The 57,671-nt window shown below is 41.2% G+C and carries 43 protein-coding genes (2 of these 43 cut by a window edge); 18 read left to right on the forward strand and 25 right to left on the reverse strand.

Annotated elements, in window-relative coordinates:
* The 11 genes from BLV50_RS06190 to BLV50_RS33325 form a co-directional block, all read left to right on the forward strand.
* Positions 1-849, forward strand: the final stretch of a protein-coding gene (locus tag BLV50_RS06190) for an ABC transporter ATP-binding protein (protein ID WP_090806490.1). 900 nt of this gene lie to the left of the window's left edge; the window shows 849 of its 1,749 coding nt (coding positions 901-1,749); the start codon falls outside the window, past its left edge; its stop codon occupies positions 847-849.
* Positions 850-872: 23 nt separating this feature from the next.
* Complete coding sequence (locus BLV50_RS06195; RefSeq protein WP_256337867.1) at positions 873-1,835, forward strand: ABC transporter substrate-binding protein; 963 nt, start codon at positions 873-875, stop codon at positions 1,833-1,835.
* A 177-nt stretch (positions 1,836-2,012) separates the two neighbouring features.
* Entirely contained in the window at positions 2,013-2,429 is a 417-nt protein-coding gene (locus BLV50_RS06200; RefSeq protein ID WP_090806494.1) for an RDD family protein, read from the forward strand.
* Positions 2,430-2,749: 320 nt separating this feature from the next.
* Positions 2,750-4,375, forward strand: a complete 1,626-nt coding sequence (locus BLV50_RS06205; RefSeq protein WP_090806495.1) for an extracellular solute-binding protein — start codon at positions 2,750-2,752, stop codon at positions 4,373-4,375.
* Between the two features lie 56 nt (positions 4,376-4,431).
* A complete protein-coding gene (locus BLV50_RS06210) occupies positions 4,432-5,355 on the forward strand; it encodes an ABC transporter permease (protein ID WP_063563856.1) in 924 nt (307 codons plus the stop codon).
* A gap of 10 nt (positions 5,356-5,365) precedes the next feature.
* Positions 5,366-6,247 carry a carbohydrate ABC transporter permease gene (locus tag BLV50_RS06215; protein ID WP_063563855.1) on the forward strand — a complete coding sequence of 294 codons (882 nt, stop codon included), beginning with the start codon at positions 5,366-5,368 and terminating at the stop codon, positions 6,245-6,247.
* A gap of 102 nt (positions 6,248-6,349) precedes the next feature.
* On the forward strand, positions 6,350-7,408 hold the full coding sequence (locus BLV50_RS06220; protein WP_371129232.1) for a glycoside hydrolase family 88 protein: 1,059 nt from the start codon (positions 6,350-6,352) through the stop codon (positions 7,406-7,408).
* A gap of 287 nt (positions 7,409-7,695) precedes the next feature.
* Positions 7,696-9,996 (forward strand): helix-turn-helix domain-containing protein, encoded by a 2,301-nt coding sequence (locus BLV50_RS06225; RefSeq protein WP_256337868.1) that lies wholly within the window; start codon positions 7,696-7,698, stop codon positions 9,994-9,996.
* 23 nt (positions 9,997-10,019) lie between these two features.
* A complete protein-coding gene (locus tag BLV50_RS06230) occupies positions 10,020-11,669 on the forward strand; it encodes an extracellular solute-binding protein (RefSeq protein WP_090806501.1) in 1,650 nt (549 codons plus the stop codon).
* 195 nt (positions 11,670-11,864) lie between these two features.
* Positions 11,865-12,998: a glycoside hydrolase family 55 protein gene (locus tag BLV50_RS33320; RefSeq protein ID WP_256337869.1), complete on the forward strand. Its 1,134-nt coding sequence runs from the start codon at positions 11,865-11,867 to the stop codon at positions 12,996-12,998.
* Positions 12,999-13,000: 2 nt separating this feature from the next.
* The gene (locus tag BLV50_RS33325) at positions 13,001-14,530 is read left to right on the forward strand and encodes a discoidin domain-containing protein (RefSeq protein ID WP_256337870.1); all 1,530 of its coding nucleotides are present in this window, start codon (positions 13,001-13,003) and stop codon (positions 14,528-14,530) included.
* A 535-nt stretch (positions 14,531-15,065) separates the two neighbouring features.
* Here BLV50_RS33325 and BLV50_RS06240 read toward each other — a convergent pair.
* The 3 genes from BLV50_RS06240 to BLV50_RS06255 all read right to left on the reverse strand — a co-directional run bounded on the left by BLV50_RS06240 (position 15,066) and on the right by BLV50_RS06255 (position 22,411).
* The gene (locus tag BLV50_RS06240) at positions 15,066-16,007 is read right to left on the reverse strand and encodes a tetratricopeptide repeat protein (RefSeq protein ID WP_063563818.1); all 942 of its coding nucleotides are present in this window, start codon (positions 16,005-16,007) and stop codon (positions 15,066-15,068) included.
* An 82-nt stretch (positions 16,008-16,089) separates the two neighbouring features.
* Positions 16,090-20,682 (reverse strand): DNRLRE domain-containing protein, encoded by a 4,593-nt coding sequence (locus BLV50_RS06245; RefSeq protein ID WP_063563817.1) that lies wholly within the window; start codon positions 20,680-20,682, stop codon positions 16,090-16,092.
* A gap of 1,477 nt (positions 20,683-22,159) precedes the next feature.
* A complete protein-coding gene (locus BLV50_RS06255) occupies positions 22,160-22,411 on the reverse strand; it encodes a hypothetical protein (protein ID WP_079697470.1) in 252 nt (83 codons plus the stop codon).
* Between the two features lie 66 nt (positions 22,412-22,477).
* Between BLV50_RS06255 and BLV50_RS06260 the strand changes: the two genes are divergently transcribed.
* On the forward strand, positions 22,478-22,819 hold the full coding sequence (locus tag BLV50_RS06260) for a helix-turn-helix domain-containing protein (RefSeq protein ID WP_079697471.1): 342 nt from the start codon (positions 22,478-22,480) through the stop codon (positions 22,817-22,819).
* 45 nt (positions 22,820-22,864) lie between these two features.
* On the opposite strand, the gene BLV50_RS06265 is transcribed toward BLV50_RS06260, so the two are convergent.
* Positions 22,865-23,704 (reverse strand): hypothetical protein, encoded by an 840-nt coding sequence (locus BLV50_RS06265; RefSeq protein WP_079697472.1) that lies wholly within the window; start codon positions 23,702-23,704, stop codon positions 22,865-22,867.
* Between the two features lie 470 nt (positions 23,705-24,174).
* On the opposite strand from BLV50_RS06265, the gene BLV50_RS32415 reads away from it, so the two are divergent.
* Positions 24,175-24,333, forward strand: a complete 159-nt coding sequence (locus tag BLV50_RS32415) for a YjzC family protein (RefSeq protein ID WP_143038097.1) — start codon at positions 24,175-24,177, stop codon at positions 24,331-24,333.
* Positions 24,334-24,830: 497 nt separating this feature from the next.
* On the opposite strand, the gene BLV50_RS06270 is transcribed toward BLV50_RS32415, so the two are convergent.
* Positions 24,831-25,505, reverse strand: a complete 675-nt coding sequence (locus BLV50_RS06270) for a TetR/AcrR family transcriptional regulator (RefSeq protein ID WP_177031121.1) — start codon at positions 25,503-25,505, stop codon at positions 24,831-24,833.
* A 208-nt stretch (positions 25,506-25,713) separates the two neighbouring features.
* Between BLV50_RS06270 and BLV50_RS06275 the strand changes: the two genes are divergently transcribed.
* Genes BLV50_RS06275 through BLV50_RS06285 form a run of 3 tightly spaced genes read left to right on the forward strand, consistent with a single transcriptional unit; the run spans position 25,714 to position 28,625 of the window.
* Complete coding sequence (locus BLV50_RS06275) at positions 25,714-26,466, forward strand: SDR family NAD(P)-dependent oxidoreductase (RefSeq protein ID WP_090806506.1); 753 nt, start codon at positions 25,714-25,716, stop codon at positions 26,464-26,466.
* A 50-nt stretch (positions 26,467-26,516) separates the two neighbouring features.
* Complete coding sequence (locus BLV50_RS06280; protein ID WP_218135364.1) at positions 26,517-28,154, forward strand: FAD-binding protein; 1,638 nt, start codon at positions 26,517-26,519, stop codon at positions 28,152-28,154.
* A gap of 18 nt (positions 28,155-28,172) precedes the next feature.
* Positions 28,173-28,625, forward strand: coding sequence for an SRPBCC family protein (locus BLV50_RS06285; RefSeq protein WP_090806510.1), 453 nt, complete (start codon positions 28,173-28,175; stop codon positions 28,623-28,625).
* A gap of 83 nt (positions 28,626-28,708) precedes the next feature.
* On the opposite strand, the gene BLV50_RS06290 is transcribed toward BLV50_RS06285, so the two are convergent.
* Entirely contained in the window at positions 28,709-29,677 is a 969-nt protein-coding gene (locus BLV50_RS06290; protein WP_177031122.1) for an NAD-dependent epimerase/dehydratase family protein, read from the reverse strand.
* Positions 29,678-29,844: 167 nt separating this feature from the next.
* Here BLV50_RS06290 and BLV50_RS06295 point away from each other — a divergent pair, with 167 nt between their 5' ends.
* Positions 29,845-30,360, forward strand: a complete 516-nt coding sequence (locus tag BLV50_RS06295; RefSeq protein WP_090806514.1) for a PadR family transcriptional regulator — start codon at positions 29,845-29,847, stop codon at positions 30,358-30,360.
* Between the two features lie 171 nt (positions 30,361-30,531).
* On the opposite strand, the gene BLV50_RS06300 is transcribed toward BLV50_RS06295, so the two are convergent.
* The 9 genes from BLV50_RS06300 to BLV50_RS06340 all read right to left on the reverse strand — a co-directional run bounded on the left by BLV50_RS06300 (position 30,532) and on the right by BLV50_RS06340 (position 39,467).
* Positions 30,532-31,095: a TetR/AcrR family transcriptional regulator gene (locus tag BLV50_RS06300; RefSeq protein ID WP_090806515.1), complete on the reverse strand. Its 564-nt coding sequence runs from the start codon at positions 31,093-31,095 to the stop codon at positions 30,532-30,534.
* Positions 31,096-31,122: 27 nt separating this feature from the next.
* The gene (locus tag BLV50_RS06305; RefSeq protein WP_090806516.1) at positions 31,123-31,476 is read right to left on the reverse strand and encodes a DMT family transporter; all 354 of its coding nucleotides are present in this window, start codon (positions 31,474-31,476) and stop codon (positions 31,123-31,125) included.
* 22 nt (positions 31,477-31,498) lie between these two features.
* Positions 31,499-31,816 carry a DMT family transporter gene (locus BLV50_RS06310; RefSeq protein WP_090806518.1) on the reverse strand — a complete coding sequence of 106 codons (318 nt, stop codon included), beginning with the start codon at positions 31,814-31,816 and terminating at the stop codon, positions 31,499-31,501.
* A 263-nt stretch (positions 31,817-32,079) separates the two neighbouring features.
* Positions 32,080-32,430 (reverse strand): Asp23/Gls24 family envelope stress response protein, encoded by a 351-nt coding sequence (locus tag BLV50_RS06315; protein WP_090806520.1) that lies wholly within the window; start codon positions 32,428-32,430, stop codon positions 32,080-32,082.
* 368 nt (positions 32,431-32,798) lie between these two features.
* Positions 32,799-33,671 carry a DegV family protein gene (locus BLV50_RS06320; protein WP_090806522.1) on the reverse strand — a complete coding sequence of 291 codons (873 nt, stop codon included), beginning with the start codon at positions 33,669-33,671 and terminating at the stop codon, positions 32,799-32,801.
* Positions 33,672-33,700: 29 nt separating this feature from the next.
* Entirely contained in the window at positions 33,701-35,917 is a 2,217-nt protein-coding gene (locus BLV50_RS06325; RefSeq protein WP_090806525.1) for an MMPL family transporter, read from the reverse strand.
* Between the two features lie 211 nt (positions 35,918-36,128).
* The gene (locus tag BLV50_RS06330; protein ID WP_090806527.1) at positions 36,129-36,779 is read right to left on the reverse strand and encodes a response regulator; all 651 of its coding nucleotides are present in this window, start codon (positions 36,777-36,779) and stop codon (positions 36,129-36,131) included.
* Positions 36,780-36,795: 16 nt separating this feature from the next.
* Positions 36,796-37,998, reverse strand: coding sequence for a sensor histidine kinase (locus tag BLV50_RS06335; RefSeq protein ID WP_090806528.1), 1,203 nt, complete (start codon positions 37,996-37,998; stop codon positions 36,796-36,798).
* Positions 37,999-38,240: 242 nt separating this feature from the next.
* On the reverse strand, positions 38,241-39,467 hold the full coding sequence (locus BLV50_RS06340; protein ID WP_090806530.1) for a cytochrome P450 family protein: 1,227 nt from the start codon (positions 39,465-39,467) through the stop codon (positions 38,241-38,243).
* 261 nt (positions 39,468-39,728) lie between these two features.
* Here BLV50_RS06340 and BLV50_RS06345 point away from each other — a divergent pair, with 261 nt between their 5' ends.
* Complete coding sequence (locus BLV50_RS06345) at positions 39,729-40,313, forward strand: TetR/AcrR family transcriptional regulator (protein WP_256337931.1); 585 nt, start codon at positions 39,729-39,731, stop codon at positions 40,311-40,313.
* 238 nt (positions 40,314-40,551) lie between these two features.
* On the opposite strand, the gene BLV50_RS06350 is transcribed toward BLV50_RS06345, so the two are convergent.
* The 10 genes from BLV50_RS06350 to BLV50_RS06395 all read right to left on the reverse strand — a co-directional run.
* A complete protein-coding gene (locus BLV50_RS06350) occupies positions 40,552-42,864 on the reverse strand; it encodes a glycoside hydrolase family 3 C-terminal domain-containing protein (RefSeq protein WP_090806535.1) in 2,313 nt (770 codons plus the stop codon).
* Positions 42,865-42,941: 77 nt separating this feature from the next.
* Positions 42,942-45,371, reverse strand: a complete 2,430-nt coding sequence (locus BLV50_RS06355) for a glycoside hydrolase family 2 TIM barrel-domain containing protein (RefSeq protein WP_090806537.1) — start codon at positions 45,369-45,371, stop codon at positions 42,942-42,944.
* Between the two features lie 59 nt (positions 45,372-45,430).
* Positions 45,431-46,321, reverse strand: a complete 891-nt coding sequence (locus BLV50_RS06360; RefSeq protein ID WP_090806539.1) for a carbohydrate ABC transporter permease — start codon at positions 46,319-46,321, stop codon at positions 45,431-45,433.
* A gap of 10 nt (positions 46,322-46,331) precedes the next feature.
* The gene (locus BLV50_RS06365) at positions 46,332-47,264 is read right to left on the reverse strand and encodes an ABC transporter permease (protein ID WP_256337871.1); all 933 of its coding nucleotides are present in this window, start codon (positions 47,262-47,264) and stop codon (positions 46,332-46,334) included.
* A 166-nt stretch (positions 47,265-47,430) separates the two neighbouring features.
* Positions 47,431-48,918: an ABC transporter substrate-binding protein gene (locus tag BLV50_RS06370; protein ID WP_090806540.1), complete on the reverse strand. Its 1,488-nt coding sequence runs from the start codon at positions 48,916-48,918 to the stop codon at positions 47,431-47,433.
* Between the two features lie 360 nt (positions 48,919-49,278).
* Positions 49,279-51,762 (reverse strand): glycoside hydrolase family 3 N-terminal domain-containing protein, encoded by a 2,484-nt coding sequence (locus BLV50_RS06375; RefSeq protein WP_090806542.1) that lies wholly within the window; start codon positions 51,760-51,762, stop codon positions 49,279-49,281.
* Between the two features lie 96 nt (positions 51,763-51,858).
* Positions 51,859-52,638 carry an SDR family NAD(P)-dependent oxidoreductase gene (locus tag BLV50_RS06380; RefSeq protein ID WP_090807512.1) on the reverse strand — a complete coding sequence of 260 codons (780 nt, stop codon included), beginning with the start codon at positions 52,636-52,638 and terminating at the stop codon, positions 51,859-51,861.
* A 299-nt stretch (positions 52,639-52,937) separates the two neighbouring features.
* On the reverse strand, positions 52,938-54,293 hold the full coding sequence (locus tag BLV50_RS06385; RefSeq protein WP_177031124.1) for an MFS transporter: 1,356 nt from the start codon (positions 54,291-54,293) through the stop codon (positions 52,938-52,940).
* Between the two features lie 183 nt (positions 54,294-54,476).
* On the reverse strand, positions 54,477-56,996 hold the full coding sequence (locus BLV50_RS06390) for a glycoside hydrolase family 3 N-terminal domain-containing protein (protein WP_090806546.1): 2,520 nt from the start codon (positions 56,994-56,996) through the stop codon (positions 54,477-54,479).
* Between the two features lie 221 nt (positions 56,997-57,217).
* Positions 57,218-57,671, reverse strand: the 3' portion of a protein-coding gene (locus tag BLV50_RS06395; RefSeq protein ID WP_090806548.1) for a helix-turn-helix domain-containing protein. It continues 1,142 nt past the right edge of the window; only the last 454 of its 1,596 coding nucleotides appear in the window; its start codon lies off the right edge, out of view — the gene reads right to left on this strand; it ends in the stop codon at positions 57,218-57,220.

The following is a 57,671-nucleotide window of genomic DNA, read 5'->3' on the forward strand; positions in this document are numbered from 1 at the left end:
TATGGCGAGATGCGGTACTCCGCATATAGTGCACGGCGCATTATGGAAGTGCAGCAGGAGGCGCCGATGACAGGAACAGGAAGCGTACAACCTAATCAGGCCATTTCGTTTGACCGCGTAACCTTTGGTTATGATGATGAGCTGCCTGTGCTGAAGAATTTGTCGTTTACCATCCCTCCGCACACCATTACTGCACTTGTAGGGCCTTCCGGCAGTGGTAAAAGTACGGTTACCCGTCTCATTGCGCGTTTCTGGGATGTGCAGTCAGGTTCCATTACGATTGGCGGGCAGTCGATTAACCGTATGGACCCGGAGAAACTGTTGGAGGATATCTCTGTTGTCTTCCAGGACGTCTATCTGTTCCAGGATACGATCGGAAACAACATACGTGTAGGGAAGAAAGAGGCTACCCAAGCAGAGATTGAAGAAGCAGCACGACGGGCTTGCTGTCATGAGTTTATCGCAAGTCTGCCTCAAGGATATGACACGTTAGTGGGAGAAGGAGGCTCGACGTTATCTGGTGGGGAAAAACAGCGTATATCGATTGCACGTGCGTTGTTGAAAAATGCATCCATCGTATTGCTGGACGAAGCTACGGCATCACTTGATCCAGAAAATGAAGCCGCAGTTCAGCAAGCGATTAACGAGCTGGTCGCGAACAAAACGGTAATTCTAATCGCTCATCGTTTGAAAACGATCCAAAATGCGGATCAGATCCTTGTCCTGGATCAGGGCCAGCTTGTGGAACAAGGAACGCATGAGCAATTATTGCTAACATCAGGTATCTATTCGCGTCTGTGGCAATTACAGCATGATGCCGAGGGATGGCAAGTAAAAGTAAATGTGTAGAATTGGAGAGGAGAATAGTTCAAATGTTAAAACGAATTCATATATGGATTGCATTATGCTCCATGCTGATGCTTGCGGCTTGCGGAACTGAACAGACAAGCAGTCAGGAGGTTAGTTCGTCAGAGGGAACGACGCAAGCGACAACGAAAGTCATCACCAATCCAAATGGAGAAGAAGTCACAATCCCCCTTAATCCGGAGCGGATTGTGGATCTGTCCGGCTCAACAGAGGAATTACTGATCGTTGGCAAAACGCCTGTCGCAACAACCAGCGCCGATTATGGGCAGCAAGATCAGATCACTCCACCCCTTAAAGACAAGTTGGATGCAAGTACCTTGGTTCTGGGGTGGTTGGGCAGCAAATTCAGTATAGAAGCGGTGACTGCATCTAACCCGGATCTGATCATTCTGGGAAAGGATTTTAATACAGATCAGTATGAAACCTTATCCTTGATTGCACCGACAATTGTTTTGCCATACTCGTATTATGATTGGAGAGAACGTCTGACGTTCCTAGCAGATACGTTCGGAGAAGAAACCAAAAAGGATGAGTTCCTGGCTAAATATGATGCAAAGTCGGCTGAGTGGAAGCAAAAACTCGAATCGGCTGTGAACGGTGAATCTTTTGCGGTCATCGAAACCTATCCTAACAATCTGGTGATCTATTCGAATAAAGGTGCGGCAGAGATGTTGTACGGCGAGTGGGGCCTAAAACGTACAGAAGGTATTCCTGAGCCCGAAGGCTGGGGAGGAAAACAGATTAGTATAGAGGCGCTAATCTCCGTCAATCCGGACCAGCTGGTGCTGATGGAGAATAGCGAGAACAAAATGGAAGACAGCAAGGTGTGGAATAACATGAATGCCGTCAAGGATGGGAAGATTTATAAAATCTCCAGTGTAGATAACTACAATTATTCTTATACGGCTATGGGACGGATGGAGCTTATGGATCGTTTGGGTAACCTGATTTTGGAAGGACAGAAGTAACGCTGAATAGAAATATAACGAAAGATTAAAAAGTTAAACGGTTCGCCATGGATAGGCTTCTCAACAAAAGTTGAGGGGCCTATCTTCATTCCTTGAAAAGGATGATTAAGAACTTAATGGAATATTTTTCTGTTATACTACATGGATATGTGTCTACATACATTCAACTAAATCCATATGAAAGGAGGCATTCATTTGAGAGAAGCAGGTTTTTGGGTTAGATTAGGAGCAAACTTGTTAGATGGAATTATCGTTTCAATACCTTTAGCCATTGTTGTAGGTGTACTGACAGGAAATTTTGATAATGACGAGCCTTTAGCTAAACTACTGAGTGGATTATATTCCATTTTATTACCTGTATTATGGAGTGGCCGAACGATAGGAAAACGTATTTGCGGAATTCGAATTCGAAAATACGATACACATGAGCCCCCTGGAATTGGAACCATGCTCATGCGAGTTGTTGTTGCAGGACTGGTATATGGAATCACATTTGGCATTGGTTTCATTGCGAGTGTCATCATGGTTGCTGTACGAGAAGACAAACGTGCAATACATGATTTTATCGCAGGTACCGAAGTTGTCTGGGACTAAAAATGAGAAAGCGAGCCCTGGCATAATATATTCGTTATATTCAAATCCACTCATATTCACCCACGTTACAGACGATGAACTGTGTTCATGGTCTGTTTTTTTGTGATGTCAGAAGTACAGTCACAAACCTGCGCCAACACTGCAAATTCAAGGCATTGCAGAAGATTATATAGAGAATTCGTCTATCGTTTTGGCTAAATGATCATTTGATTCTGACGAAATCAACATGTCATTTCATCTTTTGCGAATATCGCTACAGTGCGCTCTCCCTTACTCTGAGGTAGAGCACAGACATTCCCAAAAGGTGGAGGATAAGGTCCATGAGAAGAAAAGTGTTATCTACGAGTTTGATGATCCTGTTATTAGGTACAACGATCCTGGGGTGTTCGTCCGGAGACAGTAAAACGGGCGAAGCTGAAAAAGGGACACCAAGCGGATCAACGGAAGCAACAACCTATCCGATTCAAACGGATAAGACGCTTACGTACTGGGGTGAAATTAACGGAAACTTGATCGGGGTCAAAAATTCGCACAGCGAAATTCCATTCTTTCAAAAATGGCAGGAAAAAACCGGTGTGCCACTCAAATTCACGGCACCACCGACAGGTCAGGTCAGAGAATCCTTTAACGTGATGCTGGCATCCGGGGATTTGCCAGACATGCTGGAGTACAATTTCATCGGAGATTTCCCCGGTGGACCGGAGAAAGCCATCAATGATGGTTACATCCTCAAGTTGAACGATCTGATTGACCAGTATGCTCCGAATCTGAAGAAATACCTGCAGGACAATCCGGACATCGACAAGATGGTCAAAACGGACAGTGGCAGCTACTATGTATTCCCTTTCGTTCGGGGAGATGAGTATCTTCGTGTCTTCCAGGGACCCATCATTCGTCAGGATTGGCTGGATGAGCTGGGACTGCCAGTTCCGGAAACGATTGATGAGTGGACAACAACCCTAAGGGCTTTCAAAGAGAAAAAAGGCGCAGCCGCTCCGTTCGCTGTAGTAAGTAAGCCACGATTCTTTAACGATTCCGGTAATGGTGCTTTCCTTGGCGCCTTCGGTGTAAACCGCGGATTCTATCAGGAAGACGGACAGGTCAAATTTGGTCCTGCGGAAGAAGGTTTCAAAGAATACTTGACGTTATTCCAGGAATGGTACAAAGAAGGTTTGATTGATAAAAACATCTCGACAGCAGATACCAAATCCGTTGACGGTAACCTCGCTTCGGGTGCTACTGGCGCTAGTGTCGGTAACGCAGGTGGAGGTATCGGCAAATGGCAGCCGCTCGTAGAAGCAAATGATCCGGATGCCGTTCTGGTCGCTGCACCATATCCGGTACTTAACAAAGGTGATATTCCTAAATTCGGCCAGCTTAATCAAGGTTATGCCTCGGAAGGTACAGTTGCCATCACGACGGCAGCCAAGGACCCGGAACTTGCTGTTCGCATGTTGGATTACGGTTACAGTGAGGAAGGGCACATGTTCTTCAACTTTGGTGAGGAGGGTGTCAGCTATAACATGGAAGGCGATTATCCGAAATTCACGGATTTGCTGCTGAAGAATCCGGATAAACTCGCTCCTGCACAAGCGATTTCACTATATGCCCGCAGCAGCTATAACGGTCCGTTCGTTCAAGACAAACGTTATGCCGAGCAGTTCTTTGCATTACAGACTCAGCGCGATGCCATTGATGTATGGAAGAATACACAGGCCGCCAAATATAATCTGCCTTCAATCACACCTACACCTGAAGAAAGCTCCGAATACGCGACCATCATGAATGATATCAACACGCTCGTCGATGAGATGACCATCAAGATCATTCTGGGTAACGAACCAGTGGATCAATTCGAGAGCTATGTCGCAAAAATGAAATCGTTACATCTGGATCGAGCTATTGAAATCCAAACAGCAGCACTCGAACGCTACAACAACCGGTAATTGTAAAAGGGGAGGGCACTAGCCCTCCCGATTGAAAAGAGGTGAAAAGGTACATCATGAGCAATCGTCAATCCTTTAGAAGCCGGTTCGTGCGGGACTTCATGATGAACAAGTATTTATATATCATGATGATTCCCGTTATTGGATATTATTTAATATTTCATTACGGTCCGATGTACGGTGCAATTATTGCCTTTAAAGATTATTCTCCGATGAAGGGCATTTTGGGGAGTGATTGGGTTGGGCTGAAGCACTTTGAAGAGTTTTTCAACAGTTATTATTTCTTGCGTGTTCTGAAGAACACCCTTCTTATCAGTTTGTACACGCTGGTCTTTGAATTCCCCGCACCGATTATTCTGGCGCTGCTAATTAACGAAGTACGCAAGCGCGCGTTCAAGCGGGTCGTTCAGACGATAACGTATATGCCTTATTTCATCTCTCTCGTCGTCATATGCGGTATTATTACGGACTTCACGAACGCGGATGGTTTAATCAACCGCCTTATCATGATGCTTGGATATGACGGTCAGGCGATGCTGCAAAAGCCGGAGCTGTTCCGTCCGATCTATGTTCTGTCTGAAATATGGCAGCGGATCGGTTGGGAATCCATTATCTATATCGCTGCGTTGATGAGCATCGACCTGGAGCAGTATGAAGCGGCTAAGATAGACGGAGCGAGCCGTCTCAAGCAAATGTTTCACATTACGCTACCCGGATTGCTGCCTATTATTACGATCATGTTCATTCTCCGGATGGGTAATATGCTGAATGTCGGGTTCGAGAAAATCATTCTCCTTTATAATCCGGTGACCTATGAAACAGCAGACGTAATCTCCTCCTTCGTATATCGAAAGGGATTGTTGGAGTTCGGATGGAGTTACAGCTCGGCAGTCGGTCTATTTAACTCGGTGATCAATCTCGTTCTTCTGATTTCGGCGAACTATATCAGCCGCAGAGTGAGTCAAAACAGCTTATGGTGAGGTGGTAACTTTGATTAAGGAAAGCGGTTGGTTTGACCGAATCTTTACGATCTTCAATTATACGTTTCTAATCCTGCTCGTCATCGTCACATTGTATCCGCTGCTCTACGTGTTATTTGCGTCCTTAAGTGATTCGGCGCAGCTGTTAGCAAACAAAGGTCTCTTGTGGAAGCCGGTCGGCTTTAGTCTGGAAGCTTACAAGAGTGTACTTGCCAATCCAGGTATAGCCACAGGTTTCCGTAATACATTGTTTATTCTTGTATTCGGCGTCATCGTCAACCTGTTCATGACTGCGCTTGGTGCATATGTGCTATCCCGTAAAAACGTAATGTGGAACAAGGTGTTCATGTTCTTTATCGTGTTCACGATGTTCTTTGGCGGCGGGTTGATTCCACTGTACCTGGTCGTAAAAGGTGTTGGCCTGTTAGATACATTGTGGTCAACCATTCTGCCTTTTGCCATCAGCACATTTAACCTGATCATCATGCGAACGTCATTTATGGGCATACCGGACAGCCTGGAAGAATCGGCCAAGATTGATGGAGCGAATCACTTCACCATTTTGTTCCGTATCATTATTCCGTTGTCCATGCCAGTCATTGCCGTGATGATTCTGTATTACGCAGTCGATAAGTGGAACGGATGGTTCTATGCGTCTGTATTTATCAAAAGTCGAGAACTGTTCCCATTGCAATTGGTGCTGCGTGAGATTCTGATCGCCAATTCCACGGAGAGTATGTCGGCCGGTGCTTCGGCTGGGGATCGCTTCCAGATCGGGGAAACCATCAAGTATGCGACGATTATGGTAGCGACGATACCCATCCTGTGCATCTATCCGTTTTTGCAGCGCTTTTTCGTGAAAGGTGTCATGGTTGGTTCATTGAAAGGTTAGATTAGAGAATTAAAGAACGGTAAGGAGGTATGAGGGTACATGAGCGTATTAAATGAAGTGAACAAAGACGTGTGGGATCAGATTAAAAGTAAAGCCGATCAGATGCTTGCAGCCATAGGTGAAAAGTCTCCGCATGTCGCAGGAGCAAATGGCATCTATGACGACATGAGAATCGATTGGTGGACCTCGGGATTCTGGCCGGGCATGTTATGGATTGTGTACGATATGACGGGTGATGAGAAATATAAAGAGGCTGCATGGAATTGGGATGAACGGCTATCGGAACAGTTTCTCGAAAATAACTACTTTGATCACGACGTGGGCTTTCATTTCCTGCCTACGGCGGTCATCAAATACAAGCTCACTGGAGATGCCGATGCCGCAAGGCGTGCCTTATTTGCCGCCAATTTCCTGGCTGGCCGCTTCAATACCAAAGGCAGCTTCATCCGGGCTTGGAATGGAGACATGCTGGGCTGGTCGATCATCGACACCATGATGAACCTGTCGTTGCTCTTCTGGGCGTCTGAGGAAAGTGGAGATCCTCGTTTCAGCCATATCGCCAAAGCTCATGCGGATATGGTCATGAAGCAATTTGTGCGGGATGATGGTTCTGTGCATCACATCATTCGATTTGATCCCGAGACAGGTGAACGGGCAGAAGCGATAGGTGGACAGGGAGCGGCGCCGGATTCGGCATGGAGTCGGGGAGCGGCGTGGGCTTTATATGGATTAACGAATACGTATCGTTATACAGAGGACCCGTCATATCTGGATGCTGCACAGCGTGTGGCGAACTTCTTCATTTCCAGCCTGCCCGAGGATAGCGTTCCGCATTGGGATTTCCGTGCTGAGCCCGAAGAAGTGGAGGAGATCCCACGAGACAGCTCCGCTGGTGCCATTGCTGCTTCCGGATTGCTTGAGCTTGCAGATGTTCTTCCTGATCCAGAAGGCAGACTCTATGCCACCGTTGCCAAACGTATCCTGAGTTCCCTGCGGGATCATTATGGAACCTGGGATCTTCCTGAGCACGAAGGTATGCTTCTCGAGGGAACCGGTCATAAACCGGCAGGTCAGAACGTAAACGTCTCGCTCATTTACGGTGACTATTTCTACGTCGAGGCGAGTGCCAAATTAAACGGTTGGAAGCACCGCATTTTCTAAAAAATTTATAAAGAATATTTAAAAAAATTCTCAATTTGATACCGAATTGATATCGAATGCCCGATAGACGAAATTAGTCTATTCGGGCTATTTGTGCTTGATTTGACGGGGAAAATCAGTGGTGGCTACCCTTTTTGTCAATCGAATTGAACTTTTTATCTATATCCCAATTGCGCTCTTACCGTTATAATAAATTCCTGATCCAAACATAGATAATCTACGAAGAGTTGGGTGATGAGTTGTTGCTAAACATTCGATATTTGTGGCAAAAACGAGAAAGCATAATTGTGACCTGGCTTGTCTCTTACAGTGCTGTTTTGATTGTGCCGATTCTGATCAGTTTGGTTATTTACATGCAAGCAAATGAGACATTGAAGAGTGAAATACATCGGGCCAACGATTCTTTATTGAAGCAGATGCGATATACGATCGATACACAAGTTGATCTGATGAAGCGGTTAAACATGGAGATGACGTGGAGCCCGAATCTGCAAACGCTGATGTATTCCAATCAGCCTGCCAAAGAGGCGCCGTACACGGCTTACCAACTGGTAAAGGAACTCCGTCTCTATAAAACATCCTACGCATCCATCGATGAATTCTACGTCGTGTGGAAAAAAGACCAATCCATTCTCCGTTCAGGTAATATTCGGGATATGCGAACGGCATTTCATACCATACATAACACAGGTGCAATGTCTTTCGAAGCGTGGCGGGATCAGATTCTGGGTACAGAGACGAATCAGTTCGTCATACTGCCACATCAGAATGCCGCTCCGGCGGAGTCTTCCATTGCGTACATTACACGTCTGCCTGATGATTTGAATGGTCAGGAGACCGGTACGGTTGTTGTCATGGCGGATACGCGAAGATTCCTGGAAGCAATTGAGAGCATTTCGGGTTTTAGTGATGCCACGCTGCTGATTCTGAACCAGAATAACGAGATTCTGATGAGCAATCATCCCGGGTCAGAGGAATTGAAGCCATTCATGAATGGCAATCAGGTTCAATTGGATAACGCCAAGGTAGGCAAGTCGGAGATGTTCTACATGGACTCTGCGGTATCCGATCTGAAGTACGCATTGATTATTCCCAGTAGCCTGTATTGGGAGAAGGCCGTATACGTCCGCAATTTTACGTATATCAGTATTGTGGTGAGTCTCATTAGTGCGGGTGTACTGACCTGGTTCTTCATGCGCCGGAATTACTCCCCAATCCAACAGCTCGTGGAATCACTAAAAGACAAAAATAGTCAGAACGAACCTGCTGATCGGAACGAACTTCGGTTTATTCAGAAGGTCATCATGAACACACGTTCAGAAAAGAACGAGATTGCCCAGCAGTTGCAGAAACATCAGCAGGTGCTGCGCTCCAATATGATTAATCGGCTTCTCAAAGGCAAACAGGATTCGCTCGTACCTTATGAAGATGCATTCCGTTCCTTTCATATGCCGCTTTATTCAAGTGAATTTGCTGTTATCCTATTTGTAATCGAAAATGAAGAAAATCTCTATGGAAAGCTGCCGGGTATTGATATCAACGAACGAAACAAGTTAATCCATCTCATTATTTCCAATGTGGTTGAAGAACTGGCTTCAGAGTGTCAGCACGTCGGATATGTGGCTGAAGTGGATGATATGATGGTCTGCCTTGTAAATATGAAAGCGGATTCTTCAGATTGGAACCAGGATCTTCATCACATTGCGGCAGAAGCGCAGCGATTCCTGGAACGCTATGATATGGAATTGACGATCTCCATCAGTGGACGCCATACGTCGTGGATTGGTATCGCCGAAGCATACCAGGAAGCAGTAGACGCGATGGAATACAAAATGGTGCTTGGCAAAAAAGGTATCATTACCTATGGCGATGTCCGCAGCGATGCGATGGCGGATGACCCGTTTGGCTACTACTATCCGCTTCAGGTGGAACAGCAGCTTCTTAATTTCATCAAAGCGGGAGATACCGACCAAGCCAGCGCTTATATGAACGAGATTACAGAGCGAAATTTTGATAAACCGATTATGTCGCTCACCCTTGCACGTTGCCTGATTTTTAACCTGGTAGGTACAATGATCAAGGCTATCAATGATCTAGGGGACAGGGATAACCATACGCTAACCCAATACCCGCATCGGATTGAGGACATTATTGCCGGGGATACCATTCAGGAGATGCAGGAGGCATTGCAGAACTTGCTTGAGGAGGTATGTTCATATGCCGCTGACAAACGCGCAACGAATGTATCACAAGAACGTGAGGATTCCCTGCGTCATCTCAGTACCCAAGTCACACAGTATATTGAGAGTAACTATACAGACGCGAATTTGAACGTCAACGCCATTGGTGAGCATTTTGAGCTGAAGGGCAGTTACTTGTCCAAACTCTTCAAGAATCAGACAGGTGAGGGTCTGCTGGACTGCATTCATAAGTGCCGTATCCGACAGGCTAAAGAAATGATTGAGCATAAACAGGAATCCATTACAGAAATATCCCGAATGGTCGGGTATAACGATGCAGCAACTTTCATCCGAGTGTTCAAGAAATACGAGGGTATTACGCCCGGTAAATATAAAGAAATCAGTTGATTGATTTGAAAGGAGACCGGAACATGAACGTAAAGAGAACGTTGGCATTCATAACAAAGTTGACAGGATTCATCCTACTGCTTGGCATGCTGACTGCTTGCGATCAGAACGGGACAGATTCGGATGCCAAGCTGGATGAACGTTCCGGCTCATCAGAGTACCAGACCGTCTCAATTGCTTCACCCAATGACGCTGGAAAATTAACCTACTGGGCAGAATTGAATGGCAATGCAGCGAGCATAAAATCCAGCTTCAATGAAGTTCCTTTTTTTCAGGAGTGGCAGCGGAGAACCGGAGTCAACCTTCAATTCATCCGGCCTCCCGCCAATCAGGCCAAAGAAGCGATTAATGTGCTGCTTACGTCCGGAGAGCTGCCGGATATGATTGAATACGAGTGGAGCAATTATCCCGGTGGGCCGGAGAAAGCGATCAAAGATGGATATATTCTGCGATTAAACGATGTTATTGATCAATACGCACCTCATCTGAAGCAGTACCTGACGGAGCATCCAGACATTGATATGCAGATTCGCACAGCGAACGGAAGTTATTACGCGTTTCCTTTTATTCAGGGAGATGATAAGCTGCGAACCTACCAAGGGCCGATTATCCGGAAGGACTGGCTGGATGAACTTGGACTTGATGTGCCAACAACGATTGACGAATGGCATACGATGCTTCAGGCATTTAAGGACAAAAAGGGAGCTGACGCCCCGCTTACTTTTCTAGGTGTTCCGAATCCGTTGTTTGGTATCGAAGGTGGAGGTTTTATTGGCGCTTTTGGCATTAAAAAGGGGTTCTACGTGGAAGATGGCCAAATTAAGTTTGGGGCACAAGAACCTGAATATAAGGCGTTTCTATCCTTATTTCGTGAATGGTATGCGGAGGGACTCATTGACAAGAATCTAGCTGCCGTCGATTCGGAGACTCAGGATACAAACATGACCACAGGACGCAGCGGCGCGAGTATCTGGAATGCAGGGGCGGGGATTGGTACATGGCTACCCATCTTGCAGGAGACGGATCCCCATGCAAAGCTTGTGCCAGCGCCATATCCTGTCATGAACAAAGGAGATCGCCCGAAATTTGGTCAACTTGCTCCCGCTATCGGTTCCAGTGGGGTCGCCATATCCAGCAACAGTCATCATGTAGAAGAAGCAGCACGGATGCTCGATTACGGGTATGGGCCTGAGGGACATTTACTGTTCAACTTTGGTATTGAAGGTGTTAGTTTTAAGATGAAAGACGGGTACCCGACGTATACGGAAACTATTTTGAAAAACCCTGATAAGTGGTCGCCGGCGCAAGCGCTTGCGATGTACACCAGAGCGAGTTATTTCGGTCCATTTGTGCAGGATACGCGATATATGGAGCAATATTATATTTTGCCGGAACAGAAAGAGGCGGTGCAGTTATGGTCCAGTACGGATGCTGTTCTCCATCAGGTACCAACTCTGCCCAAAACCGAGAAAGAAAGCACGGAGATGTCAGTCATCATGCAGGAAGTGAACAAAGTGGTGGACGAGATGTCGCTTAAAATCATTTTTGGCATTGAGCCGTTGGATGCATTCGATACGTATGTCGAGCAAATCAAGTCATTACAGATTGATCGTGCGATTGAGATTCAACAACAGGCATTAGAGCGATATAATCGCGCTGTATCCTCTAAATAAACCCTTATATTGTATAAAATGGGCATTGAAGTGTCGTTTTTGTTGATGTAATTTCGTTCACTCGTGCTCTACAATCGGTTATGACATGCTGAGTTGGCATGCACATGACTCTTGCTTGAGCAGGATCGGAGGTGACTATAGGGTTTCTTGAAACCGCTCACATACTCTGAAATCCAAAAGGAGGAGAACGAAAGCATGCGTAGAAAGTGGCCTTTTTTATTGTTGGCATTTACGTTGACCGTTGGATTGTCTGTACCTGGAACCCAGGAGGTTCGAGCGTCAGAGGGTGACTCACAGCCATCTATTGATCGTGTCGGTGAGAATCTGTCTCTGGGTACGGATGGCAGAAGCAGACTCTATCCAAACGATTGGTATCCTGGATTTAAAGATGAACAGGGAAGGTTTCTGCATGACTTTTCGTATGCCGGTTATCGGCGTGGGGAAACAGAACTACCTAAAACGGCTAAAAACAAACGTATCGACGTTACCAAATCACCTTATTTTGCCGATCCTTCAGGGAATCGAGATGCAACACAGGCTATTCAAAAGGCAATTGATGCTGCTGTTGCGTTAGGTGGGGGTGTCGTGTATCTTCCCAAGGGTACATATCAGGTTAACCCTCAGGACGGCAAGGATTATTCACTAAACATTCCTGCAAGTCGTGTGGTCCTGAAAGGTGACGGGATGAACAAGACTCATATCTATAATGCACAGCAAAATATGAAAAACAAGGACATTATCCGGATCGGTAACGGAGATTGGAAGAAAACCGGAATTTCTGCGAAACTTCGCAAGTCGGTTACTGATCCAACCGTCCTGCTACCCGTTGAGGACACAAGCGGGTTTGCGGTGAATGATTACGTGGTCATTTCATTCGAAACGACGCCGGGTTTCTTACGGGAACTTGGCATGCAAAACAAGTGGTCGTCACGTCTTGGTAAAGTAGAACCGTTATTCTATCGCCAAATCGTGGGCGTAGATCCGGAGAATAAAACGATCACGTTAGACATTCCGACACGTTATCCTATGAAGCTGCGCGATGATATCACAATTAGTCAGACCGCAGATCCGATTGTCGAAGTAGGTTTGGAGGATTTCTCAATTGCAAACATTCAAAATGCGAAGTCGGGGCTTGGTGAAGATGACTTCAAAGTCGTTGGGACTGCTGGTTATGAGGCCGATAATGCTAAAGCTGTCAATGTGATTGCAGTGGCCAACAGAGGATTCGAAATATTAACACCTATAAACCAGCTGGCAATACAGATTACCACCTGTTATCCAAGGGTATTATTCTGGATCGTACGAAGAACGTCACTGTGGATCATGTAACCATGCAGTACCCGCAGTATCGTGGAGCGAATGGGAATGGTTATTTATATCAATTTATTGGCAATGATAACCTTATCAAGAACAGCAAAGCGATAGGAGCTAGGCATAGCTTCACATATGCCAACTTCTCTGCGAACGGGAATGTGCTGCAAGGTTCGTATTCTGAGAAACCTTCATTATTAACTGATTTTCATATGTATTTAAGCATGGCAAACCTGATCGACAACCTGGTAGTTAACGGGGACGGGATCTCTGCCATTACACGGGATTATGGATCATCCGAAACGAATCGTCATGGAGTGGTAACTACGGAAAGTGTGTTCTGGAATACGACCGGTCAGGCGGCACACCCTAGTAAATCCGGCGTTATTGTAGAATCAGAACAATTCGGGAATGGATATGTCATTGGAACCAAAGGAAAGGACACCGGCGTGAACGTCAACATTGACGGTTCCATTCCGGATGCGAATACGCAGCCATTTGATATGGCGGAAGGCATTGGGGAGGGCGATCGTTTATCCCCGCAAAGTTTATATCAGGATCAGAGCAAGAAACGAATCAAAGATATTCATCTGGGGCTTCAATCCCTGTTGGTGAATGGCGAAGCTATAGGGGGTATGCAGTTCTTAAGAACGGATTACGTTCATACTTTGCCTTATGGCACAACCGAAACGCCGATTATTTCGGCAAAAGCTTTTGCGAAGGAGGCAAAGGTTAAAATTAAGCAACCGCAAGGGACTAATGGAACTGGAGAGATCACTGTATCCTATCGGGGTCACATCCAGAACGTGCGAGTGAAGTTTAAGGTAGCTGATACACCTGTACTTCCAGAGAATATCTCCATAAGTCCTAATAAAACAGTACCCGGCTGGAGAGTCGCAGGGAATGCGATCAGCGCAGGCGGAAGCGGAGAATTATCCTCGTTTCTAACATTAGATAATGGTGAGATCGTAAACATTGCAGAATTGGATGTTCCTGTAACGTACACATCAAGTGATGATACGATTGGATATACGGAAGGAACTACATTCCATGCGTTAAAAGCGGGAAAGGTCGACATCGTCGTGAGCTGCGTCTTTAATGGCGTAACGGTCGAGGCACGGGAGAAATTTGAAGTCAAAGAGCCTATGGCCGAACCGGAAGGGCCGTTCGCTGTCGTAACCAAGGTGACGGCAAGTGCAGATGATGGAAATCTGCCGATTCATACGATCGATCGTGATCCAGACTCCAGATGGTCTGCAGATGGAAAGGGACACTACCTGCAGTTGGAGCTTGAGCAACAGACTCAAGTAGGGCAGGTAAGCATTCAATTCTATAATGGACATACGCGATCCAATTATTTCGATTTGGAGATATCAACTGATGGTATTAATTACCAAAAAGTATTGAGTAATGTGGCCAGTCAAAAACAGGCGGCTTATGAAACATTTGAATTTGAACCGGTTCAGGCCAAATTCATTCGATTTGTCGGGCAAGGAAATGAATCTAATACCTGGAACAGCATAATTGAACTTTGGGTACACGAGAATTAAAAATGACGTAGGATAAGGGTTATAAAAAGAAAAATCCACATTTATCCATGGGATGTAGCGAGAGTTTGATTATGGGATGCAATGCAATGATGATCAATTCTTTCCGCCGCAATAACAACTGTTTCACAAAACTCGTATTTTGTACATATGTATAGACGTCAGTTCGTTGCGATCAATCCTATCCGTAGTAGTTTAATGTTGTCCTTCGACAGTTGTGTTGTGTTTTGGTGTCAGTATACCGTTATCCCATACTTAATTGAAGAGAAAGATGTTGAACAAGAATTGAGCTGCTTTTAGCCTAGCAGCCCCGATCTCAATCATAGAATGTGTTGAAGTTACATACCTAATCGGCATTGAAACAAAGTTGTTTCAATACCTTGCATACTTCGTGACCTTTAAATTTTGCGGTTTTTGACGTCGATTCACAGAATACGCATTGCCCTTTGTCTTTAATTAACGGAGCAAATTTGGATATTGGTAGGTAACTTTATGATGTCATTCGTACTCATTCAGTTTCTTTCATTGTTTCAATACTTTATGCCAATTTATTTTTTGCAATTATATTTTCAGGGTCAATTTTTAAGATGCGGATGTAACAAGCTCTTTCTTTTTCTATTAAATGGATCAAACTATAAATTTGAGCTAATAGTAACAAAATATCTATATCAATCGGGTCTAATGATGAGGCATGTTCTAATAGTTTAATTGAGGTCTCATAATTGCCTTGCCTCTCAAGCAACTTACCTTTGAAATAAAGCGCAACAGTATTATTTGGATCAAAACTTAATATTGAATCTAAATAATATGCTGTTAATTCAAATTGATTTTCTTCAAGATAAATTTTTGCGATTTGTAACCTTACATCGTAATCTTCAGGTTCTGATATTAGGATCTTTTTAAAATAGATAATAGCTTCCTCTTTTTTTCCCATATGCTTTAACACTAATGCTTTGTTATACATTGCATTAGTTGATGATGGATCTATCTGTAAAGCCCAATGAAATTCTTCGAGCGCTTCTTGATTATTGCCCAATTCATGAAAAATTAATCCTAGGTTAATATGGGCCTCTTCTTGATTAGTATTAAGTGCTAATGATTTTTGATAGTATTCTATTGCTTTCTTAAATTCCTCCTTTTTTTGATAACAAAGGGCAAGATAATACAGAGCATCTTCAGAATTTGAGTTTATCATTACTGCACGTTTACAAAAAATTAATGCATCTTCAATATTGCCTAATTGTAAATAGACATAACCTTTATTAAAGTATAATCTTTCCCATGTAGGGAATAGTCTAATTGCCCTGTCGTAAACTTCAATTGCGGCATTATATTCTTTTAACTCTGTAAGACATCTTCCCATGTAATTCAGTGTATCTTGGGTATCTATATTATCATTGAGAGCTTTTTTAAAGTAAACTAATGCTGCATCATAATTACCTTCTGCATAGTACTCTTCCCCTTGTTCAAAAAAAGTCATTTTTTTGCATCTCCTTTTTATAGTATTGACCCCAACAAATAAGTTGTTGAGGTCAAAAATACTAAGATCAATTGATAATTAATTATCTATACATGTCCAAATCATTCCAACTTCTATTGTTATCATTTCTTTGATCTCTTTTATCTCGGTGTAATTCTTTTGTACTTTTTTCCCTTTGAGACCTTGAACCAAATTTATCATTTATTTGTTTCTTTTCTCTTTTTTTCGCCTCGCTCCCTCTCATTCTATCGTTCTTAGCCATTTTGTCTCTATTTGCGAAATACTGATATCCTTTTTTAATTCCATATCCTGCCGCTATACCAAGTCCTACTGCTGCAGTTACGCCCAAAGCGACTTCACCCACACCTGGTATCGCATACACACCAAGTGCCCATGCAAAATCTCCATTAGGATCAACACTGTTAATTGGATCATTGGCAGCATAAATGTACAAATTTGAATCGATTGGCTCAACATTATCTTGGCTAATAAAACGACCATCTTGTGGGTCGTAATATCGGTTGAATAGGTAAAACATATCCGTTTCTTCATCGAAGTAATAACCACTATAAGTGAATGGATTATATAAAGTTCCTGTCTTACTAGTTAAATTACCCCAAGGGTCATATGAATAGCTGGAAACGATATTACCATTAATATCGGTTAATCCTACTACATTTCCGTGTCCATCATAATTATAATAATACGTTTTTCCATTCTGTGTTTGACTTACCCGCTTACCCAAAACATCATACGAATATGATACATTTAATCCTGTTGTAATATTGTTTTCTACAATAAGATTTCCTGTACTATCTTCATACTGGTATTTGTAGTCATTAAGGATAGAACCAGTACTGCTTTTTACTATTTTCTCAGTCCGTTGCCCCTTAGCATTATAGCGGAACTCAACGGAGCTACCGTCTGGTTGTGTTTCTTTGGACAGCTTGTCATCCGTATTCCATTCAATATGAATACTACCTTGTTCAGTGAGTTGGCCTTTTTCGTTATACGAGTAGTTCAGAGTACCATTGGGTCCATTTACATTCGTTAATTGGTTCAAATTATTATACGTGTATTTGGTAACTCCAGTAGCATTTGTCATCGTTAAACGATTACTGGTGTTGTCATAAGAATAACTCGTTGTCCCTGTATTATCCGTATAATTTTTCAAACGACCAGTCTCATCAAATTCGTAACTAGATGAGGATGATAGGTTATTTGTTACGGTTTTGATTCGTCCATTCGAATCAAGATCATAAGAGTATCCCCATAATAATGTTGTCCCTTTTTTGTAATCAACATTCTTGAGTCTATTCGTATTATCATACGTTAGAGATTGGACTACACCATCGGCATCTGTCCGTTGGACTGAAGTGACATTGCCATTCGGATCATAACTAAGATCTTCTATAGTTTTTTGGTTAGAATCCTTGACTTGTTTAAGTTGATTTGCTTTATCATAAGAGAAAGACATTCCTTGCCCCCATCCATTCTGTGGGTTCCAGGCAATCAAATTTTGATTGTTGTCATATTGATAAGCAACTTGAGGTGAACTTTGTACTACCTGACTTTTAACATCATTTGTCGCTGTATGATCGTAGTTGGTTGTTTGGCTAGCACCTAGTACAGTGTCTTTTATCGATATAATATTTCCATTCGAATCATACGTAGGATCATAAACCATTTCGGGCGTGGAAGCACTGGCTGAAATTCTTTCATCTAGATTCTCGAGTTCATCAAGCCAATTATACTGATAATTTGAGACATGTCCATTTGGCTCCGTTACTTTTACCAATTGGTCTGCACCGTTATATTCCATCGTGGTGAATTGATTCGCTGCATCTTCACTAATAACTTGATTGATCCCTTGTGAATCATATTTGTAGACTGTTTTATTATCATCAGCATCCGTTGAAGACGTTCTATTTCCATACGAGTCATAGGTATAACTCGTGCTTTGCAATAATGGATTTGTAACTTTAAGAAAATCACCAAATATATTGAATTCATAGGTCGTCTTTTGATTTATGGCATCCGTATAACTCGTGCGGTTACTATAACTATCATATGTCGAGATTTCCTTATGTTGTTCTGGATCCATTGTACTTGTAATGTTACCATTGAGGTCATACGTGTTAATGGTATCATTACCTTTCGGATCAGTAATTACCAGCTTGTTATAATTATCATCCAAAGCAAAGCGGGTGACCCTTGATAACGAGTCGGTTATTTGGGTTACCACATAATTCGAATTCGAATTATATGTCGTTGTATTTCCATTCCGATCCGTAGCTGTTGACACAAAATTCGGTAAATCATATGAATATGTGGTTCCAGGTCGACTTGCTAAATCAGCATTTGCTCCCTCACCAAAAGGTTCTTGTACCTTCTGCAATAATTCATTATTGTACGTAAATGACGTTTTCCGTCCACTTGGATCTGTGACTGTCGTTAAGTGATGGCTCGAATCGTAGGAAAACTTGGTTATTCGATAATTGGTTGCATCTAAATAAGCATCAACATTTGCCAGATTGCCAGCGGTATCATACCCGTAGTTAATTTTACGACCAACGAAATCTGTGATATTAGAAATTTTCCCTGATACATTGTAATTCATCGTAGTGACCCGATTGCTAGGATCTGTTATAGAAGTAAGTTGGTTTGAGCTGTTATATCCATATGATATTTTATTTCCATGGAGATCTTGTTCATACAACAACTTTCCGGTATACACTTCTGTATAACTATCACCATTTGCATCAAAATGCAATTTTGTACCATCTTTATAAGTTAAGTCATAACCATTAACGGCTCCGTATGATTCGGTGGTTCGTGTGATTTTTAAATAAGTTCCCGGCGGAGATTGGTAACTATCGGAAGTTGAATTATAGGTGAATTCATGATAGGTACCGTCAGAATCTTTATAGACCAATTTACTCCGGTCATAACGCTCCATAATAGCTTCGCTGCCCGAATAAGACCAACCATATCCGAGTGGGGAATCTTCTAATGCTTTCGAATTATAGGTTCTTGTAAAGTCAACTCCCATACCACCACGGCCTTTTAGGCTTAGGTCATTATATTGGATAACATTGTTACCTGTAGTCATATTCGTATAGCTTCGACCACCGACCAAGTCATGGCTATCGTATGTCCAATACTTTTCAAGCCCAAGACGACTCCCGTTAAAATACGTAACAGACAGCATTGGGCGATTTGTTGCATTCAATGTAGAATCGCTCGAAATAAACTTTTTATACGAGTTTGTAGATTCAGATAAACTTTTCAACAAAATTCCGTAGTTTGCACTTCTCCATTTATCAATTTGATTTGTGACATCCCATTTATAATTAACCCCAAGATCAGTTAGATAACTAACTTGATTTGAATCTAATAAAGTGCTTTTGTAGTCGCCCCCCTTATTAGTCCAAGCTGTTGTTCCATTTGTGGTGTTCCAATTTGTGCTTTCCTCTAACCAGGACTTGCTTAGTTCGTATGCACCAATTTCAACATTAGTGTCATTAGCCACGCTGGAAAGCCATAAATTCACATCGGCGCTTAAGATATTTGCACCCACTGGAATCGATGAAACATTAAACTTTAATAAAGATCGAATGACATTGTTTTGCGTGGAGTCTTTGTATAATCCAACGCCTAATGAGGTTTCGGTTCCACCGGTTTGTGTTGGGAAATAACTGCGGATGTTGGTGTCATTCCCGTCGGCTGCATTTGGCTGAAACCGGATAATTGTAGGATCAATCGTTACGGGATAGACCCTCTTAGGATTTTCAAGCCAGGCTCGGTCAGGAATGATGTCAACAAAATATGTAGAGCCTCGTTTAACCAATTTCATATTCACGTCATAGGAACGTGCTTCCTCAGGAATATCATCAGATTGTTCTATCTTCTTGTACCCTTCTGGAATATAGGAATCATACATAAACGGTTGTTCAATATAAAAGACTTTTAAGTGGCTTTTCTTATCAACAAAATAGATTTTCCCAGTACTATCTTGTTCCATACCCAAACCTTTTATTTTGAATTTATATGTGAACTTTACTGGCGAGGAAGCGGAAGGTGCCTTATCCAGAACAATATCTTCCTTTAATTTGCGGTCCTCAACTGTGTAATTTATATTGGTGTTGTCATACAAGTTATTGAAACTTAACTTATTATTCTTGTAAGAAGCAGCACCTTCATGGGAATTTTTAACAAATCCAGAGTCTAGATTGTCAGATTGTGATGCGGGGTCCATCACAATGGATAAACCATCCATACCAATGGTAACTAGATTTTTGTCTAAATTGCGCTTTTGAAACTTTACTTCAAAATCGTTTGATTTATTTTTTATGACGTTATTGTTAGTATCCACAATCAAATTATTATCAAATCTACTCCATTTATTGTTGTTACTTTTATAATGAATGGGCTCTTGATATATTTGTGTTGTCAATGTTCCGTTTGAATTCAGAAATGTCTCCGAATCCTGGGTCCGACGATCCTCCAGTTCAACTCTAGATGTGGTGATTTTTTTTGATAGAGTAGCTGGAACAGAACTTGCTGCATTTGCCTTTAGCGCTTCCGTTGGAATTGTTTGAACGGCAATTGTGATTGCCAGAAAAAGCGATAATCCTCGGTAATACTTTTTTTTCTTTCCTTCAAATAAACTCATGTGATATTCCCCTCGCGTTTTTTCTAAGATGCATGACTAAATTTATTCTCTAATTTTTCCTCCTTAACACAAAAATACACAGCTAAATAAATATATACTAATTTACGTAAAAAACTAGTTGTAAATTATTACTGGGTTCCCAGTAATATGAGGGATCAATTAGAAGAAAAATTGAGCACTATGAATAAGAATCGAGGACTAAAAATTCAATAGAGATGGACTTATCAAAAAAAATGATCCTCAAGAGTAAAGCAACAAGGGGGATTTAGGGGAGTAAACTAATAACACAAAAAAAGGATCTAGTTGGCTCCTTTATTGTGACTTAGATATTTCAAGTTGATATTTTGTGAAGAATTGCGACGTTGTCTGATGGATACGCCATCTAGAAAACACTAACATTTCTTTTGCGTAATTTCTTAAATACGAGTACTCCTTATTGGACTTAATAAAACTTAATATCTTTTCGGCAAATACTGTTGGATTCATCTCTTTTGTATTTATTTCGAGGTCATATTCATCAAAATTTCTTCTTGTGTGAATGGCCCGCTCCAGATCCGTGAGTGATATCGTTCAACAATTGACCGGGGTCGTCCAAAAGTCAGAATAATTTCATTAGAACTCACATAACCTATACCTTTATGATAGCAGTCGCATCTCCAGAGACGCTTTTAACAGAATCTGACCTGATACTAATGGAAGAGGGTAGCCCTGTTCATGACTTCACACTGAGCCTATGTGATGCTCTTCTTCAGTGGTCCGGTCACCATTAAGCTACGTATATCCATGAAGCAAAACTCCACCCATATAGGGCGGTGGTTACAAGGTGGATAACTATTTTAAGTCATTAAGGAGGATGCTTCATACATCAAAATTTGAATATAATCCATTTTAGTCCCGAGCATTTCAATATATTCAGCAACTTATATCTTGCTTTACAAACTTGAGTTCCCTTTCCTCTTCAACAAGCGATGCTTTCGAGCCATTGCGGAAGAGGAACGCTAACTTGCTCTTATCCATTACGGTAATCGGTACAAGTTCTTGTCCCTAACAATTACAAAATCAGCACTAAGTACGATATCTGCATATGTTTCCCCTCCTTTGATCCAAAATCACATCCAGTTTCCTCCCCCTTTTCTTTGCTAAAGTGCTTTTACAAGTTTGTTTTATCTAATTCAAATGAGATCACAGTTTTAATTGAAGTACTTCCGAGCATTAAAGCTGGTTTCTTTGACTAAAAACAGCATTCAGTGTTTCAGTCACCCAAAAGGACACAACACTTCTACTCAGATCTTCATTTAATTGAAATGCGAAATCTGTCCTGCATAATGCTACTTATTGAGGTTTTAATTACATGGCTTTTCATTTATACATCCATCTAATCGGTAATCGGACTATGTTCTTGTCCATTCCGGCAATCGGTACAAGTTCTTGTCCTTGGCTCGGGACACGAATTTGTACCGATAATATAAAAAAGCCGCTAACATAGCGACTTCAATGGGAACATGTTCTTGCCTCTCGACAAGAAAATAGCTCCTAGTTGATCAATAATTATGGCTTCATAATAGTTGTGTAGGTACACAACGGGTATCCTCCACTGTCCTTCCTCTCTCGCTAGTACAAACCATTTCTTTTTAATCACTGCTCGGTTTGTGTAAAATCGACCATTAAACAAAATCCCTTGAGCTGTTATGGTAGCAATTCCAACATCTGCTTTTAGGTGATTTGTCATCCCCTCCACCTCCTTTATAATGTATCGAAGGTTTCCCATTGTTTAGACTGAATTAGAGGTGTGGCAATGAACGAACCTGTTTTAAGATTAGTAGGACAGCGTGTTCGCGAATTACGGAAAAAACAAGGATATTCGCAGGAAGAATTAGGCGAAATGGCTGGTTTTCACTTCTCCTACATCGGGGGTGTTGAACGTGCCGAGAAAAATATTACCTTGTTAAATCTCCAGAAAATTGCGGATGCTCTTCAAGTCAATGTCCATGAACTTTTTTATTACAGCAAGTATGTTAAGACTGGAAAAAGTGATAAAGAGAAATTGCTAAACGAAATCAATGAGAATCTTTGGCCTATGAAATCTTCCGATTTAAAAAAGGTTAACCTGCTCTTATCTGAATTTTTCGATAGTTAACACAAAAAAGCCGTTGTATCTGACATCGGCTTTTTTGTGTTTCATCTATTCCTTCCAGGTTGCTTCACTTTGTATGTTAATCCAAGAGTATTTATTATTCTGCTGTACTAATCCCTCCATCATATTACGCTCACTTATTAATGTTAAAAGCAAATATTTCGTTTGGATGTTCTTCACATATAGATGCTCATACACTTGTGACAAAGAAAAGTATCCTCTAGCTGCATATAATCTTACTTGTTCCATATTAATCTTTCCACTTCGTTGTAGTAGCTTACCCCCTCCCATTTTATATGCAGCATCGGTATCAATATTTGGATCTGGAATTACTACACTTAGCTTTCCTACAGATAAGGTTACTTTGTGCTGATTCGTACGCAACATCTCCTTACATGCCAGATTACGTATAGATTCCCACTGTTCAACAAAGCTAGAGTATATCCTTTTATAATGCTTCCATTGGCCTAAGAGGTCATATATGTTTTTGTTGGTTAAATTCTTTCTGTATACACTGAGTTCCTCTTCACTGTGACCACCAATTCCTCTAATTGGAGTAAATCTTAAATATGCGTTGCCAGCCGTACTGAATTCTTGAAGCAATAATTTCTCTGTCTCATTTAATTGTTTTAATTTAATCCGGACCACTTTCGACAGAACTCCATGATTCTCTAATAAGTCGAATAATTGTGGATTTTTCATATCATAGTGTTTATTTGCAAGGAATTTTCCAACAACGCCATGCTCAGTCCATTCAAGTCGTTGAAGTCCCAGGGATGATTGATATTCACCAATGACTTGTCTCAGCAAGTGTATTTTTGCACCTGTGGAGTTCATCTGCTCATATTGTGATGATTGAACAAATTGAATGATTTTCTCTATACTCACTAATCTATTCTCCTTTGTGATCAGATTAGTGAGTGGTATTGACCATTGTTATTTGTTTTATACAACGGATATTTTGAAAAAACAATGAGAGTATTATTTTTATGTTTAAAGAACCTCCCCTTAAAATAAGAGGAGGTTCCAGGAATTTAGATTTAATTAATAGGTGTACGTACTTTGTTCTTTAATTAATGACTAATTAATTTATACAGCAGAAACGTTACCCAAAAAATCCAACACCATTTTATCAGCTTCTCCGTACTACGTTTCATCATCAAACGACTCCTGTAATCCTGGAAGCACTTACACCTATATATGCATTATAATTAGAAACTTGGTTGATTACAACCTGTCCTGAGGCTACTTATCGCCTTTTGACACATAATCCATCTTCCCTATTTAATTCTTCTAACATAGTAATTAGAAACTTGTACTTAAGTGTTTCGTAAAAGAAAGTACAAGGAGGTGATAACATGTCAAAGCCATTAAAGTCAGGTAATTCAGCCCCAAAAACAGGAGATTATAAAGTTCTTGGTCCGAGAGGTGGTACGATTAAAACCGGTGTTACTGTAAAGCAAGGTGATACGCTTCCACCAACTCCAAAGAAAAACCAAACATACAAAAAACAATAGTAATGAGAGGGCTACGCCCTCTTTTATTATAAAGAAGAAGAATAATTAATTTTAGTAATAGTATTTTAAAAGAACATCCTCTTTAGGGTAGTAAATAAAAAAGGAATCATTTATCTTTTCGAGCTTTCTAGATTCAGACAATACGTGTCTTTCACTGTCTAGCATATAATGAAAAAATACTTGTAGTTCCTGCCCGTGTGCCCATATGCATGAATAAAAAATCCCCTCTGGTTTCCATGAGGGGGTAAAACCAAACCTTCATGATAACATGAAGGTTTTTTCAAGTGTCTACTTAAAGGGGATAATACCAGCTATTCCTCGTAAAGTATACGGTTTTATTTATATCAGATTCGTCATAGAATTACTGCTGATCAGCCAACCATTAGGTACTTTCTTTCTGGCTTTCTTCAATTCTCCTCCATTATACTGTCGATTACGTAACAAAGTTTAATCGATAGTTATTTTCTAATAGGGTACTCGCTATTCAGAATTTTTGTTCAGATTTCACCCTCATGGCACAACGGGGGCTGGATGTAATGTAGGATCATCTGTTTCATCAGCATTAATTGTTGACGAGGTTCCACATCTGCTTCGAGCATAGGTATATTCTGATGGAGGGACAATTTACTGGAGAATAACCCAAATGCGTTAATCACTGTTGTCAGAAGCTCGCTCGGTTGAATATCGTGTCTAACGGTCCCATCGCGTTCTCCCTGCATAATAATCTTGTTGAATTCAGCAGAAATACTACGTTGAACAACATTGATCTCCTCTATTTGAGCCACATCCAATGATGAGTGCATAGCACCATTCAAAAGATCTTCAAAAATGATTACTCCCAAATTGCTGTCCTTATTCATGAATGATATAAAGTAATCTAGTAATTGATCCATTTTATCAAGGCAGGTTCCTTGCATGTCCGATATTTGATTAAACACGTCCCTCGTTTCATTCAAAACCTGAATAACGATTAGTCTGGCAAGCTGTTCTTTCTTAGGGAAGTATCGAAACAACGTGGCAATGCCAATATTCGCTTCTTCAGCAATGTCATTCATTGTAGACCGCTCAATTCCTTTTCTCAAAAAGACAGCTTTGGCAGATTGAATAATATGAATTTGTCTCTGCTCTTTCGCTTCTGCTCTTTCTTTTTGGTATCTATCTTTTGGATTCATTGGCATATTTCCTTTCCAGCTTAATACTGTGAAAAGTATACCCCTGCTTCCCGTCACCTGCAAGAGCTCCAACGTTGACGGATAGTGACTGTTCGAGTATTCAGTAACACAAATTTGTCTCTTAAAAGGTATGGTGATATAATTAACTATCATCATGATATTACATAATCTCACCATATTAATTGAAGATACTATAGGAGGTATTATTGTGACACGCGTAAATGATAAGGTAGCCATTGTGACAGGTGCAGGAAGTGGTATGGGTCTGGAGGAAGCATTGCTTCTAGCCAAAGAAGGTGCAAAAGTAGTTCTTACAGATATTAATGAACAAGCGGTTTTGACAGCTGCTGAAAGCATCCAAAAGGAAGGTGGAATCGCCCTTGCCATGAAGCACAATGTTGCTTCTGAGGAAGATTGGATACATGTTGTTTCGGAAACGATCTCACGTTTTGGTAAAATTGATGTGCTCGTGAATAACGCCGGTATCTCACTTCCGGTTGCCATGCTTGAAACGACCGTTGAGCAATGGCAAAGAACCATTGATATCAATCTGACCGGGACCTTTCTGGGTATGAAACACACCATCCCTCAGATGCAAAATAATGGATCGGGCTCCATTATTAATATCTCCTCTATTGCCGGCTTGACAGGTAGTAGTGGCGCAGGTGCGTATACAGCTTCCAAAGGTGGAGTGCGGATGTTATCGAAAGCTGCAGCTGTCGATTTTGGACCACAAAATATCCGGGTTAACTCAATCTATCCGGGCTACATTACTACGCCAATGAGCGAACACTTGTTTCAAGACGATCAGATGTTGCAATGGTTTTTGTCCAAGACTGCTTTGCCAAGGGTAGGGGAGGCACCTGAAGTCGCACAGGCTGTACTATTCCTGGCTTCAGACGATTCTTCCTATATTACCGGAGTGGATCTGCCTGTTGATGGCGGGGTTACTGCTAAATAAAATTGTTGAATCTACACCCTATTTTGCGAAATGGAGTTGACGATATGGCAATGAATAAATTGAAGCAATGGGATTATAAATATGATGTCATTGTCATGGGTACCGGGGGAGCGGCACTTGTGTCCGCTATCCTGGCGCATGATCATGGAGCCAAGGTGCTCATTATCGAAAAAACTGCCCAGCTGGGAGGCACGACTGCCTTCTCTGGCGGTGTGCCTTGGGTACCTCTCAATCGATATATGCGTGAAGCGGGGATTTCCGATTCTCGTGAAGAAGCTTTGACTTATGTAAGACGTTTAACAGGAGGAAAAGAACCTGCTCCTGAATTAATTGAAACCTTTATTGATAACGGTTTCAAAATGATTGATTATTTACATGATTACACCCCTCTTCGCTTTTCTGTACCTAACGGTTATCCAGAATATTATGCCAATCTCCCGGGTGGAAAGCACGGGGGGCGTTCTTTAGACCCTCTCCCCTTTAATATGGATAAACTCGGCGATCTGGCATTCAAAATCCGAAATAATCCAACCTTCCCTCCACTTACATTGGAAGAGGGGGGCGCAATTAACGGAATCGATTTTGAGAAAATTGTAGAGCGTATGGAGAATAATACAGTGACGATGGGACGTTCCCTGATCGCTTCCCTCCTTCAGGCTCTCGTGGATCGAGAAGTAGAGATCTGGACTGAAGCAGCGGGTAAAGAATTAATTGTGGATGATGATGGAGCTATCATTGGATTAGAGATGGTACGCGAAGGTGAACCCTGTTATGTCGGAGCGCATAAAGGCGTCATATTGGCTTCGGGTGGCTTTGAATGGAATAAAGAATTGGTCAAGACATTTCTTAAGGGACAAGTTACACATCCCCTATCTCCTCCAGGCAATGAGGGAGACGCACTGATTATGGCTATGAAAGCTGGGGCAGCTCTTGGAAATATGAGTGAAGCATGGTGGTATCCCGCAATGCAAGATCCTACCTTTGAATATGAGGACCATATTTTGAATCAGCTCGGTGGTGGTGGACGGACAGGTCCCTACAGCATAATTGTCAATAAACATGGCAAGCGTTTTGTAAATGAAGGCAGCACGTACAACGATCTCCCGAAAACATTTTATACGTATGATCCAGTCACTCTGGATTGGCCCAATGAACCACCGGTCTGGCTTATTTTCGATCAGAAAATGAAGGATCACACCATGATTATAACCATGATGCCTGGAGAAAAAGCGCCTGAGTGGGTTAATCAAGCGGATAACCTGCGAGATTTGGCACAACAAATCGGGATAGATGCGGATGGGCTTGAAGCGACCGTTACACGCTTTAATCAATATGCAACACAAGGTGAAGATCCCGATTTCCACCGAGGCACTTTTTTCTTTGAAGATTTAAAAGGGGGGGGCGGAAATCCCCAGGCTAATCTTGGGCCAATCGACCAACCACCTTATTATGCACTACCTATTTACTACGGTACGTTGGGGACAAGTGGCGGTCCAAGAATAGACGCTAATGCTCAGGTGATTGATCATAAGGGTAAACCTATAGAAGGACTTTACGCCGCTGGCAATGCTGCTATGGGAATTATGGGGCAAACCTACGCAAGTGCAGGTGGAACTCTTGGACCTGCACTCACATTTGGGTATTTAGCAGGAATCTCTGTCAGCAGTCGGCAGAGTAAAACGATATAACTAAGGAGGACAAGTCTAATGCCAAATGGTTCTCATCAAATTCAATTGGAAATATCTATTCATACAATATGGGATTTTGTAAGAGACATGAACAAATGGGCTCCTCTTGTGCCGGGTTATATTGAACACGAAATTTTAAACCAACATCAATCGACCTGGTCATTCAAAGGTGATTTAGGGTTTGTAAAAAAGACGGTAAAGCTCCAAATTGACATTACTCAATGGCAAGAGCCTACGAGAGTCAGTTTTGACCTAACCGGTTTATCTGACAATTTTTCAGGTAACGGATACTTCGAGGCGGATGCGATTAACAAACATTTAACGATGATGACAGGATACCTCGATATCACTGCCAAAGGTGCAATGGGACCTATGATTAACTCGATCTTAAAAAACTTTGTTCCAAAAACAGCTTTCGAGCTATCTGAGGCTATTGCTGCGGAAATTATTGAGATCGAAAAAGCGGGTTAACTTTTGTAACTAATGTGCAATCATTTTAAAAACAACAAAACGACCAAGCTCTATAAGGAAGATAGCTTGGTCGTTTTGTTATCTTACAAACATGCAGCGATGGTTTCTCTAATGGCAGCAGGAATGTCTGCTTCTTTAAATTTCAAAATGGACATGGTATCTTCAGGATTCAGATAAGCATCCCGATCCTGAATCATTGCTGTATAGCCCAAATGTATTCCATGTTCTTTGCCAGCTGCTGTGGCGTGAGCGTCGGCTTCATCAAAGCCTGGTTTCATTTGTTCCAAAGGTAAGACAGTAATCTGAGTTTCTGTTTGACCCAGAACATCTGCAATGATCTGATAAAAATCCTTAAATTTCATATTCATTCCCGATATGGCATAGCTACTCCGATGAGTTCCGTACTCGATAGCCCCAACTGCTGCTTCGGCTACTTGCTGAACCGTAACCATAGCGGTACCTCCACCAAGCACCGGAACAAAGCTTTGGTCTCTTACCTGATCTACAAACATCGTCCAAAGGGGTGTTCTGCCCGGCATTTGGCCAAAAATGTAAGGCAAGCGAAGAGACATGACATCCATTTCTCCTTCACCCTCCATAAAGGCGATCTCTTCCTGAAGAAGTCTTGTTCTTGGATAAGCGTTGTCTTTCTTCAGATTCAAGTCCTGCCAAGCTTCTGTGAAATGGGCAAAGTAGGAACCAAACAATACAAATTTTTGGATACCAGCCTGTCTTGCCAAACGAGCAAGTCGCTGAGTAGGAAGTACATTGGCTTGATAGAAAAATTTCGAAGCGGGCGCATCCGGAACTGTGCGTTCGTCTGCTCCTGCAGCATATACAAAGGCATAACAGCCGTCCAGTAAGGCTAGAATCTGTTCATCACTCATTGCCGTTATATCACCCAACTGGCATTCTACTTCCTTCGGAAGTAAATCTTCTGCAGGCATGGGTGGTAAAGAAACAGTAGAAACTGAATATCCTTTGTTCAACAACTCCTTCGTTGTATAGTAGCCAAGAAATCCGGTTCCACCTAATATAAATACTTTTTTCATGATGTCACTCTCCTGATCTTATGCTTTGATGATTACAAATTCATTATATAGGTTAAAATAACCTATTGATGTGAAATTTTTCACTAAATCATTCAAATGTCTTCTCCTTCCCTTTACATATCGGGTACAATAATATGCGTTAAGTTTACTCAACTGGAGGTTTCATCATGGATATTAGCATTCTGATCTTATCTCAACTGATTCAAGGAAATAAGCATGGCTATGAGATCAAAAAAAATATTAATCTTCTCATGAATCGGAGTAAACCTGTTAACAACAACAGTCTCTATCCGATGCTGAAGCAATTTGAGGCAAGTGAGATTGTAACAAAAACAGTAACAGCACAGACGGGGAAGCCAGATCGGTTCGTTTACTCCATAACTGAACTGGGAAAAACGGAGTTTTATAAGATTCTTGCTGATCTGTCACCTGAGCTGGTGACATCTGACGATGAGTTTTATATCAGGCTTACTTTTTTTGATCTTCTGAGACCTGAGCAGCAACAGAAAGTACTTGAATATCGCAAAACCTATATTCTTGATCAGATCCATCGCTTGAATCAAATTGTTCAGACGATAGGCAGTTCAATACATATGCCCTATTCTCCCTTGCTCTCCCGTTATACAATCAGACAAATGGAATGCGAACTGGAAATCCTGGATGAAATGCTTGGTGAACTGTAATATGCATATCTGAAAATAGATTTGTTAGACAATAGAACGATGTCTCCCATATGGAAGACATCGTTCTATGTCTATTTACTCGTGAGTGCAAAGGATGTAGTTTTCTGTTTTTCTTAATGAGCGCCGACCTTAACCCCTCTCCTCAAACTAATAGATATGTAATGCTTCACCTCATGCTTTAAACCCATTAAAAAAAGTATCCACAACAAGTGCTGCAGCTGAATTTTTAGCAATATCTCCTTCGTGAACCTGCTGCCATGTTAGGAAGAGCAATGAGTAAAGTACATTTAGTATCCAGTCTCTGCTGATCCCCGGACGGAAGAAGCCCTTCTCCTGTAGCAGACCGATTACATGCAATATTGGTTCTCTCAGCTTCTGGTCAGCCTCTTCTATTTCCTGGTTGTAACCTACCGATACATCATGGTCGAGAAAATAGATTTTGTCCCCTAAAGGAATCAAAGCTTCGATAAGTTGGGGGATGTAGTCCGCACAGTTTTCTTCATTCATAGGAATCGCGTTCATCGTTTCAGTAACAACATCAATAGCTCGCATCCCCAGATAGACCATCAATTGCTCTCTGCTCTCAACGTAACGATTCAAGGTCGCAATCCCAATTCCAATTCCTTCTGAGATCTCAACCATCGATGCATTGGGTTTCTCAACCAGCAATGAAGTAGCCATATCCAAAATGGAGTTAAGTCTTTCTTGCTTGATTGCTGACATCTTTTTTTTCATCAGGATAGTCCCCTTTCATCAAAAGAATCATGTATTTGAAACAGTAGCAGTTGTATTGGCTACTTTTGAGGTGTTTAGGAGAACAACTCCACCGATGATGAATAGGATTCCTACGCCAGTAAGTATTCCAAATGGCTCATTCCATATGAAGACACCCAGTAGTGCTGTGGCAGCTGTTCCAACACCAGACCAAATGGCATAAACTAAACTTAATGGCAATTTTTTCAAACAAAGGGATAGAAAAACGAAGGCTGATCCCATGCCAACAATCAAACCAATTACAGGCATTAAAATAGTAAAACCCTCTGAAGCTTTAAGCATGGAAGCGCCAAAAACTTCACCAATTATTGCAATGCATAAATAGATATATCCTTTATTCATGTTGTTACCTCCATTTGTCGAATCAAACTGCAAGCTTCATTAAAACAACACCAAGAATGATACCCGTTAAACCAGCCAATTTTTGTATGTTAACTGACTCTTTATAAACTAATATACCAATCATTGAAGTAAGCGCAGTACCCGCTCCTGCCCACATGGCATATGCCGTACCTAAGGGGATTTGTTCCAGTGAAAGAGCAAGACCTGTGAAAGCTAATCCAAACCCAACAATCACTCCGATCGTTGGATATAACTTTTTAAAACCATCTGATAATTTCAACATCGAACTACCAAAAACTTCAGCTATAATAGATAAAGCTAGAATTAAATAGGGATTCAATATATTTACCTCCTAAAATATGCATTTATTAATTATGATATAAATTATGGTCTGTCGGTGAGTTCGGGGGATGACTCTTGCTTCAACATGTAACTTATGGCTAGACTGTGTGGACCACCGTGGGAACAAATTGCACAGCCGCCCTCAATAATGAATACGTTTTGAATATCTTTTTACCATCTGATTTAATCCAGGCCCTGTTAACGAGTTTCTATTCGCGTTCACAATTGATATTGGTTTCAAATTTCAACACTCCTTTGAAATTATTTTGCAGTAAGGGAAACAGCATCTACTTGGATATGTATTGCACCGATTGACAGGCCAGTGAATTGCTCAACCGATTCTTTTAAGCTCCGTTGAAATTCCCTGCAAACCTCATGTATCTGGATTCCGTAATCAACAACAATATTTAAGTGGATATCCAAACCGTTCTCTGCATTTTTTAATTCAATCCCGCCGAGTAAGCTGTTCCCAGTCAATCGCTGGGCTATCCCTTCCACAATCCCCGTAGACATCCCGGTAATTCCTTTTGTGGCTATAGTTGTTCTGCCAATAATTTTGGAGATAACTTCTTTAGAAAAGGTAACATTGCCCAAGATCGTTTGAATTAACATCGTTTGTTCCTCCTCGGTATGAATGGTTCTTTCCTCAAAAAAATGATACAAAAATATATCAATTGATAAAATAATAGATTATTTTTAGGGCCCAGTCAAATATTTGAAAATCATTGCTATAGTCTCTAGAAATATTTAAATAGAATAAAATAACGAATTTTAATATACCAATGTAATTCGGTCTTTTTATAGTTGTTAAAGCATTTCACGCACTCAACTGGCTAAAGCCATAACAAAAAAAGTCGCTAAATCTAGCGACCTTTAATGAGACCATGGTCTTGTTTCTCTACCAAATCCCTAGTTTGAATGTAGGTGCTGTTGCCTCTACAACATAAGCAAAGTATCACTAACTTAAATGAAATTGATCACTAGAGAAGCTCCACAATAGGTTTCGATTTTAGAATAAAACTGATGGCCAGACTATGAGGACCACTGTGAGAGCATATGGAGCAGCCTCCTTCGATGATGTGTACATCGCGAATAGAGGTCTCTTCTAAGATGAAGTGACGCATCCATTCTGCTGTTTCCTCCTCCAGTGTCTGCGCAATAATAATCTGGTCATGATCAATGCGATGAATATGGCTTAAGATGTCCTGCAAAAGTTTCTTTACAATTCTCTCCTTACTTCCTCTGTATTTCACTCCGGAGAGCACCCTTCCATGTTTAACATAAAGAATGGGACTGATCCGGAGTATGCTTCCAAGCATATGTTGAATGCTGCCAACCCTCCCTCCTTTATGAAGATAGTCGAGATTATCGACGAGTATATTTAATTGAATTTCATGCCGAGCTGTTTCAAGCCATTCAGAGATAAACATAGCACTTTTTCCTTCAGAAGCCATTTTTGCTGCCAGGAGTACATTCATAGCTGCCCCGGCTGATACATTCAACGAATCTAAGACCGTTATCCGCCCCGTTGGGAACTCTCTTGCTGCCGTCAGGGAATTTTGATATGTTGATGATAGATGAGAGGACATACTGATATACAGTATATCCTCTCCGTCCTCAATGGCTGGACGGAACGCTTGAATGAAATCTGCAGGAGAAGGTGCAGACGTCTTTGGCAAATGGCCGTATATCTCAACCAAGTTATACATCTCTTTTGCATTGATTTCTTTTCGATCAACATAGGATTTTTCCTGAAACACAATATATAAAGGTACAATTCCGATATTATATTTGTCAATCCAATCTTGTGGAACATCTGAGATACTATCTGCAAAAATGCGTACTTTCGACATACTAGTCCTCCCCCTATCCTGAGCTCTCTTTACTCATTAAGATGAACTTTCTGTTCTTCTTTATTTGTAATTGAGGTATTGACAGAATGAGTATCTTTCATTACAGATTCTCCCTCAACATCGATATTAGGAAGAATTTGGTCTAGCCACTTCGGCAAATACCAGGCACTTCGCCCTAATAGTGTCATCACCGCCGGAACAAGCGTCATCCGAACAACGAATGCATCGACCAGAATACCAAAGGCTAGCGCAAGTCCCATCGATTTGATAATGGCATCTTCGGCAAAGATAAAGCTAGCAAATACGGCAATCATAATTAAACCCGCAGCAGTTACGACAGGACCACTATGCGAAATACCACTTCGTACCGATTTTCGTGCATCTCTAGTAAGGTTATAGTCCTCTCTCATCCGACTTACCAAGAACACCTCATAGTCCATAGCAAGTCCGAATAAAATACCTGTAACTAAAATCGGAAGGAAGCTTAGTACTGGACCCGGTTCGGGTATTCCAAACAGGCCTGCAAGATAGCCATCTTGAATAACCAGAACGATGAATCCTAAAGTTGATCCCAGGGTGAACAGGAATCCTAAGACAGCTTTTATTGGAACTAAAATCGAACGGAAAACTAACATAAGCAATATGAAAGCCAGACCCACAATTAGTACTGCGAATTTGGGTAATGCTTCATCGAGTTTCTCGGAAATATCAATGTTAACTGCTGTTCCCCCGGTAACCATAATCTCGACATTGTTATCTTTCATAACCTGATCGGCCTCACTACGGATGGATTGAACCAGTTCGGTCGTTTTAATATTATGAGGACCTGTTTTGGGTAACATTGTAATAATTGCCGCCTTACCAGAAGGGCTAGGAATCAGCGGAGATACACTAGCCACATCCGGTAGATCTTTGATATATGCAGTTGCTTTGGCAATATCCGCTTGTGGATCATCACCATTCGCTGTTCTTGCCACAATAATCAGCGGACCATTGAACCCTTCTCCGAAACCTTCTGCTAGCAAGTCATACCCTCTGCGCTCTGTAGACTCGGTTGATTTCAGTCCATTGTCCGGCAAGCCCAACTGCATGTGCAGAAATGGGAGTGTACAGACCGTTAATAAAACGATACATAGAATTGAAGTGATCCAAGGTTTCCGAGTTACAAGCTTGCCCCACCGATTTTCAGTTTGCACTGTTTTTTTAGGGCCAGACCATTTCCGAAGCCATTTGCTTTCACGTGCTGGAGTAATCCGTTCTCCTGCAACTGCGAGTACGGCAGGAACAAAAATGACTGCGATTAATACTGCCACGAACACACTTATAGCTGCTGCCAATCCCATCATGGTTATAAAGGGAATCTTTACTATTGAAAGCCCTACTAAAGCAATAATGACAGTTATACCTGCAAAAACAACTGAACTTCCTGCTGTCGCATTGGCTTGGGCAATGGCTGTATTACGTTCAAATCCTGCTGCTAATTGTTGACGGTACCTGGACATAATGAACAGAGCGTAGTCAATGCCTACAGCCAAAGCCAACATAACAGCCAAGGTAATCGAGAACGAAGACATGGAAACTACATTTGAACCGATTACGATGATCATTAATCCTATTCCGAGCCCAACACCTGCGGTCAAGATCGGCAATCCTGCCGCGAGAAAAGATGTAAATGTGAAAGCAAGAATCATGAATGCAATTAGAACCCCGATGACTTCAGAGATCCCACCAACTTTAAGTTCTGAAAAAGCAACACTCCCAGCAAGTTCTGTTTGGATTCCAATTTCATTCAGAGATTCAACAACATCCAGAACATGTTCCTTAGAAGCCACGGTTACTTTACTGGCTGGTTGACTGTATGTGACATCGGCATATCCGATCTTCTTGTCTGCGCTTAGCGTACCGGCCTCATAAGGACTGACGAAGGCTTTCACAGATGAATCCAATTGAACTTTTTTTAATGCATCTGTTATCCATTTTTTATTCGAGTCCGATTCTAGAGTTCCCTTTTCGGACTTAAACACCAACCTGATTTGTCCACCATCACCTGAAGGTGGGAATTCTGCTTTTAATATTTGGCCGGCTTGGTCCGATTTGGTTCCCGGAATGGTCATTTCTCCTGTAAAGGACGTTCCCAATCCAAGACCCAAAGCTGCCACAAGCAGTAAAATCATCAAACCTCCTGCGATCACCATTTTCCTTTTTCTTACCGACCACTCACCGAGTCGAAATAATAATTTTGCCATATTCTTTAGACGTCTCCCTTCGTTGCTACAGATCTGGGCCATCTTGATGTAGGACAACCTCGTGATTTCATCTTATCTAAAAGTGATCAAGAAAAAACGTACATAAGGGCATGCCCTAGATGTACGTTTGGGAAGCACCAATGGGCAGTTTTAGTATTCGCTGACCATTGATTTGGAAAATATGAAATTGATATGTTAACAAGCAGTGTATTTATAAATGTAATATGCCTCTTTCGACGGATACGGCAACGGCTTCCAAGCGGGAATCTACGCCCAGTTTGTTATATATATTGGTCAACTGAGCTTTAACGGTTCTTTCTGCCATTCCCATATCAAAAGCAATCTCTTTGGTACGAAGCCCCCGAGCCACTGCCTGAAGAATGATTAATTCCTTCTCAGTCAACGATAGTGCGTTTTTCGGTTTTACTTCAACCAGAGGTTTGTGCCGATACGCAAATACTCTGGCCGTTATTTCCGGCTGCAATAGTGTCTCTCCGCGCAGAGCGGACTCCAGTGTACGAAATAGATTTTCTCTGCTTGTATCCTTAAGCAGATATCCTTTGGCTCCAAGCCCCAGCCCATTGATCATAAGCTCGTCCTCATTGTAAGTGGTCAGAATAATAACGGGAATCTCAATCTGTTTTTCGTTCATAATCTTCAAAGTATCTAGTCCACTCAATCCCCCGGGCATATTCAGATCCATCAGAATGACGTCTGGCTTCAGCTCATCCATCTGTTTCAAGGCTGCCTTACCTTCTTCAGCTTCTCCGACGACATCATAATTGTCATCGGTTCCCAGAATTAATTTCATCCCCTCACGAACAACCCAGTGATCATCTACAATTAGAACTTTGTGCTTCATTATTTACCCTCCCATACTATACAGGTATAGATAGATCTATGGTGGTCCCTTCACTGTTACTCTCGATATGAATATGCCCACCTATCAGCCGAGCCCGTTCATAAATGCCGATCAGACCGTAGTGTCCTGTCTCCATACCGATTTTCCCAATGTTAAAGCCTCTCCCATTATCCTTAATGACCATATGGAATTCTTGTTGATTATCCCAAACGTTTATAGAAATCTGATTGGCTTGGGCATGACGTGCCACGTTGGTCAGTGTTTCACTCAAAATATGCAATACATGCTCCATTCTGGCTCCTGACAGAGCCGATTTTATATTCAACTCTAACTTTATATTAACTCCTGTCGCCAGCCTGAAGCGCTGTAACTGATCCTGAATCGCTTCGTTAAAGTTTACGGCAGGTGTAGCTCTCGTTCTTAGATCGTCAATTGCTTTTCTCGCATCGCCCAATGTCTGTCTCGCCTGAGCCATGGATGACAGAACAATCTCATGAGCTTTTTCGATACTCCCTCGGTTTAAGTATGCGTTTACCGCTTCCAGTTGCATGATTAGTCCGGCCTGCCCCTGAGCTAATGTATCATGTAGATCCCTCGCCATTCGTTGACGCTCGTTGGCAAGTGTCAGTTCTTCTACCTTCTGGTGGGTCAGTTCCAGATCACGTAGAAATGTCTGTGTACGTACTCGTGCATTAACTTGCCTATAGTAGAGTAGTGCGTAAGCCATAACGACTACAATCATTAGCAAAAGTAAAGGAATAAACAAAATTAAATCTTTTACATCCTTGATCCATAAGGTAACCAGGCAAAAAAAGAGATACAGTACAAAAGATACGAAGACTATTTTTTTGGTTTCAAAAAAAATTGCTACGGTTTGTCCTATTAAAACGGGGATTAAGCCAATAAGTATGACGGGAAGCCCGTCGGGCATCAATGTGGCACTGCTAAATATGAAGCTCGCTTGGATAAGCAGATATAAAACTCTGGAGCGTTCGATAACATCACTTACACGCCAGTAAACATACATGTGAAGAATCATGATAGCTATAAAAAAGAAGGTAGATACGAATAGTGGGACAGACATGGTTTGCATAACTACAGTTACTATTGCTACAAGTAAAATCCATATGATAATGGGAAGGCGTGAAGCAGTAATTTTATCATAATCTTCTCCAATATTGGAGTGAAGGAAACGGGGTTGGCTGGACATATTATTCATAAAATCACCTCTCCTTCACATTATAATACGGATTATATAAGATATATGTACTTTGGTGCATGCCCTTTCGTACATTTCGAAAAGCTGTGAAGCGGCCTGAGAAGGTATTAAACTTATCCCTATTTCAGGCCGTACCTATATTATTCAATTTTAATTGAATCTCGGAAGTAGTATTTTATATCAGAATATTCGAGATGGCTTATGTCTAGTTAGTGTGCTTATTCAACTGTTTACACTCCGCGTCAGAACGTTACAGGAAATGACTTCAAACCACGAATAATCATGCCTGGTCTCCACTCCAGTAACTGTGAATCTATATTCAGTTGAATCTCTGGCAGTCTGCGAAGCAGCGCGTTAATTCCAATCTCTCCTTCAAGTCTGGCAAGCGGTGCACCAAGACAGTAATGTACCCCTTTGCCAAAAGCAATATGGTCATTGACTTGACGAGTAATATTAAATCTATCCGGTTCCTCAAATTGATTAGCATCCCGATTCGCAGAAGATAAAGCAACAAGCATCATGTCCCCTTGGCGAATCAGATTTCCGTCAAACTCAACGTCTTCCGTTGCCCAACGGATATTACTTACTTCAGCAGGTCCGTTGAATCGTAATACTTCTTCAATAGCGGATTGAATCAAATCAGGGTTTTCGATTAACAATCTCTTCTGATCTGGATTTTCCAAAAGAGCGAGTACACCGTTACCAATCAGGTTCACCGTAGTTTCATGTCCTGCGATTATAAGGACAAATACAAGTGCATATAATTCTTGCTCTGTGAGCTTATCTCCTTCCTCTTCAACTCTGATGAGATCACTAATCAAATCTTCCTTCAGGTGCTTGCGACGTTCAGTAATCATTTCATGCAAGTAATCTACAAATGCTTTCATGACCTGATCGCTTGCTTGGTTCATCTGCGGATTGCTAACGCTCTCCATGATTGTGTTCGACCACAATTGAAATTTATCCTGATCTTTCAATGGTACACCCAGCATTTCGCAGATAACGATAATGGGGAGCGGGAAAGCATACTCTTCGATTAAATCAATTTCACGTTGGCCAGAAGTAAGAACCTTGTCCAACAATTCATTACTGATTTCCTCAATTCTACTACGCAACCGTTCTATCATACGAGGGGTGAATGCTTTTTGGATTAGTCGACGCAATCGGCGGTGATCTTCAGGACCCACGCTGATCAAGTTATGAGAAATAATCTCCATATGAGGTGGGCCTTGTTCCCCGGTCTGGCCCTGTTGTGGGTGACCTGTGACGAATCGCCCATCCATCAAAATTTTCACTGCATCCTCATAACGCGATACCATCCACGCACAATGACCACCTGGAAGCAAAAAACGGTGAACAGGCTCTTCCGTACGGAGCTTCTCGTATACCGGAAAAGGTGTTTGAATAAAAGAATGATCCATAAAGTCAATCTTTGAATTGGGATTGCTCTGATTCTCGCTTTTAAACATCGATGTACCTCCATAAAATATGATATTGTTGATACCATTACAATATTGATACTATCACTATCGAACTATCTAATCAAATTTCTTGGATCCGCTATACATATGCGATTTATAGATCAAAAGAAAGAGTACTTCGTTGACAAAGAAGTATGCAATTGTTAGCATAATTTGAGCTAGTTAGATAAGGAGGTTTTCCCCATTCAACCGCGTCAGCGTTTAGAACAAGAGCGCAGTAGCTCACGAATAAAACGGCGCTTAAGTATTATTGATGCCGCCAAAAACATTTTTGCAAGCAACAGTTTCGAACAGGCAACGATGCAGGATATTGCCAAGGAAGCAAATCTGGGCATCGCTACTATATTTCGTTATTTCCCCAAAAAGGAACAGTTAATAGTGGCTGTTGCGTCGGATATTGTTCAGACTGAAATTGAGGTTTTTTCGAATATTGTCCATGGAAGTGGCACCTGTTATGAGAAACTAAATCACATTTTTGACGCATTCATCTTCTTTCAGCGTACTGAGGATCGAAGCAGTTCTAAGCTAATTGAAGCATTTGAGTGTTATGTCGCTTTATCCAAAGAACCTCTAGAGGACATAGACCTATATCGAGCGCAATATGACAGCCTTATTGCTCTTTTTACCGAGCTAGCTGAACTTGGGAAACTGGACGGTTCTGTGCGGACGGATATCAACACGGTTAATACTTTGTTAACTATGATCCATGTATTTGGGAATTTCTCGAAAAAAATGGCTATGCTTCATGGAATTGAAGCTTTTCAATTACAAGTTGATCAGACTGAACAATTTCAGATATTGAAAAGGTTGTTCCTTGAGCCATTGAAGGCCTAGATATGTTACCAAGTAAATCCTGATAGTCTCCACTCTTTTGTTTGAGAGATCATTTGATCCACCTCTATAATTGGCTGTACGTTGTATTCCTTATCTTCTCCGCTACCTTAGCAATCTGCAGTAGTTAAATCGTGTCATAACTTCGATTCCAAAAGATAATAGAAAAGGACAGGATGAAATTCTCCTGTCCATAAATCCATTTAAGTTCAGTCAAATACAGTTGAAATGTAAATATATCTCAATAAGTTCTCCAGTCCTTCTTGTTTAGTTCTTCTAATACAGTAAGAAGATCTTCATCGGTGTAGTCAGGAATAACGAAACATAGCATGTTTAGGGTCAATGAAAACAAGACTTGAGTATTACTATCCGTTGCCTCTCCTAATTGATTGGATTGGGCTTGTTCAATATCAGATTCTTTCGCAAAACCAGACTTTATCGCACCCTCAATAAACCGTGGCTGGATCTCTTCCCAATAGGCAGCACCCTTTGGAAGCGCAATTAAGTCTCCGATTGTGGAAAGTTCGGTTAGTTTTCCCGTAAATAATTTCACTCCATTCACAATCGTTTCATGTTTGAGTACTTCATCACGCGCATTTTTTCCAATCACGATATCGTACTTCCCACTTTCAACATGCCATCCGTTTAATTCAATGTTCCAATAGGCAAAAGATCGTTTATCAAGAACAAAGATTACCGTTTCAGTTTCACCGGGTTTTAAGCTTACCTTTGAAAATCCCTTCAGCTCTTTCACCGGTCGGATGATGACGCCTTTGTGGGGGGCAACGTATAATTGGACAACTTCTTTACCCTCAACTTTACCATTGTTGGTCACATCGACACTAACTGTAAGCGTCTCAGTCTCCGAATCCAACGTAGCATGACTCAACTTAAGATTGGAATACTCAAAGGTTGTATAGGACAAACCGTAACCAAACGGGAAAAGCACATCGCACTTTTTAGTCTCATAATAGCGATATCCCACAAACACCCCTTCGCGGTATTCTACATTATCATTTTCACCAAAATAGAATAGATGGGAAGGATTATCTTCCAATTTATTAGGGACTGTTTCAGCCAATCGTCCCGAAGGATTGACTTTACCATATAAAATATTAACTGTAGCAGCACCAGCAGCATCGCCGCCAAGATAAGTCTCTATGATCCCCTTCACTTGTTCCGCCCATGGCATTTCTACTGGTGATCCGTTCTGAAGAACAACAATAGTATTGGGGTTTACCGCAGCAACCGCCTCAATGAGTATATTTTGACAAGTTGGCATCCTCATATGATTCCGATCGTAGCCTTCTGATTCAAAAGATTCTGGCAGGCCTGCAAATACGACCACTACATCAACGGCTTTAGCTACTTCTATTGCTTCTGCCAGAAGGACCTCGTCTGTTTGTTCCTGATTGTCCACATAGCCTTGGACGTAGGTGACCTCTGTTATTTTTTTAACTGCATCTAGTGCTGAAATAATTTTGTAGGATTTGATATGAGAGGAGCCTCCCCCTTGATAACGAGGCGCCTCAGCATATTTTCCGATAAATGCAACTTTTTTCTCTGAGGAAATAGGTAGTAATGCATCATTTTTCAAAAGTACAATAGATTGCTCAGCTGCTTTTTGAGCTCGGTCGAGACTTTTTTCAAAGTCTCGTTCTTGTTTAACTTTCCCGTCTTTCGCACGGTATGTGACTTCGATGATGCGCTCACAGAGTGTATCCAGTTGTTTTTCGTCGAGTTCACCGCATCTAACCGCTTCAACTAACTTATAATCATTTTTGGTGTCAGCAGGCATCGTAAGCGCAGTTCCACCCTTGGCTGCTTCAACTCGGTTGTGAACAGCCCCCCAATCGGAAACGACAAAACCGTTAAATCCCCATTCTGTATATAACATATCCTCGATATATTTGGTATGCTCTGATGCAAAAGTACCGTTGATTTTATTAAACGATGTCATAACCGTCCAAGGCTGGGACTTCTTAATGACTATTTCAAAGTTAGTTAGATATAATTCTCTTAGAGTCCGTTCATCTGCGTTTGAGGAAGAGGTTACACGTCTGTGTTCCTGCGAATTGGCAAAAAAATGTTTTACACTAGTGCCTACTCCCTTACTTTGTACGCCGTTAATATAAGCCGCGCCCAGCTCTCCAGCTAGTAGCGGATCTTCAGACATATATTCGAAATTTCTGCCGCAAAGCGGGGATCGTTTAGTGTTAATGGAAGGACCGAGGATAACGTCCACACCTTCTGCCAAACACTCAACTGCAAGGGCTTCCCCTACCTCCTCAACTAATTGAGTATCAAAACTTGAAGCAAGAAGGCTACCTGTTGGAAAGCATACCGCAGGTTTGGAATTAAATACGTTTGAATCCTCACTTAATATAGGTTCGATCCTTAATCCATGGGGACCGTCGGCTAATTGTAGTTTCGGCACCCCTAGACGGCCAACCCCTTTTGTGAACCAATTGTCCAAGCCGGAGGTAAGTGCAGCTTTTTCCTCAAGAGTCATGTTAAATACAATTTCCTTTATTTTTATCTTCTCCAAGATCATAAAGCCTCCTCAAATAAATCATGCTATGCATTGTCAAATAACTCTTTAAAATAAAGTAAACAACTTTGAGATGTCTGTCAGCGCGCCGTAATGTTAACAGTACGTGGAGTACAACCTTCTGCTTCGATTGTTACAGTAATTGTACCTGCACCAGTCGGACGCACAACTGCTAATACTTTGCCGTCAAAGGTTGTATGATGATCATCAAAAAAATCTTCTTCTGAAGCTGGATTGGCACTGCCAAATCCCTGAAGGAGACCTGGCCCGTCAATCTTCACTTTGACTTTTCGATCAGCCATGTTGTACAGATTTCCATATTTGTCAAGGAGACTGATCATTACAAATGCAAGATCAGTGTCAGACCCTTGAATTTCCGTCCGGTCAACTTCTGCTTGCAATACAATAGGACCTCTTGCTGAATGAAGCGTCATCCGACCGATCTCCTTTCCGTCAGTATAGGCAATAGCTGTGATATCTCCCGTTTCAAAGACTGTATCAAATTCTGCTTTGAAACGGTTCGCTTCATCTGCAATGGCTTCTCCTATCGTTTTACCGTTCACAGTTAGCTCGACTTCTTCCGCATCTGCATAAACTTCTACTTTAATCGGTTGCCCCTCGTAGCCGTCCCACGACCAACTGGAGATCGAATCACTCCAGCCCCAACTAGATAGAACAGTCTTCTTAAAATAATGTTGAGGTCTCTGTACTGAGATGTATGGGGCCTGACGTAGACCAAACACGATTTCGCGATAATATGATATCGGTCGCCGATTACCGATAATATCAATGTCTCCGACCCAAGCTGTAATCCACGGATAACCACTTTGGATATAATGTGTTGGTTCCTCAACATCATACTGAACTCTTCCAACACCTGCTTCACCCAAGTAATCCCAACCTGTCCATGTGAAGTCTCCAATGAGATGATTGTTCTCCTTTATGAGTTTCCAGTTCTTATCAATCTTATTTGAAAAAGTTTCGCTCCCTACAATTATCCGGTTGGGGAATAAATCCTTATCCATCAAGTACCTTGCTTCTCCGTAATTGTAGCCCGCAATGTCCACACTCGCGAAAGCTTCCGCTGTTTTTGTTGTGCACAGTTCACTCGATACAATATTCGCCATGAGATCTCCTAAATCGTTCATCATCGTGTTAATCCCGCCGGCTTCATTGCCTTCGGATTGATGAAGCTTCATCTGCTGAGCCAAATCACTCATTACCGCAAGCATAAAATTCACCGAATTTGTCACAAATCGTGTGGAATCCAATGATCTAATTTTCCCACTCAACTTGCGACTCCACTTTGCACCAGCCGGACTACCGATTTCCGGTATTTCGTTACCTATTGAATACATGATTACGCAGGGATGATTATAGTCCATATCAATCATTGCTTCGATATCCTTTTCCCACCAGACCGGGAAATGCAGAGCGTAATCATACTCCGATTTGGAATTCGTCCACATATCAAAGCTCTCGTCCATGACCAACATGCCAAGACGGTCACATGCATCAAGAAGGGCTTTACTTATTGGATGATGTGAACTACGTAGTGCGTTAAAGCCTGCTTCCTTCAGAATTTCGACTCGTCTCTCATCTGCTCTATCTATCGTTGCTGCACCAATCACGCCATTATCATGATGAATACAAGCACCTCGCAGCTTGACGTTTTCTCCGTTGATACATAATCCGCGCTCTGAATCCAGTGAAAGTGAACGAACCCCAAAATTCGTTGATTCTTCATCCAACATTTCATTACCATTAAAAACTGTTGTTCTGCAGGCATACAAATTAGGCTCGTCTACACTCCAGAGCCTCGGAGCTCTCATTAGAATACGCTGACGAAGAGTGGCCGATTCTCCCCCAAATGTCGTAAAAGGTGACTGATCAGACGCAATCACACTACCTTTAGCATCCACAATCTCTGTTAATACTGAAGCATCCACGGCGTGCACACCTTCATTCTCAATGACGGTAGTCACGTTTATTACAGCGCGATCATCATAAATGTCTGGTGTAACGATCTTCACGCCATTCAGTGCGATGTGAACGGGATTTCCTACAATTATATTTGTATTTCGATAAATGCCAGCACCAGAATACCAACGGGAATCTTTATGTGTCCTGGCGACAACTTTAATTTCATTCTCCATGTTGTATTTGAGGAATTGGTCAGCCTTCACATAGAAACGACTGTAACCAAAAGGATGTTGACTAGCAAAATCCCCGTTAATGTATACCATTGCTTGGTTGTACACACCTTCAAATTCTATCGTAACCCGTTGGTCACTGTATTCGAATGGAACGAAAAATTTCTTTTTGTACTCGTACTCTCCATCGGGGTAACAGGCAATATTGCTATTACCATCTTTTAATCTCTTATTTTCCCACATGGCATCGTGCGGTAACGTTACCAATTTGGGAGGTGACTGATCAAAGGCAAGTTCCGCAAAGTAGGTTGTTCTTGGTCCAACCGTCCAGTCCGTATTAAAAGATTTTTTTATCATTAGAAATTCACCATCTTTACTCTAGAATTTTTTAGTCATTGGTCTGATCTTTTTTTTGATTATCCCTTCACTGATCCAATGGTCATTCCCTTTATGAAGTACTTTTGGAAGAAAGGGTAAGCAACTAAGATCGGGATGATACTGATTACTGCAATAGCCATACGAAATGTTTCGCTAGGAATCTGAGCTACTGCACCACTTGCTCTGGCTCCAAGAGCACTATTGCTGGCCAAAAACTGGAGGTCGCTCATTAGTCGATTCAACACGTTCTGCAAACTGAATAGCTTAGGTTCTGTTATAAACATCAGTCCGTTATACCAGTCGTTCCAATACATCAACCCCTGCATCAGACCAACCGTTGCTAGAATAGGCAACGAAAGCGGCATCACGATTTTTCGGTATGTTGTAAATTCACTGGCTCCATCTATGCTGGCCGATTCCAAGACCGGAACAGGTATGGTTGTCATGAAGAAGGTTCTCATTAGCAGTACCATAAAGCCGTTCATAAGTAAGCCAGGGATAATTAAAGCTGCCAATGTATTCTTCAAGTCAAAAACTTGAGTATAGATTAAATACGTCGGAACCATGCCACCGTTAAACAACAAGGTAAAGAACAGCATAAAAGCAAAAATCTTGCCCCCAGGTAGGTCACGACGTGACAATGGATAAGCCAGTAACGATGTGATTAGTAAGCTAGTAATGGTCCCGAACACGGTAATAAATATAGTGATTGCATATGCATTGAAAATTAAAGATGACTGTTGCCATATATATTCATAAGCTGCAAAACTCAGTTCTTTTGGGAAAAAGGAGTATCCGTTACGAACAATGTACTGCTCATCCGTCAAGGATGAAATGATGAGAAGAACGAAAGGAAACAAGCAGGCTACTGAGAAGAGTAGCAGAAGCGCATGAGACATCCATTGCCAAACACGATTTTCATTTTTCATGGAATCCCTCCTACAATAAGGCGCTATCCTTGTTTATTTTTCGAACCACAACATTCGATAGGATAACGAGAACAAAACCAACCAGAGATTGATATAATCCTGCTGCGGATGACATTCCGATATCTCCGAGTTGCATGAGTCCTCGAAACACGTACGTATCGATAACATTCGTCGTATCATATAAAGCTCCAGAGTTCATGGGTACTTGATAAAACAACCCAAAGTCTGAGTAGAATATTCGTCCGATCTGTAGCAAAGTCAGCATAATGATTACAGGTGTGATCAAAGGGATCGTAATCATTCGTATCTGTTGCCACTTGCTCGCCCCATCCAATCTGGCTGCCTCATAATACTCCGGATCAATGCTAATAATGGAAGCCAAATAAATAATGCATGAGTATCCGGCGCCTTTCCATACATTCACAATGACCAAAATATATGGCCAGTATTTCGGCTCGTTGTACCAAGCAATTGGGTCAATCCCTAGTGCGGGCAAAACGGTGTTATTCATAAATCCGCCTTCAATGCTTAACAACGAATACACTAGATAACTGACTAGTACCATGGAAATCATATAAGGAAGCAAAACAATGCTTTGATAGAATTTAACCGCTATCTTATTTTTGATTTCATTCAAGAGAATGGCTAATCCTATGCCTACAATGAGACTGATCACTATGAAAGCTCCGTTATACAGAAGTGTATTGCGCGTAATGATATAGGCATCTGATGATTGGAATAGAAACTTAAAATTTTGAAAACCTACCCAATCGCTCCCCCATAAACCTTTAGCATAATTGATATCTTTAAAGGCAAAGGAAAGGCCGAATAAGGGTAAATAGTTATTGATGATTAAATAAACAAGCCCGGGTAACATCATGATATAGAGAGGAATGTATTTCCGTAGTCGACCACTCGCCATGTTTCCTTTAATATTCATCATTCCAACCATTCTCCCCTTCCATAAAGGAGGCATTCTTTCATTTTATTGAACAGACTCTTAAGCCTCTACTGTTCAACGACTTTCCATTTACACTTTTTCGATCATTAATTGAAAGCTGATCTTCTTAAATAGCCCATGCTGTTGCATGACCAAAATAATTAAATCGTTATTTATTTGACTTTACCCATTCGTCTAATTGTTTTTGTTTCTCCATAAGGATCTTGTCGATCCCCGCCGATTTTAACTTTGCAATAAAATCTGGTAGAATTTCATCGGGATTTACGCTCCCCGTTTCCAGAGGTACGGCGTACTGAGAGATAACATTACCAACAGAAGCAAATTCGACTTTTACTGGTGATGAATCAAACGAGAAACCCAGTGCTTTGGAGTTCACTGCTGACTTATTAAATTCTTTGATTTTATCCCATATGTCAGGATCTTGGCCGTTGAAAACGTAGGATAGGAATTGGTTCCCGAATAACCAGCCCATATTCAGATAGTAACCCGAATTTTGACTATCCACACCTTGGGGGAAATCAATAACATTTCCCGATTTAACTACATAATGCTTCCCTTCAATACCCCAAATTAAAAGGTTTGCAATATCCTTATTCGTGTACATCAAATTAAGAAATTCCATAGCTTTATCAGGGGTTTTCGAGTTAACTGGAATCCCCCACATAACATTGGTTATTGTAGATGTCGTGGATACAGGTTTTGAAAATGTTGCTACTTTCATAGGAACTCCACTAGTTTGTGTTTCACCATCATAGGTTTGAGGTTGAACACGGAGTAAATATGCAAAAGCTCGCTTGGATCTGATCAAATCATATTGAGAGGTTTTATTGGTGGCGGCATCTTTCAGAATCAAACCTTCTTCATACCACTTTCTAACCATTTGAAGCTGATTCATATATTCTTCTGTTTCATAAAGGTTAGCCACTTTCATATGATTATCATAGCCAGGCAGAACACCGATTTGGTCACCGAGTGTGTCATATGTTTGATAAGTCCCGAGTATAGAAGCACCTATTGCTCCAGGAACCAACGGAGAAATATCCGGTTCACCAGCTTTAACCGTTTTTAAGACTTGCTCTACATCTTGTAGAGTTTGGATTTTGTCGACGTCTATCTTGTATTTGTCCACTAGATCTTTTCTCATCGCAATACCATATGTTGTGGCCATATCCCGTAATGTAGGAACGCCATAAATGGAGCCCTTCACTTTTGCCGCATCAAGGTATGTTTGATCCAATGCCTGAGTAATCCCCTGTCCTTGTTTTTCCAGAAGATCATCTAGAGCGACAAGTTGTCCCTTTGATACTAATGAGCTGTAATTATAGACTGTAGGAATTAAATCGAGCTTTTCATTACTGGAAAACATCAAGTTTGTTTGCTGTTGCCAATCCCCAAAACCAATCGGTAATAATTTCACATTAACATTAATTTTTTCTTGAGCGATTTTGTTAATCTGATCTTGTACCAATGTTAAATCCTTGGGTACTGCACCGAAAAGCGGAAAAGCGACAGTTAACTCAATCGTCCCTTCGGTCTTTGTACCGGGTGAGCGCGTCTCTTCATCATTGCTGCTACAAGCTGACAATAGTAGCATTAAGACGATTAGGGTACTCACCAAACTGAGTCCTTTCTTCATTGTTATCCCCCCATAATAAGTATCCCCAAATGAACATGTAAGCGTTATCTAAATAAAGTTTGTGCATAGTGGGTATTAACAGTGTACGTCGAATTGAATTTCTACTCTGCTCTTCGAACGACTTTTTGGTATCCATTTGACGACCAGTTGCCGTCTGTTTGCAAAACTCCAAAAGACAATTTGTTTTTATGAGTATACAATGATTGTAGAATGAGTGAAAAAATTATCTAATACTTTCCGAAAAACTGATGTCGGTTATTGAATAAAATCCCCAAATCGTAGTTAAATAACCACTACATACTTGAGGATCTTAGACGATGAAATATATTATCTGGTATTGAAAATTAATTAGTACCCAGTTTATCTCTTCACTGCATCACTTACATTAGCCTTGGACGAGAATGACTTCCGTTCTACAATTAATGTATCACCAACTATAACAAATCCACCTTTTAGACGAATATCTTGAGACGAAGCACCAATAAACAATTCCATCTTCCCTGGTTCCACGACCTGATCCATATTTAAATCATGAAACGCCATTTGTTTCATGTTTACCGTGAATGTAACTTCTTTCTTCTCTTGAGCTTCCAAGTGAACTCGGGTAAATCCAACAAGTTGCTTAACGGGTCTTACAACACTACTTACGGTATCCCTTATATACACTTGTACAATTTCATCTCCGTCAAACGAACCGGTATTTTCAATGTTAAATTTCAATTTTAGATCCCCATCTGGTTGTACGGTGCTATCCAAATTCAATTCGCTATATTCAAACGTTGTATAGCTTAATCCGTGACCAAATGAGTATAGCGGTGCATTTTTGCTGTTATCAATATATTCCGCCCAATCATCAATTTCAACGAAGAATGGTAATCTGCTGTTATACATCGGAATCTGACTTGACTCTTTTACGATAGTCACCGGCAACTTTCCGCTTGGGTTGCTTTTGCCTGTCAACATGTTCACGATCGCTTGTGCTCCAGACTGTCCAGGAAGCCAAGAATACAAGACAGATTTACTTTGTTCACTTATAGAAGGTGTAGCTAAGGGTCTGCCGTCAACAATAATCGACACAACAGGTTTATTAAGTTTGAACACTTCTTCCATCATTTCCATCTGTACCTTTTCAAGATGAATGTTACTATTATCTTTATTTTCACCACAAGTGGCTTCTGGATCAATCATACTTTCCTTTCCACCAAGAACAGCAATTACAATATCCGCTTGATTTACGATCTCTTTTACGGCATCTATTCCTCCTTCAATAGCTCTGAAGATATTACATCCTTTAGCATGAAGCACATTATCTTTTCCAAACTCTTCTTCCAAAATCTCCTTTATAGATTTGCAATTCGGATAATATGTTTGAGTAAATTCTTCTGTTGTTTCATACACTTTATTAGAAGATGTATGTGCACTTATATTTTGTTTAATTAAATTCATAATTATTTCTTTTTGTTGCGGTGTTGGCTGATCCTCAAATTCAATTCCAAATGCTTTAAATGACTCCTTATGTTCTGTGATAGCACCCGCATAAGCCATTTTTAGGAAGTTATCTTCTTCAGATTTATCGAAATCACTACTTTTTGTACTTGCAGAACCAACCGATGAATATCCTCCAAAAAAGTTTGTTTTATTGTCTGAAGATGGCCCAATTACAGCGATTTTTAAATCCTTTTTTAAAGGTAAAATACGGGCTTCGTTTTTCACCATCACAATGGATTTTTCAGCTATCTCTTGAGATAATTCTACATTCTCTAACTTATTAATTTCTTCTTGAAAATTACCAACTCCATATGGGTTTTCGAACAGTCCTAGAATAAATTTCATTTCAAGAACACGTTCTACGGAACGGTCAATATAAGATTCTTCAATTTCTCCGAATTCAACAGCTTCAACTAAGTGTTTATAGCAATAATTGTTAGGTTGCTCTACATCCATTCCTGCCTTAAGTGCAAGTATAGCTGTTTCTTTTGGATCATGTGCCACCCGATATCGTGCGTTAGCATGACTAATACTTCCATAGTCCGCAACAACCAATCCTTTAAAACCTAATTTCTCCCTAAGGAGATCTGTCAGCAACCATTTTGATGTAGAAACAGCTTGATCGTTTAATATGCCATAACTATTCATGACACCCTTCAAATTGGATTCATGGATTGCAGCCTCAAATGGGAAGCTATACGTATCCAGCAGTTTTCTTTCCGCTATTTGTTGTTCTCCCCCATTCCTTCCACCTTCAGCATTACCATAACCAATAAAATGCTTGGCTGCAGCCATCACTTCGTTATCACCTTGTATCCCACTAACGAAAGCCATTCCCATCTGGGCAACAAGATAAGGATCTTCTCCATAAGTTTCCCCGATTCTTCCCCATCGTGGATCTCTGCCCAAGTCAAAAAGAGGTGAATGTACTGCTCTAAAACCATAGGCTAACAATTGTTTTTTTACAACTTCCCCCATTTTTTGAGCCAATTCAGGCTCCCATGTTGAAGCAAGATTAAGCGATTGTGGAAAAGCCGTTGCACCGGGTATCTGAGCCCCTGCTATACCCTCATTATGAATAAGAACTGGAATTCCTAATCTCGTATCCTCAATAAGATATTTCTGAATGCTTTTTAATCTGATGATATCCTTTTTGTTATCACCTGTTAGTGAAACATTTAGACAACTCAGGGTACCTATTCCATCCTTCATACTTTCCTTTAAAGTGACCAAACTGTCTTCTCTATCGGATACCGTTGCACAGAACAACTGAGCAACCTTTTCTTCTAATGTCATTCTTTGAAGTAAGTCGATTACTCTTTCTTGTATAGACTTATTTGCATCTTTGTATATCATTTGGAATCCCCCTACTAAATTTAATCAAAAATCCAACTTATGCATGGAATGAATGATGTACTCATGAAAGAACCCCTATCAAATTTTGAATTCCGATTAGAGAGTCATACCCCCATCAACCACAAGGATTGAACCTGTCATATAACTGGATTTATCGGAAGCGAGGAAAGTAACAATATCAGCCAATTCCTCTGGTTGTGCGTAACGTCCAATTCTCATATTTGGGAACTCCTCTGGTACATAACCGCTCGCTTGGAGCTGGCTTGGTACGGAATCAGTAAGAGGAGTAGCTACGCCCCCAGGACAGATTGCGTTCACACGAATTCCTTTTCTTACATACTCGAGTGCTGCTGCTTTCGTCAATCCAGCAACACCATGTTTACTAGCAGTGTAGGCAGCAAGGCTGTGCTCCGCACGGACGGCCGTTGTAGAAGCTGTATTGATAATATTGCCATAGCCCTGTTGATCCATCACTTGAAGGACGTACTTCATACCAAGAAAAATCCCTTTTAAATTAACATCAATTACTCGAGTGAACTCTTCTTCCGAGATATCCTGGAATTTCTTAAAGTCTTGCAGTATACCAGCATTGTTAAATAATACATCGATCTTCCCGAATGTATCGATCGTAGTTTGGACATAATGTTGAACTTCTTTACTGTTAGAGACGTTCGCTTGTACAAAAATCCCCTCACCACCGGCTCTCTTAATCAGCTCAACAGTTTCCAGACCCATGCTTTCCTTGTAATCAACGACCACAATTTTGGAGCCACTGGCTGCCATCTTCAGGCTGCTTGCTCTGCCAATGCCACTTCCTCCCCCAGTTACTATGATAATTTTTCCTTCTAAATCATGGGCAGTTTGGGGAGAATTCATCTTCTTATTCTGTGGAGTTCCTAACTCAGGTTGGTTAAATGTTATCTTAGAAAGATCACTTTGTAGCGCTTTCAAAACTTCTGCCCGAATATTTACCTGTGGTAATGCGGCAAGTTGATCCAGTGTAAAGGCACTAGCCATGTTAAAAGTAGGTTCATTTACAAATTCGGGTAAATGTTTGGCTAATAACGCAGTTGCTTCTTCATTACGAAGTAATTCACCGATTTTCACATTTTCCATAGTTCCCATATGTGTATACCTCTTTCTTAATGCCAGATTTTTATAAGCAAAAGTTATTACTATATTGAATCCCGTCGTTTGGACAAATCATCCAGTATACGAGTATACTGCTTTTCTAAAGAGTAAAAGCATAACAAAATGGCCATGATCACATACATTACAAGTGGTAGATAGATACCAATAAATACAATCATCGAATTTGCAGTCTCAACTTGTTCTGAGGCACCTTCTTGAAAATGTCCAAACGCTAAAAGCCATCCGATAAGCGCAGTACCAAAGGCCATACCGAGCTTATTACCTAATGAATTTATACTATTCGTTAAACCTACAATCCGCTGTCCATGCTTCCATTCTCCATATTCGATGGTACTAGTTATAAGTGGCATCATGACTACTAACAGCGGGATCGTGGCAAAAGCTTGAAATGCAGATCCGACGATCCCAATTTGGATACTGTATGGATCATAGGATCGAACTAAGCTACCTATAATACCAACACATAAACCAAGGATTGCAGTATTCCTCTGACCAAATCGTTTGATTAGAGGGACAGACACAGCAAAAACTAGCAATGTTAAAAGAAGGGTTATTCCGCCTATGAGACCTACTAAATTCACATTCCCCCAGATATATTTGGCATAGTACATCCCCGATGAACTCGCTAAAGCAAAAGAAATATTAGTGAAAAAACCTACAAAGAATGTCACCAACCAATATCGATTTGTGAAAAGTAACTTTATGCCTATTTTTAGAGAAAGAGTCTTTTTGATTTCTCCTTCTTTTTTTAATTGTTCCGTATTATATTTTTCCACCGTAGACCTATAGACAATAAAGATTCCGAGAGCAGCAATAAAGGCTAGTCCGGCAGCTAATGATATCCATTCTTGCTGTCCGCCCCCCAACAAGTTGACTAAAGGAATGAAGTCTACTGTGACAAGACCTCCTGCAAAAAATCCAAATGAGGAACGAAGTAAACCCATGATTGATCGATCTTGAGTATTTCTGGTTGTTAATGCCATTAAACTTGCATAAGGAATTGAAGTAGGTGTAAGCATAAAAACGTAAAATAATAGATTAGTGATAACGATATATGTTATTTTTCCTCCAGTGCTTAGATCAGGTACAGTGAATACTAGCACAGTCAATACAAACATGGGAATGATCATCCATAATAGCCAAGGACGTGCTTGACCATGCTTTGATTTTGTTCTGTCAACGATGTAACCCATTCCGATATCAGCTCCGGAATCGACGATCTTCGTTAATAACAGCACTGTTCCTACAATGCCTGCTGAAACACCAATAATTTCTGTATAGAAGAACAACAGCAATGACATCATGCTAGTGACAATATTCAATGAGAATTGTCCTGCCGCGTCTCCAATCAACTGTCTGGTCGTTAGCTCCCGTTCCATGCTCATTCAGCCTTTCTATTAGATACCGTATTGTGGTCTAAGATCTTTAAGATGTAATGAAATTTCGCAACTGTTCCACAACAAATTATTAGAGATAAGCCATTTCATGCTAAAATAAGATAAACAACCCATCTTGAAGTAAATGATCTGATGACTTTTTTGTTGAAATTATAATGATCCTTCTTAAGGAAGAAGCTCAAAACCTGCTTGTTTCACATCACGAGAATTCGATCCGATATAAACCTTGAATTCACCTGGTTCAGCTGCATATTTTTTTTCCGCATTCCAATATGCTAAGTCTGCTTCCCTTATATTGAAGTGGATTTCTTGTGCTTCACCTGCATTTAATAAAACTTTCTTAAACCCTTTAAGTTCTTTAACTGGACGAACCACATTTCCATATACGTCCTGAATATACAACTGAACCGTCTCTTCTCCCATTACCGTTCCGCTATTTGTAACTGTTAGACTCGCGACAATAGTTTGTGAACTATTCATTTTCGTTTGGGATAGATGAATCTCAGAATATTCGAATGTCGTAAAGCTCAGACCGTAACCGAATGGGTAAGTGGGTTCATTCGAACCGTCGATATATCTTGAAAAGAATTTATCTAGCTTATTCGCTTCATTAACGGGTCTTCCTGTACTAAAGTGGTTGTAATAAACGGGTACTTGCCCTAAATGAGCAGGAAAGCTCATTGTTAATTTGCCAGATGGATTATATTTTCCGAAGAGAACATCCGCAATAGCATGTCCGGCCTGAGATCCGAGGAACCATGTCTCTAGAATTGCATCTACATGATGCTCGAACCAATCGAGCACCAGTGGCCGTCCATTTGTTAATACAAGTACTATTGGTTTTCCGATCTTTACGATGGCCTCTGCGAGTTCCTGTTGCACCTTCGGTAACATGATATCCATACGAGATGCAGCTTCACCCGACAACTCACTACTTTCACCCAGCGCGAGGAGAATAACGTCTGCTTGTTCTCCAGCTTTAATAGCACGTTCGAGTCCTCCAACAATCGCTTCCTCGACTCCACATCCCGCTTCAACAAGCAGGTTTAGACCAGAGATTCCCTGCGCTTCAATTCCTTGGCGCAGAGTAATGGTTTCATCCACATGGCGTGAATACTGCCATGGTCCCAAAAGGTCTTTACTGTCGCCAAAAGGTCCAATTATAGCAAGCTTCCGATCTGTGCTGTGGAATGGAAGCACGTCGTTATTTTTTAACAATACGATAGATTGCTGAGCTAAATGCCTGCTAGCTTCCAAATGTGTCGGATGGAAATAATACTCCTGTTCCTTCTCTGGACGGACGTATCGGAAAGGGTCATCCATAATCCCGATTTTGTATTTTAAAATCAGAATACGACGTACTGCATCATTGACTTGATCTTCTGGAACGGTACCCTGTTCGATTAACTCTACCAATTGGTCATAGGAACGAGTTACCATTTCAATGTCCAACGTGGCATCAAGTGCTTTTTTTGCAGCTTCTTTACTATCTTTTGCATTACCGTGTGCGACAATTTCATCAATTGCACCGTAATCAGATAGCAAAACACCCTCGAAGCCAAGTTCCTTACGAAGCAGATCATTAAGTAGATATCGGTTCCCTGCGACGGGAACACCTTGATAAATATTGAATGAATTCATTACAGATCCGGCTCCGGCTTCTACCCCTGCCTGGAAAGGTGGTAAGTATATATTCCGCAAGGTGCCCTCCGATATATCTACAGTGTTGTAATCTCGTCCTGCTTCAGCAGCACCATAAGCGATGAAATGTTTTAAACAAGCGATGATCGTCTCTGGGTCGAATAAGCTGTATCCCTGGTATCCTTCGACTTGAGCTTTTGCAATAAGTTGACCGAGGTAAGGGTCCTCACCGGCCCCTTCAACAACTCGACCCCACCTCGGATCTCTCGTAATATCCACCATAGGACCGTGATTATAGTTAATTCCACCAGCACTAGCTTCTTTCGCGGAAATTGAGCATGCTTCTTTAATGGCATCCATATTCCAGCTACAAGACCAAGCAAGGGGTACCGGGAAAATGGTTTGAAACCCATGTATGACGTCAAAGTTAAAGAAGAGTGGAATCCCGTGTGGAGATTGTTCAACTGCGATTTTCTGCAATTCGAACACTCGACTGCTTCCTAAGGCTCCCAGTATTGAACCGACTCGACCATCAGCGATTAATTTTTCTGCTGGCTCGGAGTCAATCTCAGATCCTAAAGATATAGTTGAAGCCATACATTGACTCATCTGACCAATTTTTTCAGTTATCGTCATTTTTTGAAGTAATGCTTCCACGGCTTGAAGAATTTCATCATCATCCCGCTGTTTCACATCGTTCTTTCGATATGGAAGCAGTTCAGCAATCAGTTGATCTACCAGAGAGGGACCGGAACCTTTAGCTCCTTTCATAGTGAAAGGTTCCTGATAGGGCAGCTTGATTTTTCCGTGAAATGTTTGGTCTTCAAAAGTTAAATCGAATTCAATGGGTTCATTTGGCACAAGTGGAGAATAGCCTTTGGCTATTAGAGTGTTCCCTACCACCTCTATTGTGGAAATTTCTATTGGAAGTGGAGTGGGTTCGAGAACTACAGACAATGTATAATCTTGTTTTTTCTCAATAATAAACTGCATTTTCATATTGATTTCTGGTGTCTGGAGCAAGAAATGCCAAGTACCGATCATATCTATCATCTACCTTCTTTATAGAATTGGCTTTATATCAAGCCTGTTGGTCTACCCTAGATAAAATATAGAGTAAGAGCACATGCGATTATACAATCGCTATATTCTTATTTTAATAACAATAAAAAGTTGTCTCTACCGTTTCGCCGACTTTGGAGTTGCACTTTACCGACCCCCCCTAATGTATTTCTATGTAAAAAAACTGATCAAGTTAAACTTGATCAGTTCTGTTTTATATGCAATTGACGAAATTCATTTGGATTCATACTGGTATGTTTTTTAAACATTCGCGAAAAATGAGAAAAATTAGCATATCCAATTTGGGTAGCTACTGCACTGATTGGTAGCTCAGTCTTTGCAAGTAGTTCTTGGGCAAGCCTTAGTCGTTCTTTAAACATATATTCCGAAATAGACATTCCAGTTTGCTTTTTAAAAATTCGAGTCAGATAGTCAGGATTAAGGAATACTTGATTAGCAATCTCTTCTCGAGGTAAATCTTCAGAGATATGAATCTGTATATACTGTATCACTTTTTCTACCACGCTTTGTGACTTTTCAAGTGACATTACATATTCCTTGGCTTTACTTATCATGTGTATAACCCATTCGAGCAAATCGCTCACAGAACACGGAGCGTTTAAACCTAACTCCTGAGAGTAGGCATCACTATATAGA

The organism is Paenibacillus sp. 276b, assembly GCF_900107875.1.
Lineage (GTDB): Bacteria > Bacillota > Bacilli > Paenibacillales > Paenibacillaceae > Paenibacillus > Paenibacillus marchantiae.

What these genes read in the sequence shown, in the direction of transcription:
- BLV50_RS32415 (WP_143038097.1), top strand. Translation starts at nt 24,175, where the DNA reads ATGTCAAAGCCATTAAAGTCAGGTAATTCAGCCCCAAAAACAGGAGAT.
- BLV50_RS06230 (WP_090806501.1), top strand. Translation starts at nt 10,020, where the DNA reads ATGAACGTAAAGAGAACGTTGGCATTCATAACAAAGTTGACAGGATTC.
- BLV50_RS06210 (WP_063563856.1), top strand. Translation starts at nt 4,432, where the DNA reads ATGAGCAATCGTCAATCCTTTAGAAGCCGGTTCGTGCGGGACTTCATG.
- BLV50_RS06340 (WP_090806530.1), bottom strand. Translation starts at nt 39,467, where the DNA reads ATGTTTAAAAGCGAGAATCAGAGCAATCCCAATTCAAAGATTGACTTT.
- BLV50_RS06305 (WP_090806516.1), bottom strand. Translation starts at nt 31,476, where the DNA reads ATGAATAAAGGATATATCTATTTATGCATTGCAATAATTGGTGAAGTT.
- BLV50_RS06325 (WP_090806525.1), bottom strand. Translation starts at nt 35,917, where the DNA reads ATGGCAAAATTATTATTTCGACTCGGTGAGTGGTCGGTAAGAAAAAGG.
- BLV50_RS06260 (WP_079697471.1), top strand. Translation starts at nt 22,478, where the DNA reads ATGAACGAACCTGTTTTAAGATTAGTAGGACAGCGTGTTCGCGAATTA.
- BLV50_RS06355 (WP_090806537.1), bottom strand. Translation starts at nt 45,371, where the DNA reads ATGATAAAAAAATCTTTTAATACGGACTGGACGGTTGGACCAAGAACA.
- BLV50_RS06320 (WP_090806522.1), bottom strand. Translation starts at nt 33,671, where the DNA reads ATGTCGAAAGTACGCATTTTTGCAGATAGTATCTCAGATGTTCCACAA.
- BLV50_RS06285 (WP_090806510.1), top strand. Translation starts at nt 28,173, where the DNA reads ATGCCAAATGGTTCTCATCAAATTCAATTGGAAATATCTATTCATACA.
- BLV50_RS06220 (WP_371129232.1), top strand. Translation starts at nt 6,350, where the DNA reads ATGCTTGCAGCCATAGGTGAAAAGTCTCCGCATGTCGCAGGAGCAAAT.
- BLV50_RS06365 (WP_256337871.1), bottom strand. Translation starts at nt 47,264, where the DNA reads ATGATGAATATTAAAGGAAACATGGCGAGTGGTCGACTACGGAAATAC.
- BLV50_RS06375 (WP_090806542.1), bottom strand. Translation starts at nt 51,762, where the DNA reads ATGATATACAAAGATGCAAATAAGTCTATACAAGAAAGAGTAATCGAC.
- BLV50_RS06255 (WP_079697470.1), bottom strand. Translation starts at nt 22,411, where the DNA reads ATGACAAATCACCTAAAAGCAGATGTTGGAATTGCTACCATAACAGCT.
- BLV50_RS06370 (WP_090806540.1), bottom strand. Translation starts at nt 48,918, where the DNA reads ATGAAGAAAGGACTCAGTTTGGTGAGTACCCTAATCGTCTTAATGCTA.
- BLV50_RS33320 (WP_256337869.1), top strand. Translation starts at nt 11,865, where the DNA reads ATGCGTAGAAAGTGGCCTTTTTTATTGTTGGCATTTACGTTGACCGTT.
- BLV50_RS06385 (WP_177031124.1), bottom strand. Translation starts at nt 54,293, where the DNA reads ATGGAACGGGAGCTAACGACCAGACAGTTGATTGGAGACGCGGCAGGA.
- BLV50_RS06195 (WP_256337867.1), top strand. Translation starts at nt 873, where the DNA reads ATGTTAAAACGAATTCATATATGGATTGCATTATGCTCCATGCTGATG.
- BLV50_RS06360 (WP_090806539.1), bottom strand. Translation starts at nt 46,321, where the DNA reads ATGAAAAATGAAAATCGTGTTTGGCAATGGATGTCTCATGCGCTTCTG.
- BLV50_RS06280 (WP_218135364.1), top strand. Translation starts at nt 26,517, where the DNA reads ATGAATAAATTGAAGCAATGGGATTATAAATATGATGTCATTGTCATG.
- BLV50_RS06390 (WP_090806546.1), bottom strand. Translation starts at nt 56,996, where the DNA reads ATGATCGGTACTTGGCATTTCTTGCTCCAGACACCAGAAATCAATATG.
- BLV50_RS06290 (WP_177031122.1), bottom strand. Translation starts at nt 29,677, where the DNA reads ATGAAAAAAGTATTTATATTAGGTGGAACCGGATTTCTTGGCTACTAT.
- BLV50_RS06295 (WP_090806514.1), top strand. Translation starts at nt 29,845, where the DNA reads ATGGATATTAGCATTCTGATCTTATCTCAACTGATTCAAGGAAATAAG.
- BLV50_RS06300 (WP_090806515.1), bottom strand. Translation starts at nt 31,095, where the DNA reads ATGAAAAAAAAGATGTCAGCAATCAAGCAAGAAAGACTTAACTCCATT.
- BLV50_RS06380 (WP_090807512.1), bottom strand. Translation starts at nt 52,638, where the DNA reads ATGAATTCTCCCCAAACTGCCCATGATTTAGAAGGAAAAATTATCATA.
- BLV50_RS06350 (WP_090806535.1), bottom strand. Translation starts at nt 42,864, where the DNA reads ATGATCTTGGAGAAGATAAAAATAAAGGAAATTGTATTTAACATGACT.
- BLV50_RS06270 (WP_177031121.1), bottom strand. Translation starts at nt 25,505, where the DNA reads ATGAATCCAAAAGATAGATACCAAAAAGAAAGAGCAGAAGCGAAAGAG.
- BLV50_RS06200 (WP_090806494.1), top strand. Translation starts at nt 2,013, where the DNA reads ATGAAAGGAGGCATTCATTTGAGAGAAGCAGGTTTTTGGGTTAGATTA.
- BLV50_RS06205 (WP_090806495.1), top strand. Translation starts at nt 2,750, where the DNA reads ATGAGAAGAAAAGTGTTATCTACGAGTTTGATGATCCTGTTATTAGGT.
- BLV50_RS06240 (WP_063563818.1), bottom strand. Translation starts at nt 16,007, where the DNA reads ATGACTTTTTTTGAACAAGGGGAAGAGTACTATGCAGAAGGTAATTAT.
- BLV50_RS06330 (WP_090806527.1), bottom strand. Translation starts at nt 36,779, where the DNA reads ATGAAGCACAAAGTTCTAATTGTAGATGATCACTGGGTTGTTCGTGAG.
- BLV50_RS06335 (WP_090806528.1), bottom strand. Translation starts at nt 37,998, where the DNA reads ATGAATAATATGTCCAGCCAACCCCGTTTCCTTCACTCCAATATTGGA.
- BLV50_RS06245 (WP_063563817.1), bottom strand. Translation starts at nt 20,682, where the DNA reads ATGAGTTTATTTGAAGGAAAGAAAAAAAAGTATTACCGAGGATTATCG.
- BLV50_RS06315 (WP_090806520.1), bottom strand. Translation starts at nt 32,430, where the DNA reads ATGTTAATTCAAACGATCTTGGGCAATGTTACCTTTTCTAAAGAAGTT.
- BLV50_RS33325 (WP_256337870.1), top strand. Translation starts at nt 13,001, where the DNA reads ATGCAGTACCCGCAGTATCGTGGAGCGAATGGGAATGGTTATTTATAT.